Consider the following 57,671-nt stretch of genomic DNA (forward strand, 5'->3'; position numbering starts at 1 on the left):
TCATGAAGCCCATATCCGTCATTTCAAACTGTTCGCTTCTGTGGCTAAGCCGTCAAGCTGGCTCAGCCCATGAGCATACATGAGTATGTGATTGGGTGAGCCGGCGCAGACAATACCGCCACAGGAGCAAACAGGCAGAAATCAGTAGTCGAAACCGAGCTGGGCTTTAACGCCGTGATCAAATGCATGCTTTATGGGCTGCACCTCACTCACCGTATCCGCAAGCTCCAAAATCGCCCTGTGACAGGCTCGTCCCGTGACAATCACATGCTGCATGGGCGGACGGTTCTTAAGTGCCGTCAGCACCCTGTCCAGATCCAGATAGTGATAGCTCACCATGTAGGTGAGTTCATCCAGCAGCACTATGTCTATGGTGTCGTCACTCAGCAGGGTCTCGGCCGCCTCCCAGGCGCTCAGCGCCGCCAGGGTATCCTTCTCTCTGTCCTGGGTCTCCCAGGTAAATCCGGTGGCCATCACATGAAACTCGACCCCCACCTTCTCCAGCACTGCGCGCTCGCCGCAGGGCCAGTTGCCCTTGATAAATTGCACCACGGCGGCTTTCTTGCCATGACCGACGGCGCGGGTGATGTTACCGAAACCCGCCGTGGTCTTGCCCTTGCCGTTGCCCGTCATCACCAGCAGCACGCCCTTTTCTGTCTGGGCCTTGGCGATCTTGGCGTCTACCGCCTCCTTCACCTTCTGCTGGCGCGCCTTATGACGCTCGGCCTTATGATTTTCCGCTTGGTTTTCCGCCTGCTTATCCGCGCTCATCTTCTCTCCTCTCATTAATTATTCTTGTTTGGGCGCCTCAGTGGCGTCTCGGCGAGGATGGCGCTCAGCCTCGCCATGTCCAGATGCTCGGCCAGGGTATCGGCCAGGCGATCTAACTGTGCCTGTTTGATCGCCTCGGGATCGACGGCGGCCGCACTGCTAAGCCCGGCCCAGCTAAGGAGCAGCGCACAGGCCTCCGAGCTGTCGAACAGACCATGCAGATAGCTGCCCAGGATCTGGCCATCATTGGACAAACAGCCCTCGTTAAACCGATTGCCCTCGTCACTCTCTAGGACAAGGGGCTTGGTCGCCTTTGACAACACCTTGGAGCGGCCACAGTGGATCTCATAGCCTGATATGCTTGCGCGCTCACCCGCCAGTTTTATCGTGCCTTTAACCTGAGCCAGACGCTTGTTTGGGGTCAGCTCTGTGACTATGGGCAGTAGCCCCAGGCCATCGCTGTCGCCAGCCTCGCCCTCGACCCCTTGGGGATCTTCGATGGCCAGCCCCAACATCTGATAACCACCACAGATACCTATCACCTTGCCGCCATATCTCAGGTGGCGCTTAAGGGCGCGATCCCAGCCCTGTTCGATCATGGTGGCCAGATCCTGACGCACACTCTTGCTGCCGGGCAGTATGATGAGATCGGCATCAATTGCCTGACCGTCGTAGGCCTCGTTTACCTGTTGATAGCGAAAGTCTATGTCTGGGTGCAGCCTGAGGGGATCGAAATCTGTGTGATTGCTGATGCGCGGGAAGACCAGCACCAAGACCCTAAAGCGGGCGTTGCCACTGCTCACCTGACGGACATCCAGGGCATCCTCGGCCTCCAGATGCAGATCGTTAAGGTAGGGCAAGACGCCCAGCACGGGCTTGTCTATCTCGGCCTCCAGCCAATCCAGACCAGGCTTAAGCAAAGAGATGTCGCCGCGAAAACGATTGATCACCACGCCTCTGACTCTGGCCTGCTCGGATGCTGACAACAGTGCCAGGGTGCCGACGATATGGGCGAACACCCCGCCCTTGTCGATGTCGGCGATCAGGATCACCGGGCAGTCCACCGCCTCGGCGAAGCCCATGTTGGCGATATCGCCCTCGCGCAGGTTGATCTCCGCCGGGCTGCCCGCCCCTTCCACCAGGATCAGCTCATACTGCTGCTCCAGGCGTGACAGCGAGTCCAGCACAGCCGCCATCGCCTTGGTGCGATAACCCTGGCTGTCTTTGCCAAAATAGGTCTGGGCCTCCATGTGGGACAGGGCCTTGCCCTGGACTATCACCTGGGAGCTGGTGTCCGAGTTAGGTTTAAGCAATATGGGATTAAAGTCTGTGTGGGGCGCAAGATAACAGGCCTCGGCCTGCAGCGCCTGGGCGCGGCCTATCTCACCGCCGTCAAGGGTCACCGCGCTGTTGAGCGCCATATTCTGCGGCTTGAAGGGCGCCACCCTGCGCCCCTGACGGGCGAAGTAGCGGCACAGGCCCGCCACCAGGGTGCTCTTACCCGCATCCGAGGTGGTGCCCTGCACCATCAAGATATTGCCACTCGCCCCTTGATTGCTATTGTCCTGCTTGCTCTGTTTACTCTGGTTGGGCTGATTACTTAAGTTATCTGGTGTCATCGGCTTCTCTTCCTATTCCTTGGCGCCCTGGCTCGTCTCATCCTTGAGGATCAGCGGCAGACCGGCGATGACCAAGACCACCTGCTGGGCTCGCTGAGCGATCGCCTGATGCAACCAGCCCGCCTCGTCGACGTAGCGGCGACTCAAGGGGTCGGCCGGTACCACGCCGCAGCCCACCTCATTGCTGATCAGCACGACAGCTCCTGGCGCAGTTTCCAAGGCTCGCAGCAGCGCCGCCTTAGCGCTCGGCCAGTCATCGCCCTCGAGTAGCTGATTGGTGAGCCAAAGGGTGAGGCAATCGACTAAGATCACCCGCTTCTCCCTGGCGTGAGTTTCGATACAGGCACTCAAGTGTAGCGGACACTCCAGGGTCTGCCAGGGCAAACCATCCTCACGGCGCTCATCCTGGTGGCGGGCGATACGCGCGCGCATCTCCTCATCCAGCCCCTGGGCAGTGGCCACAAACAGGCACTCATAACCCTTGGCCACATAATCGGCCACGAGGGAAAGGCCATGGCGAGACTTACCGCTGCGGGCGCCGCCTAGAACCAGGTGCATCATAGGCTGATCACCAGGATAAACAGGTAACAGAGCAGCTCGATCACCTGCTGGGTCGCCCCCAGCACGTCGCCAGTGTAGCCGCCGATCTGACGACGATAACTGCGTACCAGCAGCTGGCGCGCCGCCAGCAACACCAAACAGAGCGAGAGCGCCGAGGCGATACCGCTGAGCCAGAGGGTGAGGACGCCGGTCAGCAGCAAAATGCCCAGCTCATTTGGGGTCTGCGACTGGGCCAGGGGTTTGCTCTTGCTGCTGTCGTCATCCCGTACATAGGTCTCGGTGAAGATTAAGGAGGCCGCTACCATACGGCTCAGGCAGTGGCCCACCACCAAGGCTGCCATCACAAGATCGCCATCGAACAGGGCGATCTCACTGAGCAGCACAAACTTGAACAGCAGGCTAATCACCAGGGCGAGCACGCCATAGGTGCCGACACGCGAGTCTTTCATTATGGTGAGCTTATCCTGCACCTGCCAGCCACCACCGAATCCGTCGGCGGTATCCGCCAGGCCATCCTCGTGGAAGCCACCGGTGAGCAGCAGCCCGGCCACCATGGCGAGTAGGATGGCGACGCTGATGGGCAATACCTGAGTCGCCAGGCTATAGACCAGGGCGCAGATGCCACCGACAAGCACGCCGACCAGGGCGAAGTAACGGCTGGCCTGATTGAGCCGCTCATTGTCGACCTCCACCCATGCAGGCATGGGGATCCGGGTAAAGAAGCCCATGGCGATAAAAAACAGGTTTAACTCTCTGGCAAACATCTTCGCGCTTTCCCTTTTGGTTCCTTAGATTGTGATTGCCGCTAAATCGAAATGCCCATCTCTTCGAGGGAGGCCATCTCGTTGTAAAACGTGGCCGCCGCCTGCACCAGAGGCACAGCCAGCGCCGCCCCGGTCCCCTCACCGAGACGCAGCCCGAGAGACAAGAGCGGCTGGGCATTGAGATGCTCCAGCATCAGTTTGTGACCGCGCTCGCCGGACTCGTGGGCGAAGATCATATAGTCCCGGGCGTGGGGCGCTATGGTCACCGCCGCCAGGGCCGCCGCCGTGGCGATGAAGCCGTCGATCAACACCAGCATCTTCAGCTCTGCCGCCGCCAATATGGCGCCGGTCATCTGCACTATCTCGAAGCCACCCAGACAGGCCAATACACCATAGGGATCTCCCAGTTGCTCACGGTGCAAAAACAGCGCCTGCTCCACCAGCAGCTGTTTGCGTGCCAGGGTGGCGGCATCTATGCCTGTGCCCCGACCGACACACTCGACCGCCTCGCGCCCCATCAGCGCCGCCATGATGGCCGCCGCCGAGCTGGTGTTGCCTATGCCCATCTCGCCGAAGGCTATAAGGTTACAGCCGCGGCCCTGATGCAGCGCGACTCGCTCCCTGGCCATGGCGAAGCCCTGCTTGACCGCACCCAATGTCATGGCGGGCTCGCGATGAATCGCACCTGTGCCCGCCCCCAACCTGTGATTGATAAGCTTGGGCTGATCATGGATCTCCTGGGCGATGCCGCAGTCGATCACCTCCATGGTGATCCCCCCCTGGGCACAGAACAGATTGATGGCCGCGCCGCCCTTGAGGAAATTCATCACCATCTGGGTGGTCACCTCGCTAGGCGCGATGGAGACGCCGGAGGCGGCGATGCCGTGATCGCCGGCAAACACCAAGAGGGTTGGTTTGGTTATTTGCGGCTTGTCTGGCCCCAGCACCCGGGCGATAGTCATCGCCAGGGTTTCGAGCGCGCCCAAGGCGCCCAGTGGCTTGGTCTTAGTGTCTATCTTCTGCTGGATCTTGGCATCGAACTCGCTACTTACCTCAGTGACTTCAAACATACTGGTACCTCATATCGCTCGCCCTCGTTCTCGATTCATTGCAATCCACGCCTTCTTTGCAGGCATAGTTCGGCACAGTTCAATACTCTTCTCCATCATGACTCCTCTCCTTCCATACACCTTTCCTTCGATCCTGGGCTAGTTGCCACGCTTCCCGCCCAGGATAAACAGAAAGAAGAGGCTGCCTATCACAGCCGTGATGATCCCCACCGGCAGCTCCTGATAGCTGAGCAGACACCTGGCCAGCACATCCACCCAGATCATAAACAAGCCGCCCACCAGGGCCGTCAGCAACAGGGCGAAACGCCCCGGCAGCAATAGGCGCACCATGTGGGGCACCATCAGGCCGACGAAGCCGATGCCGCCGCAGTTGGCCACCAGGACGGCGGTGATCAGCGAGCAGAGCAGCAGGCTGACGAGACGCAGGCGCTGCACCCGAATGCCCAAGGTGTGGGCGGTCTCATCCCCCGCCTGAATGGCGAGGATCTGCCGCTTAAGCAGCAGCAAAATGGCGCTCGCCGCTAACACCAGCAGCCAGGGCAGCCAGAGCATCTGCCAACTCGCCTTGGCAAAGCTGCCCAGGCTCCAGAAGAGCACAGAGGCGGCCGATTGCGGCCCGGAGAAATAGAGCATCAGGCTGGCCAGCGCGCCGAACAGGAAGGAGATCGCCACCCCGGAGAGCAACATGCGCTCTATCTGGGTGTTAAGATCCCGTCCGCACAGGGCCAGCACCATGAGCACCGCCAGGCTGGCACCGATAAAGGCGCCAAGCGGCAGGCCGACACTGGCAAGAGCGCCGCCGACACCGCCCAGCAGGGTGATCACCACAACCGCCCCCAGACTGGCACCGGATGAGATGCCAAACAGATAAGGGTCGGCCAGGGGATTGCGAGTCACCGTCTGTAACACGGCGCCCGCCAGGGCCAGGCCGAAGCCGGCGATGAAGGCCAGCAAGATGCGCGGCAGGCGCAGCTCAATCAATATTCTTGCTGTCACGCCGCCGGGATCGGCGCCGCTCAGCTTGGCCAGCAGCACCTCAAGCACCTCGGCGACGCCTATCTGCGCCGCGCCGAAGCTCACCGCCAGCACAGGAGTCGCCAGGGTCAGCAGCCCCAGGCAGACGAAGGCCAGGTATTGTTGCGGGCTATAGCCTCTTCCCAGACTCAGGCTAGCGCTCAGCATGGTTAGCCTCCTTCGCCTCAAAGGTCTGGTCACCCAAGCCATTGCCATGCAGAGCACTCTGCCCTCCATTTTGAAGGTGATAGCCATAGAAATAATTAATCTGCGGGTTGCCGTGCTGTGGATGGGGCGATACCTGACAGCAGACGCCGAACACCCTGGCGATCTGCGCCTCGCTCAGCACCTGTTTGGGCGAGCCTTGAGCCACCGCCTTGCCCTGATCCAGCAGCAAAAGTTGATCGCACAGGGCGCTGGCGAGATTGAGGTCGTGAATCGAAATCACCACAGTCACCCCCAGGGCCTTGAGCAGCTCGAGGATCTGGATCTGATAGCGGATATCCAGGTGATTGGTGGGCTCGTCGAGGATCAACAGCTTGGGCTGCTGCACTATGGCGCGAGCGATCAGGGCCCGCTGCTTCTCGCCCCCAGACAGGGAGGCGTAGATCTGTCCGGCGCGATCCTTGAGCCCCACTGTCTCCAGGGCCTGACTCACCGCCAGGCGGTCGGCCTTGGTGGTCATGGAGAAGGCGGCCTTGTGTGGCGTGAGCCCCAATGCCACCAGCTGGGCCGTGGTCATGTCGAAATGCTGGGGCGTGTCTTGCAGCACAACCGCCACCTCGCGGGCAAAGGCCCTGGCGCTCAGGCTGGCGATAGGCTGCCCAAACAGCTGGATCTCACCGCTGTTAGGCGTAAGGAAACGATAGAGGCAGCGCAGCAGGCTGGACTTGCCTGCGCCGTTGGGGCCTATGATCCCCAGCATCTTACCCTCGGGCAGTGCCAGGTTAACCTGGGACAGTATGGGGCGCTCACCGCAGCGCCAGCTGAGATCCCGCACCGATAGCGCCGGGCGCACGCAGGCGCCATCGCCTGCACCTAAGTTCGATCCTTCACTGGCGCCGTGAGACAGGAGTGATTCTGTTTGTGATGGCTGACTAGGGGCGCTCAAGGTCGCGCCCTCCGGGGAGCAGCGCCGAGGCGCCCTCGCCCTTGGGCCAGACTCGGCCCCGAGGTATTCTTCATCTATTGGCTCCCTCAAGTCACCCGCTTGAGATAGTAGTTGGAGAGTAGGCAGGTATCCTGACTCGTGGCGACCAGGTCGGGTTCGACTAGGCAACACACTCACAGTTGCGGGCACAGTTTGGGCTAGCGGCGCTGGGCCTTCCCCAATTCCCTATTAAGTCCAAGTTATCGCCTTGGCGATCTCGACACCATACTCCCGGCGCAGGCGGTCCCCACGCACGGTTATTATGCTAAATTTCGCGCCCCTGGCAAGCGGGCTGCTACTCGGGCTAACAAATCAATTACTCGGCGTCGTGCCAGTGCAGGCGCCAGTAACCCTCTCCCGCCTTATCGCGATAGTGGCTTACCTTGACCACACTGGCGTAATCCAGACTCAGCCGGGTATAGAAGCCCACGGCGCGCTCTACCCCCAGGGCCTTGGCCATCAGGTGACGTATCACGCCGCCATGAGTGAGCAGTAACAAGGCCTCACCACTATGCTGATGCACCAATAGCTCGACCACCTCGTCGACACGCTGCTCGAACTCAGCCATGGGCTCCCCTTCGGGCAGTGGATTGGCCCAAGGGTCCCGCCAATAGGCACTCAGCTCCTCGCCGTGATCGGCATGCAGCTCAGGGATAGGCTGACCGTCCCAACGGCCGAAGTAGATCTCCTTGAGCCCGGCATCCAGGGCTACCTTCACCTGATTCTTAGTCGTCAGATGTTCGGCAAACACGCGGCAACGCTTAAGCGGCGAGCTGATCACCCTGTCCACCGTCTGGGGCAGCTTGGCATAGGCCAGCTGCATCTGGGCGAAGCCTATCTCTGTGAGAGGTTGATCGCTATGGCCGCGCAGCAGGTTGCCGCCTTCACATTCGCCGTGGCGCATCAAATAGAGTGTCGTTTGCGTCATAACTGCAGCATTAAACCTTTTCAAGTTAAGTCGCTAGCAGCATACCCTTATGGCAATAAGCTTGGCAACGCCAGACAATTAACACATTGAAAAACTTTCAAATTAAATATCTTTGTCAGCCTTTCCATACAATGCAGTTTAAACAGGACGCAGCGGCGCAGCCCTCGAATTTCATCCGTGTTTACGCTTATACTCATTTGACTTGCCCTGGGTATTATAAGTCGATTAGTATAGACGTCTATACGTTTATACATCCAAAATAAAAATAGCACGTCAAATCGATAGACGCGGCAGTTTAGGCAATAGGTCAGTTGAAGTAGGTGAAAGTTATGGCGACCCAATCCCCTGTTCGAAACGTAAGGCAGATTAACGACGCGATCCGCGCGCGGCTCAATAAGGAAATTTTGATCCTCGACGGCGCCATGGGCACCATGATCCAGAACCACAAGCTGGAGGAGGCCGACTTTCGCGGCAAACGCTTTGCCGAGTGGCCCTGCGATCTCAAGGGGAACAACGACCTGTTGGTGCTGACCCAACCCGAGCTTATCAAGCAGATCCACAGAGATTACCTGCAGGCGGGCGCCGACATCATAGAGACCAACACCTTCAACGCCACCCAGGTGGCCATGGCCGACTATGAGATGCAATCGCTGTCACGGGAGATCAACCTAGAGGGCGCTCGACTGGCCCGCGCCGCCTGTGATGAGGTGGCCGCCGAAACCGGCCGTCAATGCTATGTGGCCGGGGTACTAGGGCCCACCAACCGCACCTGCTCCATCAGCCCGGATGTCAACGATCCCGGCTATCGCAATATCCATTTCGACGAGCTAGTCAGCGCCTATATCGAGTCCATCGAGGCACTGATAGAAGGCGGCGCCGACATCATCATGGTAGAAACCATCTTCGATACCCTCAACGCCAAGGCGGCGCTGTTTGCCATCGAAACGGTATTCGACCAGCTGGACCAACGCCTGCCTATCATGATATCAGGCACCATTACCGATGCCTCGGGCCGCACCCTGACGGGTCAAACTACAGAAGCTTTCTACAATTCACTGCGCCACGTGAAACCGCTCTCCATCGGCCTCAACTGCGCCTTGGGGCCGCAAGAGCTGCGCCCCTATGTAGAGGAGCTGTCGAAGATCGCCGAGTGCTATGTCTCGGCGCACCCCAACGCTGGCCTGCCCAACGAGTTTGGCGGCTACGATGAGACGCCGGAGGAGATGGCCGAGGTGATCGGCCCTTGGGCAGAGGAAGGCCTGCTCAACATTATCGGTGGCTGCTGCGGCACCACCCCAGAACATATCAAGGCGATCCGCGCCGCCGTCATCAAGCACGGCGCCCGGGAGCTGCCGGATCTGCCCGTAGCCTGTCGCCTCTCAGGCCTGGAGCCGCTGACCATAGACGCCGACTCGCTATTTGTGAACGTGGGCGAGCGCACTAACGTCACCGGCTCGGCCAAGTTTCTGCGGCTGATCAAGACGGGCGAATATGAAGAGGCGCTGTCGGTCGCCCGGGATCAGGTGGAAAACGGCGCCCAGATCATCGACATCAACATGGATGAGGGGATGCTGGACGGCGTCGAGGTGATGCAGAAGTTCCTCAACCTTATCGCCTCCGAGCCCGACATCAGCCGGGTACCTATCATGATCGACTCCTCCAAGTGGGAGGTGATCGAGGCCGGCCTCAAGTGCATTCAGGGCAAGGGCGTGGTGAACTCCATCTCCCTCAAGGAGGGTGAAGCCAAGTTTATCGAGCAGGCCACCCTGGTGAAACGCTACGGCGCGGCAGCCATCATCATGGCCTTCGACGAAGTTGGCCAGGCCGATACCATGGCGCGCAAGATAGAGATCTGTACCCGCGCCTATCGGGTATTGGTCGATAAGGTGGGCTTCCCGCCGGAAGATATCATCTTCGACCCCAACATCTTCGCCATCGCCACTGGCATCGACGAGCACGACAACTATGCGGTGGACTTCATCGAGGCGACCCGCGAGATCAAGCGTACCCTGCCCCACGCCATGATCTCCGGCGGCGTGTCTAACGTCTCCTTCTCCTTCCGTGGCAACAACCCGGTGCGCGAGGCGATCCACGCCGTGTTCCTCTATCACGCCATCCAGGCGGGGATGGACATGGGCATAGTCAACGCCGGTCAGCTGGCGATCTATGATGATATCGATCCCGAACTGAAGGCCAGGGTAGAGGCCGTGGTGCAGAACCTGCCCTGCCCGGTGGAAGGATCGAACAACACAGAACAGCTACTGGAGATCGCCGAGCAGTACCGCGGCGACGGCGCCGCTGGCGCCAAGAAGGAAGATCTCGAGTGGCGCAGCTGGCCAGTCAACAAGCGGCTGGAGCACGCCCTGGTCAAGGGGATCACCGACTTTATCGATCAAGACACCGAAGAGGCGCGCCAGTTGGCCAGCCGTCCGCTGGATGTGATCGAAGGCCCGCTGATGGATGGCATGAACGTGGTCGGCGACCTGTTTGGTTCGGGCAAGATGTTCCTGCCCCAGGTGGTGAAATCGGCGCGGGTGATGAAGAAGGCGGTGGCCTACCTCAATCCCTACATAGAGGCGGAAAAAGTCGAGGGCGAGTCCAACGGCAAGATCCTCATGGTGACGGTTAAAGGCGACGTGCACGACATAGGCAAGAATATCGTCGGCGTGGTGCTGGCCTGTAACGGCTACGAGGTGGTGGATCTCGGCGTCATGGTGCCGGTCGAGAAGATCATAGAGGTCGCCAAGGCGGAGAAGGTAGATATCATCGGCATGTCGGGGCTTATCACCCCGAGCCTGGATGAGATGGTGCACAACGTCAAAGCCTTCCACAAGGCGGGACTGAATATTCCCTCCATCATAGGCGGCGCCACCTGCTCCAAGATCCACACCGCGGTGAAAATCGCACCCCACGCCCCAGAGGGCGCCATCTATATCGCCGACGCCTCGCGCGCCGTGCCCATGGTGGCCAAGCTGATCAACAAGGAGACCCGACAGGCGACCATAGATGCCGCCTACGAGGAATACCGGGTGATGCGCGACAAACGCAATTCACAGGCCAAGCGCAAGCAGATCGTCACCCTGGAGGCCGCACGGGAAAACCGCTGCCAGCAAGACTGGAACGCCCATATGCCATTTGTGCCGAATCAACTGGGCAGACAGGTGTTTGACGACTACCCGCTGGAAGACCTAGTCGATCGCATCGACTGGACGCCATTTTTCCGCAGCTGGGAGCTACACGGCCACTTCCCCAAGATCCTCGATGACGAGGTGGTGGGCGAAGAGGCGCGCAAGCTCTACCAAGATGCCAAGGCGATGCTCAAAACCATCATCGAAGAGAAATGGCTGACGGCCAAGGCGGTCATCGGCCTCTTCCCGGCCAACACAGTCAATTACGATGATATCGAGATCTACACAGATGAAAGCCGCAGCCAGGTCGAGATGACCACCCATCATCTGCGGATGCAGATAGAACGTGTGGGCAACGACAACTTCTGTCTCGCCGACTTCGTCGCGCCGAAAGACTCTGGCGTCGCCGATTACATGGGCGGCTTCGCCGTCACCGCCGGCCACGGCATCGACGAGCATGTGGCCCGCTTCGAAGCCAACCACGACGATTACAACGCCATCATGCTTAAGTGTCTGGCCGACCGACTGGCCGAGGCCTTCGCCGAGCGGATGCACGAGCGGGTACGTAAGGAGTTCTGGGGCTACGCCGCCGATGAGAACCTGGATAACGAGGCGCTGATCCGTGAGAAATACAAAGGCATACGTCCGGCCCCCGGCTACCCTGCCTGCCCGGATCACACAGAGAAAGGCCTGTTGTGGGAGCTGCTAAAGCCCGACGAGACCATAGATCTCAATATCACCGAGAGCTACGCCATGTTCCCCACCGCCGCCGTCTCCGGCTGGTACTTCGCCCATCCGCAGTCGCGCTACTTCGGCGTGACCAATATCGGCCGGGATCAGGTAGAGGACTACGCCAAGCGTAAGGGAATGAGTGTTGAGGAGACAGAGCGCTGGTTGGCACCGGTACTCGACTATGATGTTTAACGGGAAGTGATCTGGAGTCATCACATAGACTCCTTGTGATTGTTTAAACTTCGTTTGAACTTGAGTCCAGAGGCTTCGCCTCACTAACTCATACGGCCTTGCGGCCGAGGAAAGTCGTGGGTCTTCAACCCACACCCGAGCAAGAAGGGGATCAACAGCAATCCCCCTCTTGCATCTCCCCTGCCGCCCCAGACGAAGTTGTTTTTCCTCATACTCCAATGAAAATCGCCTAACGACTCGGATGGGACTCCTGTCCCCCCGAGTCTTGCCCATCGTCCATGATGGCCACACGGCATTTTCATCTGCGTATCCCCGCTCTGGCATCCTGCTTCGCTCTAACTCCTGCATCCATGCAGTCGTCGGCAACTTCGATGGGGACTTGTTGTAGCATCTAACCTATTCTGAAGGGTCAGTCACTCTGGTCATTGGTCGCTAACAAGATACCTTTTTGGGCTAAATACCTTTCAAGAACAATGAAGGGAGTCGCCACGAGCAGGGCATAAACTATGGCATTTAGGAGACTTTGAGTGATGATACCCAAAAACGAGCTGGGATACAGGCTAGAAAATATTAGCCCAGATAAGATAATACTCGCCATAGCGATATAAAGAGTTAACCCAACGCTAGTCAACCTTTTACTCTCTGGTCTTTTAGCCATAAAACCTCCCTATTTAATACCCGCCAATCACCACCTTACAGGCGATTGAATCCATCTAGCTCCAGCCTAGGTACAGGCTGCTTTTTACTTACCCGAAAGCTTGCGAAGCTTTTAAAGCTCAGCTTATAGAAGTTCTAGGCTTAAGTCAGGCTTCGATGGGAACTTGTTGTAGCATCTGACCTCATTCGCACACAGCTAAAAAGACTTTAAACTCAATATGGTACATACAGCTAAAGCTCATTAAAGGTGACTTATAACAGGTGCCGGTTGTGGTTTAAAAGACCCCGTTGGAAGTTGCCGGAGTGGATTGCAGAAAATCACGTGATTGAGGCATGGATGCCGAGATAGCCTCAGATGAGCCATGGATGGCGAATATGAGGCGATAGGGATTTTCAAAAAGACACGAAGGAGTACAACTTCGCCGGGGCGTCAGGGTGGATGCAAGGAGGGCGAGGACGAGCAGTCCTCCTTGCCCGGGTGTGGGATGGAATCCCACGACGTCCTTCGGTCGGCAGACCGACACACCCTATAACAATGGGATGGAATCCCACGACTTTCTTCGGTCACTAGACCGACTCACCTCATAACAATGGGATGGAATCCCACGACGTTAAGTTAATATCCAAACAAAATTTGAACCAATACATAAGAAAGCCGTGAGGCATCACCTCCCAAAGGGAAAGAAATAACCCCACGACTTATCTCGGCCGTCAGGCCGTATATTCCCTGGTGTGGAACGGAGTTCCACGACTTACAACGGTCATCAGACCGAGACTCCCCTGTTATCTATCTAAATTCATCACCTTGACCCAGGCGGCGACGAAATCATCGACAAACTTCTGCTTTGAGGTATCGAAGGCATATACCTCGGCGACCGCGCGCAGTTCAGAGTTAGAGCCGAAGATGAGGTCCACCGAAGTGGCGGTCCACTTAGGTTTGCCGCTGCTGCGATCCAGTCCCTGATAGATACCATCGACATCTGATTTCTGCCACAGGGTCGACATGTCTAACAGGTTGACGAAGAAGTCATTGTTAAGCGTGCCGGGACGCTGGGTCAACACCCCGTGCTTAGCCCCTTGATAGTTGGCATCGAGGGCGCGCAGGCCACCGACTAACACTGTCATCTCGGGCACAGTCAGATCCAGTTGATCGGCCTTATCCACCAGCATCTCGGTGGGCGACTTATAGCTGTGGTTTACGTCGAAGTAGTTTCTAAAGCCATCGGCATGCAGCTCCAGCAGGCTAAAGGAGTTTTCATCCGTCTGCGCCTGTGTGGCATCACCTCGTCCCGGGGTGAAAGGCACGGCGACCTCGAAACCGGCCTGCTTGGCGGCCAGCTCGACGGCGCTCGCCCCCGCGAGTACGATAAGATCGGCCAAGGAAACCTGACTCTTGCCGGCGCCCTTATTAAAGTCGGCGCGAATCGCCTCCAGCGTCTTAAGCACCTTGACGGTTTCGGCTGGGTTGTTCACCGCCCAATCCTTCTGCGGAGCCAGAGCGATACGTGCCCCATTGGCGCCGCCACGCATATCTGACTGACGATAGCTGGCCGCCGACGCCCAGGCCAGGCGCACGCGCTCGGCAACGCTCAGCCCAGACTTGCTGATGGCTTTTTTAAGCTGCTTGATATCGCCAGCGCTGAGACGCGATTGGGTCTTATCATCGATTGGGTCTTGCCAGATGAAGTTGCCCTGAGGCACCTCTTTACCGAGGAAGTTACGGGCAGGCCCCATGTCTCTATGGGTCAACTTGTACCAGGCCTTGGCAAAGGCCAAGCGATACTCTTCTGGGTCGGCCAGGAAGCGCTCGGCGATCTTTCGATACTCGGGGTCATACTTGAGCGCGAGATCCGCAGTGGTCATCACAGGCGCATGAAACTTACCTTTGACATGAGCATCGGGCACGGCCTTGTGCACCGACTCGTCGGTTGGGATCCACTGGATCGCACCGGCAGGACTGCGGGTCTGCTGCCAATCGTAGGTCAGCAGGTTACTCAGATAGAGCGAGGTCCACTTAGTCGGCGCCTGAGTCCAAGCCCCTTCCAAGCCACTGGTGATGGTGTCTTCTGAGTGGCCCTTGCCACACTTGTTGTGCCAGCCCAGCCCCTGAGCTTCGATGCCTGCCGCAGCAGGTTCTGCCCCCAGACAATCTTTCGGCTTGTGAGCGCCGTGCATCTTACCGAAGGTATGGCCGCCGGCGATAAGTGCCAGAGTTTCCTCGTCATTCATCGCCATACGGGAGAAGGCGGTGCGGATATTCTTGGCTGAACCTAGCGGATCTGGCACCCCTTTAGGGCCTTCCGGATTGACATAGATGAGCCCCATGTGGGTCGCGCCTAAGGGTCTTTGCAGCTTGCCATCTCTGTCTTCACGATCGCTGGCGAGCATCTCGACCTCCGGTCCCCAGTACACCATGTCAGGCTCCCAGTCGTCGTTACGACCACCGGCAAAACCGAAAGTCTTGAATCCCATGTTTTCCAGGGCGACGTTGCCCGCGAGCACAATTAAGTCTGACCAGGAGAGCGCCTCGCCATACTTCTGTTTCACTGGCCAGAGCAGGCGGCGCGCCTTGTCCAGGCTGGCGTTATCGGGCCAACTGTTTAACGGCTCGAATCTCTGCTGACCGCCACCGGCGCCACCACGGCCATCCAAGGTGCGATAGGTACCTGCGCTGTGCCAGGTCATGCGGATGAAGAAAGGACCATAGTTGCCGTAGTCGGCTGGCCACCAATCCTGCGATTGGGTGAGTAGCTGGTCGATATCGGTTTTTACCTGGTCGAGATCCAGCGAGTTGAAGGCCTTGGCGTAGTCGAAACTTTCGCCGTAGGGATTGGAGCGGGAGTCGTGATCCCGCAGCGGGGAAAGATCCAATTGATCGGGCCACCAAAACTGTTTGCTCTTGGGTTGAAACGCTTTGGCGGTGCCAGTGGCGGCAGCCCCTTTGGACTTAGTCATCTGTGCGGATTCTTGCTCATCGGCGACGGCAGGGTTAAACACCAACAAGGCACTCACTAACGCCGCGAGCGTTTGCTTGTTTACTGTTTTTCCTTTCATGGTTAGCTTCCTTCAGGTTAATTACGCTTCGCCGAGGCGAAGCCTGTTGTCAGCCCAGAGTGGATTTCGCCAAGCCGCAAAAAACAAAAAAGAGACAGCAAGCGGCAAGGCTAAATTTCCAAGGCATTATTTAGTCATCAGGAATATATTAGAAGCAAGATGCTAAAAGCATATATCGAATAAAAACGATTATCTTAATCGAAAATAATAAAGCCTTTTTAGTGGCGAAAACCACAGTTCTGACCATAGCCCGACAAACCTCTGCCCCACACCGCCTCGAAAAGATCGGCACAACCATCTCAGCGAAGGTACTAGCAACAATACAGGTCGTGGCTACAACAAATCCCCATCGAAGTTGCCGACGACTGCATGGATGCATCCTTCCGAAGCGGTAACGATTTACCCATAAGCACGAGGCTCCTAACCAATGCAGTTAACTTCGTCTGGGGCGGCACGGGGAGATGCAAGGTGAATAACCATCTTTGATGATTGTGCTTACGAACGAGAGGCAGGGATGCCGAACTGGCTTTTATATAGGGATATATTTGGGGATTGCTGGAGATCCCCTCTTGCCCTGGAGTGGGATGGAATCCCACGACGTTAATATCCAAACAAAGTTTGATCTAATCACATCCCTCTTCTGGCAAACTAACCCCCTATCATTACCGGTTGTGGCTACAGTAAATCCCCCTCGAAGTTGCCGAAGGGTGTTGGAATAAATCGAGTGAGACGGGCATGGATGCCCGGCTAGCTTCCGTAGGTGCATGGATGCATCCTTCGGAAGCGATAGCGATTTATCCATAAGCACGAGGCTCCTAACCAATGCAGTTAACTTCGCCTGGGGCGGCACGGGGAGATGCAAGAGGGGGATTGCTGTTGATCCCCCTCTTGCCTAGGTGTGGAACGGAGTTCCACGACTTACCTCGGCCGTCAGGCCGCACATTCCAAGGTATGGGATGAAAACCCACGACTTTCTTCAGCCGCCAAACCAACTCCCCCTCGAGTGAGGAATAGAATCTCAAACGAGGTTTGCCCCCACTCCCCCTAGACCCAGCTAACACCTTGATCTACTATGCCTACTCACCAGGATGTCTGGTCTCTACCAGCTGGAAACAAGGATTTAAGAAAATGGAAGTTACACTCACCCCGAGCAACGCCCTCGAAACCGCCCTGCAGGCGGCGCTTGCCGATCACACCCAAGCCAAAGCCCTCTATGAACAGCTGATAAAGGCCCAGCTCTACCTGCTGAGCGATGGCCAAGAAACGCCTCAGGCCGATGGCACCACTGAGCTCTCCATCATGCAATGGCACATTCCCGTCAGCGATGAGCAGGTGCACTACTTCGTCCCGCTGTTTACCTCCCAGGAGGCGGTCGATCAGGCCAAGGCGGTTATGGAAGCGGAGGGCAGCGAATTTCACGGCCAGATAGAGATAGATGCGCCTCAGGCATTTCAGCTGCTGCTGACCAACCAGATGGATATGGCACTTAACCCCAATAGCAATTTGTCGAAAGTCGTCAGCAGCGATGAGATCCGCTATATGTTGCTACCCGACATGGCGCTACTCCCCCAGGGCAATCAGCTCCTGCTGCTCGGCAAGGTACTGGCAAGCGATCTGCCCATGTTCGGCGCGGTGCGCCAAATATTGGCTAACTACCCCAGCGTCAAGGCGGGCTATTTCATCGAAACATGCGAGCTGGATATCCGCCGCGGCGGCACAGACAGCGCCTTCACCCTGGCGCTCACCCTGGAGGGAGACAGGATTAGCGATGATTTCAGCCGCATTCGCAGCGATTGCCGCAACCTACATAGGGAGATTGAGCTTCATGGCTGGGAGATACGCCCCTACCTGTTAAGAAATGACAAACATGATGAGATAAGCGACTTCTGCCTGAAGAAGCTTGAGCCCTTCTATCGCCCTTCGCTGCTGAGCAAATTCAAGACCTGGTTTAGCTGATCGGCAAGCCAGGCTCGGCGGGTGACTTAATCGATGAAAAGCGCTGCTCAATCAGCAGAAAAACGGCCTTAAGTCAGCGGTGAAAAGTGCACTCAGCCAGCATTGGGGCCTGGCTGGACTATACTTAGCGATAACGTTTCACAACGTTAATGAGGCAAGTATATGAGTATTTCAAACCGCTTAAATCACTACCTGGCGGAACATGAAGTGAACTATGAGATAGTGCTGCACCGCCACAGCCACAACTCCATCAGTTCGGCCATTGCCGCCCAGCTGGCCCCCGCCCAAGTCGCCAAGGGGGTGATTCTGGAGGATCATCAGGGGCGCAGGGTCATGGCAGTGCTCCCCACCAATCATAAGATCAACCTCAAGGCGCTGGGCGACAAGCTCAACCGCGATCTGCATCTGGTGAAGGAGCAAACCGTCTATCAGATGTTTGACGATTGCGAGCATGGCGCCATCCCCTCCCTCGGCGCGGCCTATAATATCGAGACCATCTATGACGATCTACTGATCGAGGCCAAGGAGCTCTACCTAGAGGCCGGCGATCACACCAGCCTGGTCAGGCTCAGCCGCGAAGATTTCATCAAGCTGATCAAAGACGCAAAACACCTGAGATTCAGCTATCAGAGCATCCACTAACCCTCTCTTATCGGGGAAGCTGCGGCTTCCCCTTTTTTCTGCTCAGGTTCACGCTCACATCGCTTAGATATTCCGCCCACTGGCATCGAGAGCAAGTTGCGGCATAATAGGTCGACCTAACATAGCTTCTAAGTGAATGAATCATGATATTAATTACCGGTGCCAGCAGCGGCCTGGGCGCCGCCCTGGCCAAGCGATATGCGGATCTGGGCGAGCAGGTGATGATCTCGGGTCGCAACCAGGCCAGACTGGCCGGCGTCGCACAGACATCAAGGAATCTGCACCCGCTAGCGGCCGATCTCTGTGATGAGCAGGGCGTCGCGACATTACTCGATACCCTAGCGACCATGAGCGGCGGCGCCGCACTCGACACTGTGGTTCACTGCGCCGGCAGCGGCTACTTCGGCCCCATCGCCGAGCAGCAGGCCGATGAGATCCACAAGCTGATGCAGAACAACGTCACCTCAACTATCTTGCTGGTGCGCGAACTGGTGAAACGCTATCAGGATACGCCTCTGCATCTGGTGGTGGTGATGTCGACCGCAGCCCAGCAGCCCAAGGCGGGTGAGTCGACCTACTGCGCGGCCAAATGGGCGGTTCGCGGCTTTATCGAGTCGGTGCGTCTGGAACTCAAGGGCAAGCCGATGAAGATCATCGCCGTCTATCCCGGCGGCATGGACACAGGCTTCTGGCCAAGTAGTGGTAAGTCTCTCGATACCTCCAGCTTCATGAGCGCAGACGAAGCCGCCGAGATGCTACAGGGCGCCCTGAAGGCCACCGCCCACGGCCATATTGCCGATATCACCATCGCCAGGGGCTAGGCTAGCGCTAAGTTAGACTAACAGCAGAAGAACAACAAAGGCTCGGACTGAAGGCAAATTCAGTACCGAGCCTTTTTTAATTAGGCTGCTCACACAGTTAGCCGTGCGATTAACCTTGGATTACTTGCGCTTGAAGATGGCTTCCATCTCTGCGGCTACCGCCTCTGTCTCCTCGGCCTGTATCCGGTCGCGCTTCTCGGTGAGTTCGATAAGCTGACGCTCTAACGCCTCGAGCTGCGCCTCATCCGCCGCGCTGCGCTCTGGCTTATCCTGCAGGGCATAGATGGCTTCGCTTACCCTATCCATCTCGTCGAAGATGGCATCCAAAGGATCGGGATTGGCGGCATCTTGACGGTCGAGCTCATCCAGCCAGGCGTAAAACTGCTCATTAGTCACGCCAACCTCTGCGGCGGTCTGGTCGATGAAACAGTTGGACAAGGCCTCGGCGTTCTCTTCTGTCATCTGCTCATACTTATCGAAGCAGAACTTCATGGCGCTGCGATAACCACGCTCCAGCTTGCCACTGCCGATCCCAGATACCTGCTCCATGGCGGTAAAGTCGCCGTCGGCTTTCATCCGCGAGACATTCATTTCGATAAATTTATCGACATCCACCTCCATGCTAGCCAAGTCATAGGGGGCGTTGTCGGGCAGCTCGGTGCCTTGGGCGCTGGTGAGGATAAAAAACAGTGGTAGTAAGAGTGTTGCTTTCATCATTAATCCCTTATTGATGTGAAAAATCGGTGATGTGACGAGTCGGTGATGGTCAGTCGACCAGGCGGTGACATCCTTGTTGCCGCCATAAGATAGCTCAGCCCAGTCTAGCCTGTCTAGTGAGAAGCTGGTCGATAGATTAAAGGCGCAGGTAAACATATCTCATCGAGACCAAGGTATGAATATGGGTTAGAGATAGGCCTCTATCATCTCCTGAATCGCATCAGGCATCACAGGTTTGGTGATATAGTCATCCACCCCCAGCTTGAGGGCAAAATCTTTGTCCGACTGCTCCGCCAGCGAGCTTATCACCACCAGGGGGATCTTGGCGGTCTCTTCGCTGCCCTTAAGATGCTGGATCACCTGATAGCCGTTGACATGGGGCATGGTGATATCCAGCAGGATGAGATCCGGCGTCAGGGATTTCAGCACCTCTATGCCACCGCTGCCCGAATTCACCGAGGTCACGTCATAGTCGTCCCCCAGCATGGCGAGTAATATCCCGGTGCAGACGGGATCGTCATCTATGATCAAGATTTTCGCTCTGGACATTTATCTCTCGCTCTCGCTGTTGGTTTGATTACATTGTATCCAAGTATGGCGGGAATACCAGCCTGCCATAACTCGTTAAGCCTACAGCTTAGACCCGACTTTTTCGCTTAAGTTTCAGCAACAAAAAGGGCCTCCATAAAAAAGCCCCATCCAAAGACGGGGCCTTAAATCACCATAAGATAGCTAGCGGGCGATCTTCACCTCAGGTTCGTTGAGCAGCGCCAGCATAGGGTTATTATTCATCACCCGAGTCTTTAGGGTCACGCCCAGGATAAGCCCCATCACGAAGCCACCTATGTGGGCCCAGTAGGCCACGCCCTGACCGGCCATGACCAGACCGAAGATGTTGAAGCCTAGCCAGATAGCGAAGAAGGCCATAGGACTGAGCTTCTTCTGAAACACCACAAACATGAAGGTCAGGCTGGCATGGCGGAACCACATGAGATACATGCCGAACAAACCGGCGATGGCGCCGCTGGCACCGACCATATAGATGCCCGAACCGGGATCCGCGGCGATCTGCGCCGCGGCGGCGGCCAGGCCACACAGGAGGTAGAGCGCGAAAAACTTGGCGCGGCCCAGCACATCTTCCAGGTTGTCCCCCACCACATAGAGGAAATACATGTTGCCCGCCAGGTGCATGATATCGCCGTGGAGGAACATATGACTCAGCAGGGTCCAGGGATGATGACCCGCCAGCAGTTCGTTGGAACGCATGGCGAAGTTTTCAAACACCATATCTGTGGTGCTCAGGTTAAAGCCGTAGGCGAAGAAGATCAGGATATTGAGCGCCAGCAGCAGATAGGTCACCAGGGGCGTCGACTTAGGCTTGAGGTTAAACTCCACCGGCATCTTAGAGAGGAACTGGAACAGCCAGGTCTTGACGCTGATGCTGCCGTTCAACTCCTCCAGCAGTTGGCGCACCTTGGGCGACTGTACCACCTTGGTGCGCTCATGCTCGTCTATCCAGATGCCGCAGCAGCCGTGACACAGATCCACCTCAATCTCATAGCCAGCCATTAGATGGTAGCGCTGCATGGCAAGGTCGCAACGATGGCAGCAGCGACTGGAGATCCCCAGTTGATCGCCTAGGGTCTCTTCGATACGGACGTTGTCGTCGCCGTTATCGGCCTTAGACAGAGCGGCGTTCAACTCACCATTGTCGAACCAGAGGCCGCCGCACTGGCGGCAGCAATCCACCTCTTCGCCGTGAAATTTAAACACTCTCAATCGCCCATCGTGGCAACCCGGACAGATATTGGTCATGGGGAGTTCCTTTCCTAATCTACTGTGATGTCGTTGCGTCTCAGCTCATCGGCCAGCGCAGTGTAGTTCGCCTTCAATGCAGGCAAGGTGTCGTCGCTCATCGCTTTGGTCTGGGCCTTGAGCAGGTCGCCGCCGTACTTGGCGCCATAGACACGCCCCTCAATCTTACCGATGATATCGTTCACCTGCAGGTAGAAGCGCCGCGTCTTCGACAGCAGCTGAGGCGGCGTCTCCAGGGTATAGGGCGAGTAGCGCATATTCTCCCACACGAAGGTGGCCAGCGCAGGCCTGTGATTCTTTATGTCAAAAGGCGCCTTACCTGCGATGAAGTCGGCGTACTCGTTGATGATGCCGACATTATCCTGCACCTCGTCATACAGGGCATGACGCAGGTAATAGTTATTCTGTTTGTTGGTCAGATTATCGAAGGTGATCGCCTGAGACAACCCCTCCTGAGCCGCCAGATAGACACCGGCGACCGTGGCGATGATCATAAAGATCTGGCTGATCCAGAAGCTGGTCTTTACCAGCTCCCTATTGTCTAAACGGGGAAAACGCTTGCCCTCATCCAAGGCGGCTTTGTCATTAACATCCATATCCAGGCTCCGGTAACAAATAACAGGCTCGCCGCCCCAAGACAATAATGGGGGAAGCGAGGCAAGCGCGGATACTAGCACAGGCCGATGACAAATTTGTACAGAGAAGTTGAATTTTGATAACAAAAACAAGGGTTACCAATCTCTTTTTGATAAACCCCTCACCCGTTCTCTGCCAATTGCCTAGCAACAACCCGGCTAATCATCCTAATTTTTAGAAGCTAATATGCGGTATTTAGCGATATTCGTTCGATTAATCCAGTGATAGGCTGTTCCCATTCCCGCCAGCTACACTTAAGCAGCACTTAAGTAGCACTAGGCGGTTCCTAATCATGAGGTACTAACGATGAAAGTGATCAGCCAATTTACCGCCCGCCCGGCTATGGATGGCGACGGCGTCAACATCCGCCGTGTGGCCGATTTTCTGAATACCCGCTTCGATCCCTTCCTGATGCTGGACGAGATCAAGTCAGACGACGCCAACGACTATATTGGCGGCTTCCCGCCCCACCCTCACCGCGGCATAGAGACCTTCACCTATATCCGCAAGGGCGGCTTCGAGCACAGGGATCAACTGGGGAACGTCAAGGCGATCAAGGCCGGTGACGTACAGTGGATGAGCACCGGCAGCGGTGTGGTGCACTCTGAGATGCCACTGGCCGACGCCCAAGATGGCCTGCACGGCTTCCAGATTTGGCTCAACATGCCCGCCAAGGAGAAGATGCGTCCCGCCATCTATCGTGACAGCACAGATGAGCCGCTGCCCGAGACCGAAAACGACAGCGGCGCCAAGCTGCGCGCCCTGGCCGGCAGCTGGCAGCTAACGGGGGCCGATCCCATCGAGGCGCCGATTCAAACCTTGGCAGGCGCAGGCAAGATTGCCGATCTTATGCTGGCGCCAAATGGCTCGGCCCAGCTGGATCTGCATGAACGCGAATATGTCGGCCTCTACCTCTATCAGGGAGAGATAGTCAGCCAGGCAGAGCCGCAGAAAACCTATAGCGCCGGGCAATACCTGATTGTCGATAGCCAGCATCTCCTCACGCTTAAGGCTGGCGAGCAAGGCGCCGGTACCCTGGTGTTTGCCGGTCAGCCCATTCGCGAGAAGATAGTGCACATGGGCCCCTTCGTGATGAACACTGAGCAGGAGATCCAACAGGCGATCGCCGACTATCAGGCGGGACGATTTGGCAGCATCAAGGCCTAAGGCCTTATACGAGACAGATTAAAGAGGACCTAGGGTCCTCTTTTTTTTACGTAAATTCAGGCAGCATCCGCAGGCGCCAAAAGCGTGATCCTGTGCTAAGTTTCTAACAGCGCAAAACGCGGAATCGTCACAAATCTGACGATAAGTTTATTACCACTTTGTAGGTAAACGTTTATTTTTCATACATAATTTTGTCAATTTTATGTGACTTAGCCGTAACTAATACACATAAACTTGAGGCGCATCAAAATTTACAGCAGGAAAGCTGTGGTAATTTTTAAGCTATTCCTAACACAGAGAATACTTAATGAGAAACCTTAAGCCCCCCTTTGGCAACCTTGCCAGTACCTTAGCAAGCTTAGTTGTATGTTTGGCCGCACTGTTTAGCCCGGCTGTCTTTGCCAGCAGTGGCGAGGCCCATGGCCAGCTGTTAGATCTCACCGCCACCGGCGCCGGCTATGTCGCCGTGATGATCTTCGTCCTGGCCTATCTGCTGGTGATGGGTGAAGAGTTGCTGCATCTGCGCAAGTCCAAGCCTGTGCTGGTCGCCGCCGGTTTGATCTGGGGCATCATAGGTTACATCTATGTGCAGCATGGCATGTCGGAACTCTCAGAGACCGCCTTTAAGCACAACCTGTTAGAGTATGCCGAGCTGCTACTCTTCCTGCTGGTTGCTATGACCTACATCAACGCCATGGAGGAGCGTAACCTGTTTGACGCCCTGCGGGCCTGGATGGTGGGTAAGGGCTTTAGTCAGCGCACCGTCTTCTGGCTCACCGGCTTCATGGCCTTCTTCATCTCCCCCATCGCCGATAACCTGACGACGGCCCTGTTGATGTGCGCCGTGGTGATGAAGGTAGGCGGCGACAACAAGAAGTTTATCGCCCTGGCCTGTATCAACATAGTGGTGGCGGCCAATGCCGGTGGCGCCTTCAGCCCCTTCGGCGATATCACCACCCTGATGGTCTGGCAAAAAGGCGTGGTGCATTTCGAGCAGTTCATCGATCTCTTCATCCCATCCTTGGTTAACTTCCTGGTGCCTGCGGCGATTATGAGCGCCTTCATCGTCAATCAGGTGCAGGAGGCGGAAGAGGAGAAGGTACTGATGAAGCGCGGCGCCAGACGCATAGTCGGCCTGTTCCTGCTCACCATAGCCACCGCCGTCTGCACCCACAGCCTGCTGGGTCTGCCACCCGTGCTAGGCATGATGACGGGTCTCGGCTTTTTGCAGTTCTTCGGTTTCTACCTGCGTAAGAGCTTCCCCAAGGCGGTGCTCAAGGCCAAGGAGCAGGCGGAGCGCGACAACAACATCAAGCGCCTGGAGCAGCTAGGTAACGTAGTGCCTTTCGATGTGTTCAGCCGCATCGCCCGTGCCGAGTGGGATACCCTGCTCTTCTTCTATGGCGTGGTGCTCTGTGTCGGCGGCCTGGGCTTCATGGGCTACCTGAGCCTGGTCTCCGAGGCCATGTATACCCATTGGGACGTCACCTATGCCAACATCGCCGTGGGTGTACTCTCCGCTATCGTGGATAACATCCCTGTGATGTTTGCCGTATTGACCATGAACCCAGACATGGAATTGGGCCAGTGGCTGTTGGTGACCCTGACCGCAGGAGTGGGCGGTAGCCTGCTCTCTATCGGCAGTGCCGCCGGTGTGGCCCTGATGGGACAGGCTCGCGGCATCTACACCTTCGCCAGCCACCTCAAGTGGACACCCGTGATCGCCTTGGGCTACGTCGCCAGTATCCTGGTGCATCTCTGGCTCAACAGCTCACTATTCTAAGGTGTCGTAAAGGTTAGATTACCTGTAGTCACCCTATGGGTTAATCAAAAGGGGCGTTGACTAGACTAGTCAACGCCCCTTTCTCTTGCATCTCTCTTGCTGACTTAAGCCAAGATCAAGAAACCGATAAAGGTCAGTCCCGCCGCCAGCAGAGCATAGGGCAGCTGAGTCACCGCATGGCTCACCAGATTACAGTCTGACCCCTGGGCCGCCAACACGGTAGAGTCTGAATAGAAACAGGCCTGACTACCGAAGGATGAGGCCGACAGCAAGGCGCCGATCACCAGCGGAATATCGGCATTGACCGCCTGGGCCAGTGGCATCACGATAGGGATAGACACCGCGAAGATCCCCCAGCTAGAGCCAGTGGCGAAGGCCAGAATCGACATGGTCAGGAAGACCACGGCCGGCAGCCACTGTGAGGTCATGAAGGGGCTCAGATTGCCAATCACATATTGCGGCAGCATCAGCTTGTCGCACACATCCTTAAACACGAAGGCGGCGATAACCGTGCCTATGGCCGGCAGCATAGACTTAAAGCCGTCGAGCATCTGCTCCATCATCTCAGACAGAGGCATCAGACGCTGCACGCCATAGTAAGGCAGGGTCACCGCCAACGTGGCGATCAGCCCCTTGAGCACGTCGATATCGAAGTAGACGGTAAAGCCCACCAGCAAGATTATTGGCACCATGAAGTTATGCAGCTTGCCCAGATTATCGGCATGCTTAAACTCCTCTTCGATCGCCTTGACGCTGTAATCATCCGAGGTCTGCACCTCGTCGATGGCATCGACCGCCTTGGCCGGTTTACCCGCCAAAGCCGCCAGCTGCGCCTTCTTCATCGGACCGAAAGCAGGCACTATGCCCAGGATCACCAGCAGCACCATGGCCACCGCCAACCAAGCGTAGAGCATGTAAGGAATGGCCGACATATAGACGCTGATCCCTTGGCCCTCGCCCGCCACGCCGTTGTCCACCAGCAGGCCGCCGAAGAAGACGGCCCAGGTCGATAGCGGCACCAGCACACAGATGGGCGCGGCGGTAGAGTCCACCACATAGGCCAGCATCTCCCGCGACACCTTAAACTTGTCGGTCACCGACTTCATGGTCGACCCCACAGTCAGGGCGTTGAGGTAGTCGTCGATAAAGATCACCACACCCAGGATGAAGGTCATCAGCAGAGATGACTTAGGCCCCTTGGCATACTTGAGCGCATGGCGACCGAAGGCCATGGAGCCCCCCGTCTTAACCAGGAGGGCGATCAGGGCGCCAAAACCGCCACACACCAGAATCAACCAACCTATGGTTTCATCGGCCATGACAGAGAGCGAGATATCGGAGAAGTTATTCAGCACCTGATCGGGTTGATACAAGACCAGACCCACTAAGGCACCTATGATTAACGAAAGGATTGGACGGCGTAGCCAAACCGCTAACACCAAGACCACCACAGGTGGGATAAGACTTAAGGCTGTCGCGTCAGACATGGCTTAAGGTCCTTCTAAAATTGAGCCGATACGGCAAACTCATTTTACTCGGCGTAAAACCCCAAAGTTTATACGCTTAATTGCTGCTTTATTATGGACATAACGACGTTCGCCCTTAGCGAACCATGCCTTTATTTTTGTACCCCAGCTAAAACATCGGGCGCAAAATAATCTGCATTGGAGACTGAGTCAATCAGAAATAGTTATCCGGCGATAAATAATTTTTCGGCCTCAAACACAAACAAACCAAACTATTGATAATTAACAATATAAGTAAAATAGAATGCGCTAATTTCGCACACCTTTAAAATTAAGCTTATGCAGCGAAAGCGCTTAATTAATAAGGCCATGCTCAATTAATCTTCGAAGGCGGGATAGCAACCCAAAAAGGTCGATAAGCCACTAACCCGATATACCAGCATTTCGATAAACCACTGAGCCCGTTTCACTTTATCCTTGTGGCCAGAGGCATGCTTTGTCTGCTTAATCACAAATTTTCATCTCAAAGATGACACGCAACTAAAGCGTGTTACTCTGCCACAGGTGTCAATCAAAGGAGCATGACCATGACTCACTCAAACGCTGCCCCACATTCTCACGCAGCAAACGCTTCTCCAAAAGCCATCCGCCCGCTCGCCTCGGCGACCCCGATTATTCTCGACTGCGACCCGGGCCATGACGATGCGATCTCCCTGATCCTGGCGCTGAGCAGCGAGCGCCTCAATCCGTTGGCGGTCACCACCAGCGCGGGTAACCAGACGCCGGACAAGACCCTCAACAACGCCCTGCGCATCCTGACCCTGCTCAATCGCGCCGACATGCCGGTAGCCGGCGGCGCGGTGAAGCCCTTGGCCAGGGAGCTGATTATCGCCGACAACGTCCACGGCGAGAGCGGTCTCGACGGCCCTAAGCTACCAGATCCCAGCTTTGATCCCCTAACGCAAAACGCCATCGAGCTGATGGCCGAGAAGGTGCGTCAGAGCGCAGTACCCGTGACCTTAGTCCCCTCCGGGCCGCTCACCAATATCGCCCTGTTTATCGCTAACTATCCCGAGCTGCACAGCAAGGTTGAGCGTATCGTGCTGATGGGCGGCGCCGCAGGGGTTGGCAACTGGACCCCGGCCGCCGAGTTCAACATCTTCGTCGACCCAGAGGCGGCCGATATGGTGTTCAAGTCGGGCATCCCTATCACCATGTGCGGCCTGGACGTGACCCATGAGGCACAGATCATGGATGAGGATATCGAGCGGATCCGCGCCATCCCCAACCCTGTGGCCCAGTGTGTCGCCGAGCTGCTGGACTTCTTCATGATCTACCACAGAGATCCTAAGTGGGGCTTCACCGGCGCGCCGCTGCACGATCCCTGCACCATCGCCTGGCTGCTAAAGCCTGAGCTGTTCATCGCCCAGGAGTGCTGGGTAGGCGTCGAGACCAAGGGTGAATATACCCAAGGGATGACAGTGGTGGATCGCTATCAGCTCACAGGCAAGGCGCCTAACGCCACTGTGCTGTTTGACTTAGATCGCCAAGGCTTCGTCGACCTGATTGTCGAGTGCCTCAGCGCCTATAATTAATAGCCCAGGGAGGGTTCGCCCTCCCCTCAGGCGAGAGGAAACTATGACCAGACTGTTAATCCTCGGCAGTGCCAATGCCGATCATGTGATGAACCTGGAATACCTGCCCAGCCCCGGACAGACGCTGATGAGTAGCGGCTATAGACTGGAACACGGCGGCAAAGGGGCTAATCAGGCGGTGGCTGCCGCACGCCTTAGCCAGGACGAGACCCGGGTCGATTTCATCTGTCATCTAGGCCGGGACGCCATAGGTCAGGCAATGGCCCAGGCCTGGCAGCAAGATGGCATAATGCCGGATGGCATCATCTACACGGACGAACACCCCACGGGCACGGCGATGATCTTCGTCGCCGATAAAGGCGAGAACATCATAGGCGTCTCAGCCGGCGCCAACGCGACCCTGACCCCCGAGGCGCTCAAGGCCCATCTTGAACTGATCGAACAGGCCGATTACCTGCTGGTGCAGCTGGAGACCCCGGCGGTGACTGTGCTGGATGCCTTAAAGCACGCCAAGAAACATGGCGTGACCACCATACTTAACCCGGCACCAGCCATGGTGATCGGCAAAGATCTGTTCCGCCTGGTGGATGTGATCACCCCCAACGAGACAGAGGCCGAAGCCATCACAGGCATAGAGGTGACCGATGAGCAGAGCGCCAGAATGGCGGCGCAGATGCTGCATCAATTCGGGCCGCAGACGGTGATCATCACCCTGGGCAAGCAAGGCGCCCTGCTCAGCACCAAGGACTATTGCGCCCTGATCCCTGGCGTTCAGGTGAAAGCCGTAGACACGGTCGCCGCCGGCGATACCTTCAACGGTGCCCTCATGGTGGCCCTTGGCGAGGGCAAGTCTGTCGATAAGGCGGTCGCCTTTGCCCACCGCGCCGCCGCCATCTCGGTGACCCGCGCCGGTGCCCAGCGTGCCATCCCCTATCGCCACGAACTGGCAGATATCTAGCAAGCTTTGGGTTTGACCCTTGCCTCTCCTTCGAGGCTGGGGTCAACCCTGTTCCACCCAATACAGTTAGATATAAGCTACTGAATTAAAAACTAAAACACCATTTGCTAATCTGTGATAAAATACTGTTTGCTTTTTAGGCAACCTGGGCGTAATCTTGCGCCGCCTGACAGAGTCAGGTTTAACAGAGATAGTAAGAGGAAAAACCATGAGCAAACAATCGCGCCGCAACGCGCACGCTCCCCACGAGAGCGGCCGTGGCGTCATCAAAGACAACGCCTTAAAGGCGATAGTTACCAGCGAACTGTTTAAAATGCGCGTCGAGAAACCCAAGAAAGGCAAAGGGTCATACAAACGCCAACAACAAAAGGGGCATATGCTGAAGGGCAATGCCCCTTTTGACTTAATAAGCCCCGCCATTGCGTGCTAAGCCGTCTACTGACACCTCATTCCATCCCCTTTTATCCCCCATCAGTAATTTTTCTCAACAGCACATTTGGCAATAGCTTTCCGGTGCGAACTGGGTCAAAATCGCCTCTATCACTCTTTGCTTATTTTTGTACCAGGGCCCCGCTAGCATGTCTTCCCCTACTCAAGCCGACGCAGCTCAACTGCCGCGCCTGGTGCCTGTTTCGTTTCTGGCCGTGGTGCTCATCTGGTCGACGACTCCGCTGGGGATCGTCTGGAGCAGCGAGACGGTGCATCCCACCATGGCGGTACTCTCGCGCATGGTGATCGCCCTGATCATTGGTAGCCTGATCATCCTCTTTAGCAGCATACGCCTGCCCTGGCATCGCACCGCCTTCAAGCTCTACGCCTATTCGGCCATAGGCATAGTGGGCGGCATGTTGCTGAGCTATTTTGCCGCCCGTTATCTGGCATCGGGCACCATGTCGTTGCTATTCGGCCTCTCCCCGCTGGTATCAGGCCTGTTAGCACAAAGGCTGCTAAACGAACCTAAATTCAGCCCCATGCGGATCATGGCGCTCATTCTGGCATTTTGCGGCCTGGGCGTGGTCTGTTCGGCCAAGCTTGCCCTGGGCAGCGATACTTGGATAGGCCTGGTGCTGATCCTCTGCGCCGTGTTTCTCTTCAGTCTCAGCGGCGTGCTGATCAAGACGGTGGAGCTGGCGATTCACCCCATCGCCAGCACGGTAGGTGCCCTGCTGTTTTCGACCCCTCTGTTTGCCCTGGCCTGGTTGATATTTGATGCCAGCCTGCCGGTGGAGACCTGGTCGATGCGCTCCATCGCCGCCATCTTCTACCTGGGGATCTTCGGCTCCTTGATAGGCTTCATCGGCTACTTCTATATCCTGCAACACCTCAAAGCCAGCACTGTGGCCCTGGTCACACTGATCACCCCGGTATTTGCCATGGCCCTGGGCGCAATGGTGAATCATGAGCAGATCTCCCAGACCCTGATGATAGGTGCCGGCCTGGTGCTGGCGGGACTCGGCCTGTTTCAGTGGGGCGATACCCTGCTGGCCCGGCGAAGGGCCAGGATCTCCTCACAGCTCTAGTCCTTTATCAGGCTGGCCTGACGCTCGCGTCGGGTGTGGCCTCTGTCTGCACGGCCGCAATCAGCCTGGTCCCTGTCCGCGCCCGCCAGGCGCATTAACTTGCAGATATAGTCGATACGTTGCCGGTAAGCCTCGCTGCTGGCATACAGGGCCTGATTGACCACAAATCCCAGCAGGGGAGCTTGATTGCATAACCTCATCGCCGACTCCTTATCCTCAAAATTGAGGTATCTGATTCGATAACCTAGCTGAGCATAAGGCGTACCAATCCTTGAGAAAGCCACTCAAGTGGTTCAATCGGTAGGGGTTGTTATTAAGATTTGGCGATGCTTAGCAGAGGGGAAAGCTCAGGCGGCGTCAAGAAAATGCGCTTTGCAATGCAAAACGCCTCCTAATCCTCGGCCTTCACCAGATGCAGCCGGCTAAGGTCCTTGTTCCACAACTGGATGATCTTGCGGGTCTTGTCCTTGTTCCAGAAGCATTTGCCGAAGAGGATGATACCGGCCCCTTCGAGCTCCTCCCGCTGCTGGATATCGTATTTCTTACACAGCTCGTCCTTCACCTCCTCGATGGGGATGCCCACATCCTTACAGTCGGCGGGATTGAGCCAGAGCAGCGCCTTGTCGGCGTGGGAGATGGTGCCCCAATACATGCGTGGGGCGTGACGCTCGTTGGGTTCGGCATCGGCAAAGTTGACGAACAGGTTCTTGGCCCGCCAGCGATACTTGTCGTCGGTATAGACCCAGAGATCTGAGCTGGCCAGATCGCTGCCCCGCAACAGGCTGTGGAGAAGTTTCTGTAGCCCCTGGGTGGCTATCTTAGGTTCTGCCTCCCCCTTCGACTGGTGCTCAGATTCAGCTTTGGGCTCGGTTTGATTTTCGGTTTTAGTCTCGGCTGTTGATTTAGCCTCAGCGAGATAACTCCCCTTGGGGCTCTGCACGCCTTCCGCCTGAGCTTGTTTGGTCTGAACCTGCTGCGCTGGTTGACTCTTACGCCTGGGCGGCATGCTGAAGTCTATCTTCAGGGCGTCACTCTCCAGGAGCTGCTGATTCACTTCCAGGGCATCTTGCTCCTCCTGTTTGCGACTGGCCGAGGGATTAAACTCGCTGCAGTCCACCTGATGATAACGCGAGCCGAAACAGGCGGCCTTGCCATCGCGCGAGGCCTTGCGAAAATAAGCCTTGCCGTCACACACGGGGCAATAGAGCTGCTGGCGCAGCGCCTCAATCTCTTGTTCGCTGAGGCGCTGAAAGGTAAATACCGAATAGGTTTTCTCGGCCTGGCCCTCGACCCGGCAGACGGCATCTAGCATAGACCTACTCCGCCATCTCGGCGTCGCTAGGTGACTCAGACGCTTCTGCTTGGGCCAACACCGCCTCGGGCTCTCCGCCATTTAACCAGGCGATGAAGAGTTCATACCAGATAGCCAGCACCACGGCGCCCAGGAAGAGGCCTATGATCCCGGCAAACAGCATGCCGCCTATGGCACCTATCAGTATCACTGGCATGGGCACATCCACGCCTCGGCCCATCAAGATAGGCTTGAGGATATTGTCAGAGATGCCGCCAAGGAAGATCCACACGCTAAAGATAGTTGCCGAGGTGCCATCCATGGAGGAATAGGCATAGCCAATCAGGGGCAACACTATGATCAGCGCCGGCAGCTGGGCGATCCCCAGGAACAGGGCCACCAGGGTGAGCAGTCCGGCGGCGGGTAGGCCGAAGACAAACAGCGCCGAGCCGATCAACATGGCCTGGATGAAGGCCACACCGACCACCCCGAGGAGCACGCTACGTATGGTGGCCGCCGTCAGACTGGTCCAGGCGTGGGCATTGGGGCCTACCGCCCGCACCGCCACTTTACTCATGGCAGCGGAGCACTGCTCTGAGTTCGCCATGAAGCCGGCGGCGATCAGCAGCGAGATGATAAACATCACCAGGGTGGCCAGGCTACTGCCGATCACCCCGGCCAGCGCGGAGAAGCCCGCCTTGATCTCAGGCAGGAAGTGCAATATCGCCTTCTCCAGGTTGCTGGCGATGTTATGCCACACCTCAAACAGGCGCTCGCCTATGATGGGAATTTCCGCCACCCGCTGGGTCGGCTCTGGCAGGTGGATCTCGCCGCTCTGCAGCACCTTAAGGGTGTTTGAGACCCCCTCGAAGATGGAGCCCGAGACTACCACGAAAGGGGTCACCAATAGGGCGATCCCCACCAGAGCGATAAGGGTCGCGGCCAGGCCACGACGTCCCTTTAACATGCGCTCCAGCCTGTGGGTCAGAGGCATCAGAGCGACGGCGATGATGGCACCCCACAGGGCCGGCACGATAAAGGGCCGTACTATGTCGTAGGTCCAGATCACTAAGATGGCGAGCAGGCCGATGCGAATCGCCGACTCCGTCATATTACCGATAAACTCCTTGCGCTGCTGCGCCTTGGCTTCATTGTCCATAACTTTCCCTTCCCAGCGTGTGTAAGTGCGTACCGATAACCCGACTAAGGCCCAAAGCGTTAACCCCTAAACTAGAATCTATGCTTTAGGCCTCACCACCTAGTCTGAGCAAAATATAGCCGATAGTGTTAATTAATCCCACAAGTAAAACAAGAATATAGCCCACATTTTGCCTCTTTGGACCTCGCCCTATTCCCTGATCTTGAGGCTGACCATCACGGGGGCGTGATCTGTGCTGTGGCTGTCGCGATCATATTGCGGATTGATCAGGTGGCTATCATAGGTGTGATACTGACTCACCTCTGCCAGACACAGATGATTATGGGGATCGAATTCGTTGGAGAGCAGGATATAGTCGATCACCTCGCCGCGATTAAGATGATAGTGGGTCGGGGCCCGCGCCACCGAGGTAGGACAGTACTCAGAGCGCTCATGCAGCAGGTAGGCATCCTGCAGGCGATAGCCCTGAAACGCCTCCTCACCCAAGCCCCCAAGCAGGCGGCTATCCTCGCTCACCAGGGCCGACAACACGCCGCTGGCCAGGCTATCGTTAAAATCGCCCATCAGGATCACTGGGTAGCGGGTATCGATACGGCGCCTGGCGATGGCGACTCGCAGCAGGCTCGCCTCACTGCCTCGTATCAGCGAAGAAGCCCACTTGGCCGCCGCCTCTATGGCAAACAGGGCTCCACTCTTCTCAATGGTCGGGCTATCGCTCTGAGCCCCCGCTGCCGCCGACTCGCTCCCGGGGGCTGACGTCACCGCTAACTCGGGCTCAAACTGAGCCCGCTTGGACTTAAAATGCACCAGATAACAGTCGCAGGGGCCAAGATGCGGCAGCGCTATGGTCGCCCTCAAGGGCAGGCGGCTGTATTGGAAACCGGGGGCAATGCCCATGAGGCTTGCGACCGTCTGATCTATGTCGCATGCCTCATAGCTTTGGATGGGGTACTTGCTGGCCAGGGCCAACACTGGGTGGCGATAGATGAAGTCGTCGCTGATCTCGGGCCTGTCGACGGTAACAAAATAGGGATACCCGGCCTCGGCCAGTAGTGCCTGCAATGCCTCTATCGAAAACACCTCCTGAAAGCCGATGACGCAGGGGTCATGGCTCGCCAGGTAGCGCCTTATCCAGTCACATTTCTGCTGCCACTGGGCCTGAGTGTAGATGTTATTAAAATCGTAGTAGGCGTCAGGCGGCGCGATGAAGTTGTACAGATTGAAACTGGCGATCCGTATCTGGCTCGCCGCTGCTGACGTTTGGGTCACGTCCCCTCCTCTAAGCCTCTACTAACTGCCAAACCTATATTAACGGCCAAACTTCTGCTAACGGCAAAGCCCTTACTCGCAGCAAAGCCATCATGAGTAGAAACGCCCTGCCGCTAGCACTTTTACGCATCTCTCCTGTCTCACGCCCAGCCAGGCTTAACCCCAGGGCATGTCGAAATAGACTCTGACGAAGAGATCTTTGTTCCAGGGCAGGATTGGCAGATAGTCCGGCGAGTCCACGGGCACCCTGGCATAGGGGTCCAGATTATACTCGTTATATTTCACGCTGAAGACGAGCTGACTCTTAGATGACCAATGGTCGGCGTCATAGCTGAGGCGCGCCTCCAGCTGGTTCTCCAGCCAATCGCTACCATCGTGCCACTGCTGCGCCGCCAGGCTCAGATCGAAATCTTTGCCCAGGGCAAACTGGGTTGCCGCGGCCAGCGTATAGGCGCCGGTCTTATTCTGAAAATCTTCCCTGTCATAGCCACGCATGCGCGGCACATCGTCGTCGATCTCAAGGAAGTAGTAACCGCCTCCCAGCTTAACGTCGGCCTGAAAACCCTCTCTCTAGTAGCCATAACCCAGGGCCGGAAACAGCCTGACCTGCTTTTCCACCGAGCTGACGGTATTACGCTTGCCCCCCAGGCTTATGTCCCAAAAGAGACGAGAGTGCTGGGATAGCGAGACAAGGTCGCCACCGGCACTGTAGTAGGAGCTAAACCAGACGGGAATATGGTCGGGGTCGAGCTCGTCCACATCATGATCCACGAAGATATTCAGCTCGCCGGTAAGCTTGATCTCACTCTCGGTAAGATGAGTCAGGGCAATACTCACCCCAGCACCTAAGGTGTGGGAGTCGGCCTCATCCACATAGTAGTCGTGTCCGCCTATGCCCAGGCGCCAGTCCAGGGCCATGGCGGGTGCACTCAGCAATGCCCCCATAAGGGGCCAGGCGATGATGGATGAATCGATTCGAAAAGCCATGTTTTCTTCTCCGGCGTAGGCGAGCCGGGCGGAGCGCTCGACTCAAGATAACAGCTTTGAAAGTTAAGCATAAATCATCTTTTTTGTCAGGTAATTAGCTTAACTTATGCGACAGCTATCCGTTGAGCAATCGCTAAGGGTTATGCCTCGCGATCATAAATGGCATCTCCAGACTGGCGATTGCCTATTATCAATATTTTTTTGAAAGTATATGTGACTTTCCTCTGTTTTTATCGGTGAAAGAGTCACGTAGAATCAGCCTCACTCTCGACATAAAGAGTCGACATAAAGAATCGACTCAATCACAGGATGCTTGTCATGCAACAACTCAGTTTCTACACCAATAAGCGCTACACCACTAAGGCATTCGACCCTAGCCGCAAGATCGCCGACGACAAGGTCGAGGAGATCAAGCAGCTGCTTCGCATGAGCCCCTCGTCGACCAACTCACAACCTTGGCACTTCGTGCTCGCCTCGACCGAGGAAGGCAAGGCGCAGATCGCCGAGGCCACCAGCGACTTCGCCTTCAACACCGATAAGATCCTCAACGCCTCCCACGTGCTGGTGCTCTGCACTAAGACCAACATGGATGAGGCCCACCTATTAAAGGTACTCGAGCAGGAAGATGCGGATGGCCGTTTCGCCGACGAAGCCGCCAAACAGGGCCAGCACAACGGACGTTCCTTCTTCGCCAACATGCATAGAATCGAGCTGAAAGACAGCCAACACTGGATGGAGAAGCAGGTCTACTTGGCGCTGGGTACCCTGCTGCTCGGGGCCAGCCTGCTGGATATCGATGCCACCCCTATCGAAGGCTTCAACGCCACCAAGCTCAATCAGGTACTGGACCTGCCAGCCAAAGGCTACGCCGCCTCTGTGGTGGTGGCCCTGGGCTATCACAGCGAGGATGACTTTAACGCCAAGCTGCCTAAGTCGCGCCTGCCTATCGAGACGCTCTTCACCGAGCTCTAATCGTCTCAACTCATGATCTGTCATAGGGCGATGCATATGCCATGCATCGCCTTTTCATTGGTTTCTGGCCCGACAAGCCCAGGCTAAGCCAATAAGACTTGCGTTCTATTTTCACCATTGTCATAGTAGAAATTATCGCCAGTCACGGATGAGACTCTCTGTATGCTTCTTGCCAAATCGACCCCGACAGCCGCCAGGCTGCAAGACGCCTCATCGTCCAGCCAATGCTTCGCCATCAAAGGCGATAACCCGCTCATCTGGCCGCTCCTCACCCTGCTGCAGCGCAGCAATCGTAGCTGGAAGGTGCATCACCTGGCCGCCGCCCTACAAGAGAAAGGCCTGATGCGCGAGCTGGACACAGACCCACAGAAGGCCCTGTTTAAGCAGAACTTCCTGCTGATGAACGCCCTGTTCGAGTTACAGGCCATGCTACTGCCCGGCAGCTACCTGCAGGTCAGGGCGATGGAGATACAGATTTTTCGCATCCCTCCCAGCAATTTAGATAGCCAGCTGAGTCAGGACGATGCCCTGAGAAGCTACTATCAGGACTGGCAGCACTACGACACCTGCCCGGACATCATTCAGGAGATGCTAGAGTCCTTCTGGCAGCGCTATGAAGACTATATCGGCACCCGCCACAACGCCCTGCCCAAACGTCAGGCGCTGGAGGTGTTCGAGCTGCCCCAAGACGCCAGCGACAGAGAGATACGCAAGCAGTGGCGAAAACTGGCCCTGCAATGGCACCCCGACCGCGACGGCGGCGACGCCGCCCAGTTTAAACGGGTCTGCGAGGCCTGGCAGACACTGAGAGAGTCGCGCTAGCCCCGTCACAGATCCGCCCTTTTTGCCGACGAACAATACTCAGAACTTCAGCTCAGGTCACATTCTGGCCCCTGTTTCTCACCTCGCCTTCAGTCATAATTAAGCTTTGGCATTTAGGCTAACCCTATTGTCGATTGACGTTAGCCATTGATTGCACAACGACGCTATCAATTTAAGGATCATCATGATTAAACATATCGCACTCGCCCTGACCCTAGCCGTGGCACCGCTCACTAGTTTTGCCGCCCAGTTTGTCGAGGGGCAACACTTTATGACGGTGTCTGACAAGGCCCCTAGTGCCAACCCTAAGCTGACTGAGTTTTACTCCTTCTACTGCCATAACTGCTACAACATGGAGACTCAGTTCCTGGGAGACATCAAGGCCAACCTGGACAAACGAGTGAGCTTCGACAGCAAGCATGTAGACTTCATGAACTCGGACATAGGCACAGAGGTGATGCGCTCACTTGGGGTGATCCAGGAGCTGGGCGTCGAAGACAAGATGGTCCACGCCATGTTTAGCGCCATTCAGGGCGAACAAGGTGGCCACGGACACAGCCATGATCACGACCATAGTGCCCATGAGAAACCTGCTATTAATACCCGCGACGACATCAAGAAGGTGTTCGCCGATCAGGGGATCGATATCAGCAAGTATGACGAGATCGCCGATGGTAAGACGGTCAGCGACAAGCTCGACCTGTGGCGCACCCAGCAACGTGAGTTCCGCATTCAAAGTGTGCCCACCTTTATCGTTAACGATAAATATGCGGTCAACCTAAGCCAGATCCGCACCCTGGGTGAGCTGATCGATCTGATCAACTACCTGGCCGTCGAGCACAAATAAGCTTGGCAAAATGACATAAACAAGGCGCCCTAGGGGCGCCTTTTTCGTTTCTCGTTGTTATTAATCGCATTGGCTTTAACCTTGTGGCGTTAGCCTACTACCAGCTGCTGCGCCCCCTGATAGGTCTGCTGTTCCACCCGCACCTGCGCCTTGGTCTGGGCCCGGTAGATATGATTCACCAGATTCAGGGTGATCAGCGCAAGCAGAATCCCCGACACCTCTGAGGCCTGAGACACCATGTTCGCATTGACAAAGTCTTGCAGCTCCTCGGCCCTCTCGGCGAAACGATACACGGCCTGACCCATAACATTGTTGACGATCCACAGTAGCCACCAGAGGTTCACCGTCGAACTCGAGTCACTCAGGCTCCAATGCTCGGGATCATGGCTCGCCAGCCAGATCTCCTTCATCGCCTGAAAGGGCTTCCAGATACATAAGATGGGAATGAAGAAGTAACCGATGGACCAGCCTGGGGTAAAGTTCATGTCTGTGGCGCCCAGCTGGCGCGCGTTAAAGTTTGCCCTGTATATCCACTTGAGGATCAGGACGCCCGAGGCAATGAAGACCAGAAAATAGAGCGCCCCTACCACGAGCTGACGCATATCATTGGCCTCGCCATCGGCAATCGCCTGAGCCTCAGAGATGTAGTCCCCCGAGATAAAATCCATCAGCAGCTGATACTCCAGATAGTTGGAGCCGATGGCAATTAGCGCAACCACTATCTGGGCATATAGCATGCAGCGCACCCAGAGGGTCAACTGTGTCGCGTCTTTAAATTTAAAGATATTCCCTGACATTTTGATTTTCCTATTATTTTACCTAGTACTATCCAGTGTGCTAGCGATCGATATCCAAGCTAACATACTCGCTATACTCTGCAAAGCAGCTTCTGCTTCGACCAGATCAGACTAGCCCACTTTCCCCACCTTTTTAGATACCTAGGTCATATAAACACCACTAAAACGAGTCTTGTTACTTGCTGGTAACAGGATCGAGGTTTACCATAAAACAATCTCTATTCATCGAGGCGAAGGCATGTCTGCTGCGGAACAATCATCACGGAAAATGAGTTTTTACATCATAGGCTTAATCTTAGTGGTCTGGCTCTATAGCCTGTGGGCCGACAGGGTAACGCCCATGACGAGCGATGCCAGGGTGCATGCCTATCTGGTAAGGGTGGCCTCCGAGGTCGCCGGTAACATCACAGAGGTGAACGTCAGAGATAACCAGATCGTCGAGGCCGGCGAGCCCCTGTTTCAGATCGATCCGCGCAACTATCGTCTCGCCCTGCAGTCGGCTCAAGCCAATCTGTCCCTGGCGGGGCAGAATATCGGCGCCAGTACGGCGGCGGTAGAGGTGGCTCAGGCCAAGGTGGTGGATGCCATCGCGGCGCGCAACAACGCTAAGGAGCAGGCCGCGCGCATTAGCGAGCTGGCCGGACAGGGGGTACTGAGCCAGGCAGAGCTGGATAACGCCATCGAGGCCAGAGACAGGACCCAGGCGAATCTGGAGGCGGCCGAGGCCTCGCTAGTGCAAGCCAGACAGGCTCTGGGCCCGGCAGGTCAAGACAATCCGCAGATCCTCGCGGCCATGGCAAACCTGGAGAAGGCTCAGCTGGATCTGCAAAAGACTCAGGTCAAGGCACCTTCTAAGGGGGTGGTCACCAACCTTCAGCTCACCCTGGGACAGCGCGCCAATGTCGGCTCCCCCATGTTGACCTTTATCGATCCAAGGGGCGTGTGGATCTCGGCCCTGGTCAGAGAGAACTCGCTGGAACATATCAAGGTGGGCAACAAGGTGGAGATAGTCCTCGACGCCCTGCCGGGAAGAGTGTTGGAAGGCAAGGTCGACAGCATAGGCTGGGGCACGGGCGGCAGTAACAATATCGACCAGAATACAGGGTTTCTTACCGCAGACAGCAATGGCATCAAGGCCCAGCGCTACCCGGTCAACATAGTCTTCACCGGCACTAAGCCGCCAGGCAATATTCGCTACGGCTCTCAGGCCACTGTGGCCTTCTATACAGAGCAGAGCAGCATAGGCGAGTTCCTTGCCGGCATCTGGATGCAGATAGTGAGTATCTGGACCTATGTTTCATAGCCCAGCAAATCCTATCATACGCCTGGTATTCGGCCCGCTGGCGCTGCTGTTTTACCTCTGGTCCCAGGCGGCGCCGCTAGCCATATTGGCCCCCATGTTCATGGTGATTTTTCTCACCCTGATGCCTTCGCGTCCGCCCCTGAGCCTGATGCTCAAGCTGCTGCTGATCGTCCTGTTTGTCAGCCTGGGGCTGGTGTTTATCGGCGGGCTCTTGCTGGACTCCCCCAGCGGCTACCTGCTGTTCTGCTGGTCGCTGCTGTTTTGGAGTTTCTATCGCAGCCACAACGACGGCAAAGATCTGCTCGCGACTCTGATGCTGATCGTGGTGATCATCATGACCATCATGAGTAAGCAGATGCAGGCGCCCATCGAGGTGCTGCCCTGGTTGTTGATGAAATCGGCGGTGCTGGCGCTGATCCTCACCTATCTGAGTTTCCTGCTGTTTCCCGGCGATGAGCAAGACATACTGCCCGATGAGACCCAGGCCGATGGCAGCAGCACCCATATGGGCACCATCTTATTTAAGACCACCGCCATGACCATAGTGTTGGCGGCGCTGATCGGCATAGGCAGCTCCCAGAGCATGCTGATTGCTATCACAATAGGCAGCATGATCAAGCTGGCGGATCCCAAGGAGCATAAGAGCTTCAAGCAGAATCGTCTGATCACCACGGCCATAGGTATCCTCTTCACCTTCCCCGTGATGTTGACCTTCGCCTTCGGTCTGCCGACCTGGGTAGTGTTGGGAATGGCCATCTTCTGCGGCCTGCAACTGGCGGGCTTTGCCATCAGGCGAGCCACTCCCCTCGCCATCTATCAGCTGCTGTTTACCAACTTTGTGGTGCTTGTGTACCAGATCATCACTCACATAGGATCCGATGCCCTATATGCCCAGCTGGTGCGCCTAATCTCTATCAGTATCGCCATCGTAATTGGTGGCCTGCTGCTCAGCCTGCTGCACCATGAGACGGGCGCAAATGATGAAACGGGAACGACGGATGAGAAGGGCGCGGAAGATGAGGCGCCTAGCAATGCGCCCTGCGAAGCGCCAGAGACTGCGATGCCAGCAGCTAAGCAGTCATAAAAGCAGATAAGAAAAAGCGCGGCCTTAGCCGCGCTTTTTTAAACCCATTTTGTTAAGGCATTCGCCTAGCTTACATCTTAGACCAGGTGATGGTCTGAGCGCCTTTATCTACCTGAGCCATGATATCGGCATGCATTGGCGTCTTGAACTGCTTGGTGTCTTCCAGGTTAAACTTGATCTCCTTGCCACTCATCAGGCTGCGGAACCAGATATCGCCGTTATCCAGGTTGTACTGCATGCTGAAGAAGCTTGGGTAGTCTTCGCCCGTCTTAGGGTCCTGCACACCGAATGGCACCAGCGCCGCCGCATCGAAGGTGCCCTTCTGACGAGCAACTGTCTCTGTGTAGCTCAGCCCTTCTAGGTCCATGTGAGTCGACATGGCTAGCAGGCGTGAGTTACGCTCCAGGCCGCCTATGCTCCAAGGCATCTTAGTGGCAACGCTAGGATCCTTAAGGTCGAACTGCTGCATATACTCTCTGTGCTTCTCCTGCAGCGGGTCGTTAGTCTTCACGCGCAGATCCGATTCGGCATCACCCAAGTAAATCTTCTGCTCACCGCCCTTCACCAGTTGGATCAGCATGATGTTACCGTCGGCATCGACCACAGAGTAGTGCAGCGGCGCAGCGTGCTCCATACCATTTGGCGCAGAGGCCCAGGCGATTTGGAACTCACCGTTATCCAGGGCCGCTTTCACCTCGGCAGTGGTGGCATAACGCTCGGTGATGAAGCTCACTACGTCGGCGGTGTTGACCGCTGGTGCGCCATTATCTTTGTGCTGGGCCAGATAGGGCTCGCTGTCATGCTGAGATAGCGCCATCACGCTGAGTCCCTTCTCGTTAGAAGTCTGACCCGACAGGCCGCCGAAGGCGCCATGCTCTTCGATAGAGAGGGTGTGGTACTTAGTCTGCCACTTGGTCATGGCCTGCTGGTACTCGGCAACCTGACCGCGCATGGTGCGCTCGGTACCAACAGGGAAGACAGACATGTGACCGTCGAAAGGGGCTGTGCTCACCCAGTCTGCGGTACGCATTAACATAGTGCCGTATTGGGTCTCTGTCACCAGACGAGAACAGGCTTCGGCGTTTATGGCGGCGCCCATGGTCGTGGCAAACAGGGCGGCGATAGTGGTGCTTAGTAGTACTTTTTTCATGGTAACAATCTCCGTAACTGAGGATGTTGATTCGTTGACGGGTTAATCGTACCAAAGGCGAAAAAAGTGCTACCCTAAGAACTATCAACCTAAAGTTAAAGGTTCGCCGATGATCATCACCACAGAGAGATTGCAATACCTGGTTTCCGTAGCCCAGCATGGCAGCTTTTCCAGCGCCGCCAAGGAATTAGGGGTCAGCGTCGCCGCAGTCAACAAGGCGATACAACATCTGGAGTTTGATCTTGAGCTGACCCTGTTCGAGCGCCATGGCGGTAAGAAGCCACAGCTCACCCAGGAGGGCAAACGCCTCTATGTGAAGGCGCTGGAGATACTGCCCAAGCTTATCGCCATGGAACGTCAGGCGCAGATGATGAGCGAAGGGATAGAGAGCCAGCTCTCCATCTGCCTGCATCCCTATACCTGTTACCCCGAATACACCCGGCTCATCGGCGAGCTGGCGGCGCGCTACCCAGATCTGGAAATCAACATAGTCGAGGCGGAAACCCTGGACTGGCAGAATCTGCAGTGCGATATCATTATTGCGCCTAATCGCCTGGTGAATCTCAGGGGCGTCAACATACAATCCATCAACAGCATTAAATGGCTGCTGGTGAGCGCGCCCCAACATCCGCTGGCGCAACTGAGGAGTGCCCCCGAACTGGAAGACTTCGATCACCATCACCAGCTGATGCCACCTGCGGGTAACATCATACTGCCCCATTACCTGGAGGTGATGCGCTACTCCAGCAAGCTGGTGACCGTCGAGCGCTTCTACCAACTGCGGGAGCTACTGTTGGCGGGCTGTGGTTTTGCCATGTATCCACAGGCGCTCGCTAGGCCGCTTATCGAGGAGGGCAAGCTTAAGGATCTGAACTTCGATTATGGTAAGCAGGGCAATCACTGGCCCATAGATCTCATCTGGCAGGAGGGACTGGGCCAGGCGGGCAACTGGTTTATCGAGCAGTTAATCGACGAGGAGTGATCGAATCTAACCTGGCCAATCAGGCACGCTTTAACGCTTGCTAGTACTGGTCTAGCGGCAAATGAAGTCCAACAGGTGTGACAGGGCAAACAGGGCGTGGATCACCATAAAGACGATGAAACCATGGGCCAGGCTGTGATGATAGCTACGCCAGTTGAGGGCCTCGCTGCTGCCCTGGGTGAGAAACCACATCAGGCCGGTAACGGATACCGCCACAAACAGCAGCATGCCTATCCCCTCGACCACGCTAAACAGGCCGCGGCCACCGGCCAGGGGCAACTTGCCCCGCTTCAGACCACATACATCATTACTCAGCTGGGTAAAGTCGCCCACCAGATAGGGAAAATATTGTCGCCACTGACCGCGCATCAGGTTGATCACCAACATGGTGACAGAGAAGATCCCCGCCAGCAGCCCAAGGTAGACATGCAGGATATCCCAGACCGAGGCGTTAGCCCGCAGCGCCCGCCCCATCATGAGCCAACCGCTGGTGCCCACCAGAAACAGGGTTAACAGAATGACAAACAGATGCTGATAGGTCTCCAGCACCTCGCGCAGCTTGGTCAGTGTCTTCATCTTGCTCTCCCCTTGATATGGCTCACGCTATGTTTACGCTTGGAATTTACTTAAGCATGCAATACTAGAGCGCATCGACCTGCTGAGCATAGTGTTTCACCTTATCCCAGTCGGTGTACTCGACCTTGGTATCCGGCGCCGTCGGTCCCTTAGTGATCCACATGATGAAGCGTATGATGTTGCGATCCAGGGCGTTATAGCCCTGATAATCTAGGTTACCACCAAACACCGCCAGCAGTTTAGGCTGCCAGGGCGATTTGGCCAGAAACGCCTGCATGTACGGGTTGGTCTCCGGGGTATTCTTGGCGGGCTTGCGCGCCACCAGGCTCACCGAAAAGAAACTGCTGGCCTTCTCCTGCAGCACCTTGATGTTCTCGCGAATAAAGTCGTACACCCTGGGATTATGCTTGCCATGACGAATGCTGGCGCCCAGGACTATCTTATCGAACCCTTCCAGGGCTGGCGGGTTATCTATGCTGGCGCAGGTGACACTATGTTCCAGCGCCTCGAGCTCGCGCTGCATGAAATCGCACAGCTTACGGGTCTGCCCATGCACACTGGAATAGATGATTAATATTTTGCTCACGAAGGCCCCTAAGTCGACTTAACTCTTGCTATAGCACCATGATAGGGGAAATCGGGCAATATTTAATTGAAACAGATCACGAGGACTAAGGGCAAAATCAGGCTTAAGTTTACCGAGGTCACAAATTGCCTCCTAGATACATTTTGTCATAAAAAAGCGCGGCCTAGACCGCGCTTTTCATCGTCTTTCTAACCCTTAGAGGGACATCACGAAGGCCAGCAGTTGCGAGCGCTCCGCTTGGCTCAGGGCCATAAACTTATCGGTACTGGCCTGGGCCTCGCCGCCATGCCAGAGGATCGCCTCCTCCACACTCGCCGCGCGGCCATCGTGCAAGAAGCCCGCCTGGGGGTTGACCGTCTGGGTCAGGCCTATGCCCCATAACGGCCGGGTGCGCCACTCGCTGCCGCTCGCCAGAAAGTCGGGGCGAGCGTCACTCAGGCCTTCGCCCATGTCATGGAGCAACATGTCGCTGAAGGGATAGATGGTCTGCCCCTTCAGCGCCGCTATCATGGGCAGGCCGCCGATCTCGCCGCTGCTCTTGGTGACAAACTTGGGCTGGTGACAGCCGCTGCAGTTGACCTGCTCGAACAGGCGCGCCCCTTCCCTCACCTTAATATCATCCACCTGCCGCCTCGCCGGCACCGCCAGGGTCTCGGCGTAGAAGACCACGTCGTCGCTGAACTCGGCGCTCGCCTCCGGCTCACCGTCGACGCCTCTGCCGGTATCAACAAACCCAGTGCGGGTTAGGTAACTGTCATGCATGCTGGTGCCCGCTATGCTCTCCTCGGGAAACAAGGGGTTGGTGATCCCAATATCGCCGCGCAGCGCGCCCAATGACTGCACCCGCACGCTGGGGGTATTGGCCTTCCAGCCAAAACGCCCCAAAGAGACAGGATGGCTCTCGCCGCGCCGGGCCTTGACGGCGTCGAACACATAGTTTGCCCGCCCAGAGATGCCATCGCCGTCGCTGTCGGCCTCATCCACCAGCGCCAGAATACTCGCCTCGGGAATCGCCTCCAGCAGCCCAAGACCAAACACAGGCATGCCGTTACGCCAGCCCATCAAGACATCGCCCTGCAAAAGCTCAGAGGTGACATTGCTGCTGTTGAGGCTCTCACCCGGCGCATCGAAGGGGTTCTCCACCGCAAACAGTGGTCTTTTGAGCTTCACCTCTGTGCCGTCGGGATAAGTTACCGTCTTTAGCTCGTAGGAGAGGTAGACATCCGCCTGACCGCCGAACAGGTTCTGCTGCCAGTCCTCCCTGGCCTTAAGCACCCCGCGGTGAAACAGCTGAGTGCCGAAGTTGGGCACAGGGATAGGCGCGCAGTAGTTGTTCTCAGACGTACCTTCAAGGCAGGGCTGATCCGGCGCCTTGCTGATACGCAGGAAGATCCCCGCCTCGGAGCCAAGCTTGATGCGCGCTTGCCCTGCGGGCACTATCGGCGTCGAGTTACGACCATCGCGCTGATGGCAGGAGTTACAGTCGGCGTTGTTGAACACAGGCCCCAGGCCGTCGAGTTCGGGATGCTCCTCGTTGGGCGCCGTGGTAAAGGCAGTCTCAAAATTCAGGTCACCGCTTAGGTGCTGGGCGAGCTGGGCGTCACTCAGGTTTGCCGCCGGGGTGGAGTAACCGTGGCCCGAACTCGAGGCATCGAAGGTGGTGGTGTCACCGCCCAATGCCGTCACCTGGGTATAATCTGGATAGACTTTCTCGGGCTCTGGCACTTCTATCTCATCACCCGAGCCGCCACAGCCAGTCAAGGTCAATGTCTGTGCCAGGGTCAAGGCCGCCAACAGGGCGGAGGGTTTGGTTAAGCAATTCATCATCTTTATCACACTTTATTGCAGTCGGGCTAAATGGGCCTTTTGCCATTTAGCCTTTGTTTTTATGAGGTTATATAGGCAAGAAAAAGAGAGCCTGGGCTCTCTTCTTAACTGGCCTTATACCTTCCACTCTTTGAGTAGCGGCAACACCTGGTTTTCCAGGCTCGCCTGCAGGGTGGCCAGGGCATCGACCGCCTTCTGGATGCGCTCACGGCCCGCCTCATCTTTTATCGCCTGACGGAACGGCATCTTGTCTGTACCTTCGATGGCGCGGATCTGCAAGATGGCGGCGTCTATTTCGGCGGCAACCCGGCTAGCCAGCTCGCTGTCGGCGGCGCGCACGAAATCGATGATCCCCTGCTTGTCGGCCTCGCCGGTGAACTCACCCTGATAGACGTTGCGCACCCCTATGATGTTGTCGCTAAAGTCGGTCAGCGAGTTCCAGGAGTATTGCGACTCCACCTTGGAGGTGTCGGCGCTGGCCAGCGAGCCGCCGAAGGGATCGGCGATCTTACCGTTACCCACCTCGTCGACTATGCCTATCATCCCCTTGATCAGCTCCTCCAACACACCCACCTGCGAGCTGTAGAAGGTATTGCCATCGACGCCCGGCGATTTCAGTAACTCGCCATAGGCCTTGCCACTCTGACCGTCATGGCTGACCTGCCAGGCATCGGCCAGCTGCTTGGTGTAGTCGCGAAACACCTCAGCCAGTCCCATGAGATAGTCGCGCTCATTGGCGGTCAACTCGTCTATCTGCTTGACGTTGTCGTCTATGCCGTCACCGAACAGCAAAAACTCCATGGTATGGAAACCCTGCACGTCATCGTTCCAACCCTTGATGGTCTCGGCATCGAAGCCGCTGCTGTTAATTAAGACCGTCTTAAGATCTGTGGTGTTCAGCGGCCAGCTATCCAGGTGTGGGTCGATCCCCAGAGAGTCCACCGGGCCGAAGATGTGTGACTCGCCCTGCTCCCAGGGCTGACGGGCCGCCTTCCAGGCCGACTGCGCCGCCTCAAGATTTGCCTGGGTCGGAGTGGCAACCAGGGTCTGGGTGGCCTGCAGCAGCGCCTCACCGCGATCCGCCAGTGTGCTGTAACCCTTGACGATCACCTCGTCGCTCAGGTTGACGATCAGGGCGTCGGCATCGAAACTAAAACCTGTCTCGGGCACCACGACCTCGGGCTCGTCGCTACCCGAACCACCACAGGCGGCCAGAGTTGAAATAAGTGCCAATGCGATCGCGCCATATTTAAAGTGTTTCATCTGTCTCTCCATAAAAATCAAAGTTGTCCGCCGTTAGAGCGAGAATTGATAGCCCACGCCCAGGGCAAAGAAATGGGTATCCGGGATGGCAGCTACCGCCACCTGATGCAGGCCACCCTCGGCCTTGATCACTATCTCGGGGATCGGCGAGTAGTTGATACCGACGCTGGTCCAGGTGTTCTCATAGCGCTTGGTGGCCGTACCGGTTTCCACCTCACTCAGCGGGTTGGCGTAGTCCAGGTTGGCAAACACTGTCAGCGGCACAGAGAAGAAGTGGTTGAGATCCAGCCCCGCCTCGACGAAGAAGGATTCGGCCTTGCTGCCCAGCTGGGCGAAGTTGCCTGGCTTGAGGCCCGGGGTGGTCTTGTTGGCCTGAGTGATCGCATCGGCATCATCCAGGGTGCCCTGCAGGTACTGTCCGCGCAGTATCCAGGGGCCGTCCACATAGGCACCGGACAGCGCCAGCAGGCTCACGCTGCCATCACCGGCCAGCTTGTTGCTCTTGTGGCGATTACCGCTGGTGTTGCCATAGTAATAGGCGGCGCCCAGGGCCAGACCTGGCTGTTTGAAGCTGCCGTAATCCAGGCGCAGCACATAGGCCAGCTCGTCGGCGTTGATGTGTTCGAAACGCTTCTGATGGCCGGATGCTATCCAGTCGTAGGTGCGGAAATACTCAGAGTTGAGGCCGCTAACTACTTGAGCCTGATAGTGGAAATCTCCGAGGTCGCCGAAGATGCCGATACCCGTCTCGTTCCACACGGCGGGCAACATGGCCGCCTCACTGCGGTGACGCAGCACGGTCAGGTATTGATTAGGCTTGTGCAGCACGCTGGAAAGCCCCACAGGCAGATGTATGTTACCGAACTTGACGCCGAAGGCTTTACTCGGGCGATACCTGAGCTGGGCCTTCTCGATCATCACCTCACCGCCGGCTTCGACCTCCGACTCGAACTCGCCGAACTCGTCGAAACCGTCATATTCCAGGGCGGCGCCCGTGCCGCCATGCTCATATTCGATCTCCACCTCCATGTCCCACTCGTCGTTGAACTGGTAGCCAAATTCGGTGACGATCCGCTCCAGATCCAGGCGGCCGTGACGCTCGGGCGAGGTGTCCTGCACGTTATCGAAATACTCGTCGCTGGTGTAATTCATGCTGCCGTAAGATTCAAACTTGAAGCGGCTCCAGGGGCTGTTAGCGGCCTCCAGAGCAACCTGCTCCTGTACTGCCTTAGTCAGCGCCTGCCGGTCAATCTGTTGCTCGGCCTGTTTGTCGGCCTGCTGCGCCTTAAGCTGGGCCAGCTCCTGTTTCAGCTGAATAAGCGCCTGCTCCTGCCTGGCGATCGACTCGGCTAAGGTGGCGGTATTGGTCGCGGCATTGGTTGTTTGAGTGTCGGCATAGGCATTGCCCGCCAGCAAGCCGGCGATTGCCATCCCTAAGGTGGTTAATTTCAGTGTCATCTTCTCTCCATGCTGAATAAACAGCATCCCCCATTAAATTGCGGGTACAATATTTCAAATGAGAATTATTTGCATTACAATTTACATTTGTTAATAACAAATTGATGACAAGACATGCTAGGGCGTAATGATTGAAACCAGTTTGTAGCGCCCAAGCTATGGGGTAGACTGATCGCCCCGGGAAAGACTGGAAGCCAATGGAATGTTAAAGAAGACCCCCCAAACCCTCTTACTGCTGATGACCTTCGTGATGTCCTTGGTGTTTTCTGTGTGGCAGGTGCTGCTGAACAACTTCGTAATTGAGCGGGCCAGCTTTACCGGCGCCGAGATAGGCATATTACAGAGTCTGCGAGAGGTTCCCGGATTTCTGGCCTTTACTGCCATCTTCATCTTACTGCTGCTCAAGGAACAGACCTTCGCCCTGGTCTCCCTCGCCCTGCTGACCATAGGGGTGGGCATCACAGGCTTCTTTCCCCAGGTGCTGGGCCTCTACCTGACCACCATACTCATGTCGGTGGGCTTTCATTACTACGAGACCATCAATCAGTCCCTCACCCTGCAGTGGGTCGACAAGGCCGATACCGCAGGCTTCATGGGCAAGGCGCTGGCCTGGCGCTCGGCGGCGGCTCTCACAGGCTATGGTAGCATCTGGGTGGTGATGACCTATCTGCAGCTGGATTATCAGTGGATGTACGCCATCATAGGGGGCCTGGGGCTACTGATGGTGATCGCCCTGAGCCTTTACTTTCCGCAGTTTCCCCAGGGCGAGGTGCAACACAAGAAGGTGATCCTCAGACGACGCTACTGGCTCTACTACCTGCTGACCTTCTTCTCCGGCGCGCGGCGACAGATCTTCATGGTGTTTGCTGGCTTCATGATGGTGGAGAAGTTTGGCTATAGCGTCAGCCAGATCACCGCTTTGTTCCTGATCAATTATGTGGTCAACCTGCTGTTCGCCCCCGCCATTGGCCGCTTTATCGGCCGCATCGGCGAGCGCAACGCCCTGATGATAGAGTATGTGGGCCTGATAGTGATCTTCACCAGCTACGCCTTCGTGCAGCAGGCCGAGATGGCGGCCGTGCTCTATGTGCTGGATCATCTGCTGTTTGCCATGGCCATCGCCATCAAGACCTATTTCCAGAAGATCGCCGAGCCCAAGGATATCGCCGCCACCATGTCGGTCAGCTTCACCATCAATCATATCGCGGCCGTGGTGATCCCGGCGCTGCTGGGGATGCTCTGGCTCTACTCCAACAAGTGGGTGTTCTTTATCGGGGCAGGCTTCGCCCTCTGCTCACTGGTGCTGGCCTTCAACATTCCGCGTCATCCGGCCCAGGACAAGCATGTCAACTGGCCGGCCAACGCTTGAAACTAGGGGTTGGGGCTAGGGCCTAGGGCGAAATTCAGATAGAATCGGACGATAAAGCGACACAAGATAAGACTATTTACAAGATAAGATTATTCACAAGAAAAGATTATGGCCGAGATCGTTAAGCTATCCAATTCAGGGTCCAATCAACCCGATGTATCTGCCCGCCGCAAGGTCCTGCTGCTTGGGCGCCTTATTGGTCTGGGCAGCGATGAGGATTACCGTCCCTCTCAGGCCTCTGTGGCCGAGCGCTCGGACCATCGCCTGCGCAAGCTCGCCAGCCAGTATCAGGCTAACCTGGAAAACATCTACGCCATCGCCCTCTCCCACACGCCATCGGATGTGACCGGGGCCGATCTCGATCCCGACTGGGTCCACCAGTTCTTTCAGCTGGCGGAGCAGATCCACAACCGCAACATGCAGGCCCTGTGGGGACGGATCCTGGCCAATGAGATCACCAGCCCAGGCAGCTTTAGCCTCAGGAGTCTGGCCACACTTAAGCAGCTGACCCACAAAGAGGCGCAGATGTTCGAGAAGGCCCTGGGAATGGCAGTCACCTTCAACAACGAATCTAAGCTAAAGCTGGTGATCGGCTTTCGCCACTCCGGTGGCATAGGCCAGCTGTTTCGCAAGACGGATACGACCCAGATCGCCCTGTCGCAATTTGGTCTGCCCTACTCCTCTGTGCTCACCCTGGTAGATGCGGGCCTTCTGCACAGGAGCGAGTTTGAGACGGGCCAGCTCAACGCCAAGAACCCTATCAGCTTTACCCTGTCGGGCAAACGCATGACGCTGACGCCAAAGCACGGCCATCTGGTGTTTAGCTATTATCGACTGACGCCGACCGGCGACGAATTGGCGCAGCTGGTGCGCCCCAAGGCAGATGAAGAGTATGCCCGCGCGCTGCAGGCACTGTTCAAGAAAGACTTTAAAGTAGAATACTGAAAAGTAGATTACTGGCCCAGCGACTGCTTCAGCGCCGCATCCAGGGTCTTAGGGCTGGTCTCTGGGTTGAACCAGTGCAGGCTATCGGCCAGGCCAACCACCTCACCTATGATCATCAGCGCCGGCATCTCCAGTGCCGGATCCGCCGCCAGTTCCGCCAGTTCACCTAGGGTGCCGATAAATCGCTGCTGCGCCGACGTGGTCGCCTTAGAGACGATGGCCACTGGCGTCTTGGGCGATCGCCCAGCCGAGATAAGCCCATGTTGAATACTGGCGGCGTTGAGGATCCCCATATACACCACTAGCGTATTGGCGCTGTTGGCATAGGACTGCCAGTCCATGGGACGGCTCTCTAACTTGCAGTGACCGGTAATAAAGGTGACTCCCTGGGCATGATCCCTGTGGGTCAGGGGAATACCTGCGTAGGCAGAGGTGCCGCTGGCCGCCGTGATGCCTGGCACCACTTCGAACTCCACCCCGGCCTCTACCAGGGTCTCCAGCTCTTCGCCACCACGGCCGAAGATGAAGGGGTCGCCCCCCTTGAGACGCACCACATTCTTGCGGGTATAAGCCTTGGTCACCAAGAGCTGGTTGATCTCCTCCTGGGCGGCGCTGTGTTTACCGGCGCGCTTGCCCACGGCGATCAGCTCCGCCTCTTTCGGCGCCAATGCCAAAATCTCATCGCTCACCAGGGCGTCGAACAAGACCACATCGGCCTTCTTCAGGATGCGGTAGGCCTTGAGCGTTAACAGCTCAATGTCGCCAGGACCGGCGCCCACAAGCCAGACTTTGCCCTGTGCCTGTTGCCCGGGTAGAGTAAATAGTTCCATATCCGCATCTCATACAATAGTGATGAGGTTAATATAGCGTCATTCTTATTCCATAAAAAATAGAAGTTTATTAGGTTTTATTCTTTTTAGTTATTAATGGGGTTTGGTGAGATTTTCATGAAACAAATCAAGTAGACAGAATTAAAATAGGTGCGCGCGGCGGGCTCAAATGTTACAACATAGCCTAGATTGGAGACGACGCGCTAAGCTTGCGACACGAGAGGAAACAAGGATGCAAACCACCCAATACCTTAAATGGCTTCCCCTGATCACCCTATGTTCACTGCCTGCAACCTGCCTGGGCGCCGAGCCCACAGAAGAGAAGAAAACCACAGAGGATAGCTCGCTGCTGGACCAGCGCGTCGAAGATGAGCTGGCCACCTCGGAGAGGCCCTTCGTGATCACGCCGCACAAGGTCAACTACATCTTGCCCGTGACCTATAATAGCTCGCCTAACATGGATCCCTTTGCCGACGAGCTGGCCAAAAACAACTCGGAAATCGATAACCTGGAAGCCAAGTTTCAGATTAGCTTTAAGTTTCCCTTGATGTATAACGTCTTCGGCGACAACGGCCACCTGTTTTTCGCCTACACCAACCAGTCTTACTGGCAGGTGTATAACAAGGATATCTCCTCGCCGTTTCGCGAAACCAACCATGAGCCAGAGATCTTCATGCTGTTCAACAACGACTGGCAGATAGGTCCGCTAACCAACTCCTTCTGGGGCGTCGGCGCCGTGCATCAATCCAACGGCAAGTCGGGTGATCTCTCCCGCAGCTGGAACCGTATCTATGGCACCATGGTGTTCGATAGCGGCCCCTTCGCCCTCGCCGCCAAGGTGTGGTGGCGGATTCCCGAAGATGAGAAAAAGACACCCGATTCCGCCAAGGGAGACGATAACCCGGATATCCTGGATTACATGGGCAACTTCGAGCTCATGGGAGTCTATGGCGTAGACAAACACAGGTTCTCGCTGATGCTGCGCAATAACCTAGAGAGCCCTAACCGCGGCGCGGTGGAGTTTACCTGGAGCTATCCCATCATTGGCAATCTGCGTCTCTATACGCAATATTTTAATGGCTATGGCGAGAGTCTAATCGACTACAACGCCCATACCCAGCGGATCGGCATAGGTTTCGCGATCAACGACATTCTCTAACCATAGGCGGCGCGCTATGCTCGCCGCTCGCATTAGGAAGTAGAATGAAATTCGGACACCAGAGCATCATCAATGGCTTCGGCCTCATCATGTTGCTGAGCTGCATCCAGCTGACGGTGATCGCCCTGCGCGAGGAGCCGCCCAAGCCGCAGCTCTCGGCGCGGGAGATGCTGTCTGATCTTAACTACCTGCAACAGCATCTCAGTCAATACTCCGCCAGCGCGGCCGCTTCCCCTCAGCGCTTAGTGAGCCTGGATACCCAGATCAACAAGGCCCGGGGCCAGCTGCCCCTGGGCGGTGAGCGTCAGCTGTTTGCCCAGCAACTGCTTAAGATACTGACGGCAATAGACGATCCCAGCACCCGGCTCGAGGGTGTCACCGCCCAGGCCTATCTGCCGATCAAGCTGCGCAAGTTAGACGATAAATGGCTGGCGCTGACCCAGGACAATAGACCACTGGACAGTGAGGCACCCTTTATCACCCATATCGATGGCCTGCCCATCGCCCTCTGGGTAGCAGCCACCCAGGGCTTTCTGCCCCCCAGCCTGGCCGACACGGTAAGCGAACAGGCAAGGTATCTTACGATGATCACCATGCTCAGGCGCGAGATAGGCCTGGCACCCAGCGAACGCTGCCGCCTCACCCTGAGCAATGAGGAGGGCAACGGCCACCAGGTTAGCCTGGCGCTGACCAGCAAGCCACCTCAGACGCTCAGTAGCAATGACAATGAGCAGGTCAGTGCCGACCTGCACGGGGTGTTTAGCCTCCATGACCTGTCGAGCTTCTATCCAGGCAGCCCCCTAGGGCAGCGTCTCAAGCGCTCGCTGACCAGCCCTGTCACCATATTGGACCTGCGCCAGGCTTATGGCGCAGGAGATGAACTCCTCAAACTGCTGGCCCAGACATTCAGCCCGGACATCAGGCCGCCGCTACTGGCGGGCTGGCCAGACTCCTTGCAGGCAGTGGCACGCTACAAGAAGGGGCCTAACCTACGCAGCGACTACCTCAAGCCCTTAGGCTTCCTGCCACCCGCTAGCCTGAGTCAGGCGGAGCAGTTACAGCTGGAGCTGCTACGCCCACACCTGCCCGAAGAGGAACCCGGTTTTAGCCCCTGGCAGGCCAAGTTTTGGCACCTGGCCAGCCTCCCCTGGACGTATCTTCCCCGCCCTAAACGGGGTAAGTTAATGTTGCTGATTGGCCCTGATTGTCGTCAGCAGTGCCAGTGGATCGCCCACTTCGCCAAGACCTGGCCAGACACCTTAGTGGTGGGTGAGCCGACGCGGGGGGAATATGGCAGAAAGCAGCAGCTCACCCTGCCAAACAGCGGCTTTAAGATTAGTTTCAACGCCACCCAGGTATATGACGCCACGGGCAAGGCGCTATCTGGTGTGCCGACTCAGCCAGATATCGAGCAGTCGCTGGATGATGTCGTCTACTGGGAAAACCTGATCGCCCTGTTTGCGCCGGATACAGACAGCCAGGCGCCGACTTCAACTAATACAAGTAATTAATACAAGTAGCTAATACAAGCAGCTAATATAACCAAGCCTACTACTAACACAGCCAACTAACTAACACAGCCAACTAACTAAAAAGGACCACACATGAATAAGTTAGTCACCAGACTCCTGCTCGGCCTGAGCCTACTTCTCGCCGCACAGGCCAACGCCACCGATCTCAAGGTGGGCGATAAGGCGCCAGATTTCCGCCTACAAGCCACCGACGGCCACTATTATCAGCTCAGCGATTACCTGGGCAAACAGACCCTGGTACTGGCCTGGTACCCCATGGCCAACACCCGAGGCTGTACGCTAGAGTGCAAATCACTGGTGGAGAAAGGGGAGCTTATCCGTCAGTACAAGGCCGTATACATGATGGCCAGCGTCGATGATCTCGAAGACAACCAGAAGTTTGCCAAGGAGCAGAAGGCCGATTTCCCTATGCTCAGCGACCCCACCAAGGAGACCGCCAAGGCCTATGACGTGCTCAATCTGGTGCGCGTCGCTAGCCGGGTCACCTTCTATATCGGCGAGGACGGCACCATACTCAAGATAGATGAAGACATTCATCCTAAGACGGCCGCCGAAGATATCGCCGCCAACCTGGCTGCCTTAGGCATCGCCAAGGCCGAGTAAGTAAAAAGGTAGCGATAAAAAAGCCCCGTGCGCTCAGGCCTCGGGGCTTTTTATTTGCAATGACTTATTTGCAACGATGAATGACCCTTAGTCGTTGCGGGTCTCCACCAGGCTGTCGATGACGATCCCCTTAGCATTGATATCCATCCCCACCTTCAGCTGGGTGCGATAATCTTTCAGCGCCTCCAGCTCCTCAGGAATAGGCTCGCCGCTCATGGCCATCAGGTTCATGGCGGGGGTGAACAGCTTGGCGTAATCGGCTGTCATAGCAAACAGACCATTCGCCGTTGGTTTCTCAGCGGCCAGCTTATCGGCGATTGCCTGGCTCTTGTCGCCCGTGTAGATGGTCAGGTGTTGCCCCTTCAGTGCCATCTGCGCTCTCACCCCGAGGGATGGCGGCAGTTGCAGCGCTGCGCCTAGATCGACCGTGCTACCGTCGCTAGGCAGATTGACATTGGCCAGCTCGGGGGCAAAGGGTTTGACCATGTTAAACAGAGTCGCCGGGTCGTCCGCCGTCAGGGTCGCGATGGCGTCGAGATCCTTGAGCGAAATCTGCTGTGTGTCTTGCTCCAGCGCGTAATCCAGCAGCGAGAAGGAGACCCCTTTCACGCCGTTAGCCATACCAGTAAACATGCCGAGCATGGCCGGGCTCTGCCCTTCCATCTCACCCTGTAGCTGCGCCAGCGGCTCACACTGATAGCTTGGGGTAAGCAGGTCGTCCCAGATCTTAGAGATGCTAGGCACAAACTGATTCACATCCAGGCCAAGGGCCATGGAGAACACGCCAGTGTCTATGCGCTTGGTATGGGCCGGAATAAAGCCGCGCATCTGACTCAGGGCGCCGAGGATCACCTGGTTGTTGCTCTCGATAACAGTGCTAAAGCCTATCTTGGCCCGCTTGTTCTTCACCTCAAAATCGGTATAACCGATCACTGTGCGTGGCCAGTTTGCGGCGATGCCGGCCAGCTCGCTTTGACAGGTTTGAGAGCGCAGCTCAACGAAGGGATCATCATGAATCAACTTAAAGATCTTGGTCAGCTGACGCGCCATCTGATTAGCATCCAGGGTGGTGATCGCCTTCACTAACTCCTGATGATTGATATAGCTGACGCCCGCCTTGCTGAAGCCGTGCTTCTTGATGATCTCATCGACCGTACCGGCCTTGGCCAGCGAGTCTTGTACCGGCTTTAGCCCCAGTGCGGTTTCAAGCAGCTCAGGCTCGAGGAAGCTGGTTTCCAGCGTCAGGGTCAGCATGCCCTTGTCGATGGCAAACACCAGATCCACACGCTCGTTCTCGCCCTCGTCGGTGAGACGATAGGCACGGTATTTAACCTCGCCCAGCTGCTTCGCCGTGTGGGTCAGGCCGCTGTCGGCTTCGGCCTTATCCAGCACAGCCCAGAAATGTTCTGGATTGGCGATATCCAGCTTGATCACAGGCAAGACGCCCAGGGTATAGAAATAACTGGTGATCTTTTCGGGTAGGCCGAAGGTATCGATCAGCTGCTGGCCATCTTTCGAGGCGTCGAAGTAACGCTCCAACACCCTGAAGATAAACTGGGCTCTGGGATCATCATCCTCGGCGAGCAGGGTCTTCATCTCTGCCGGATATTGCTTCTGCGCCTCGGGAAGCGCGTCGATATAATCCTTTATTGGAAAAGGCTCAAACTGTGCGGAAAATAGCGGTGTATCGGCAGGCACATAGGCCAATACCTGATTATCCACCGACTTAGGCGCCTGTTGCATCACCCAGTAGCCCCCCGCGCCTATGGCGAGGATCGCCGCCGCCACTAATGCCTTCTTCATTCACTAAACTCCCTGTTAATTCGCGCGGCAGTCGGGCCTATCCCAAGCTGGCAAGCACGTAATACCCATCAATGACTTACTTTGATTGGTATAAGAAAAGAATGGGGTCGATATTACTATATAGATGAATAAAAAGGGAAATAAGATTAGCGGGGATATCCCTGGATAGCCGCAGCGGACTATCCAGGGCCTATGGCTATTAATTAGCATGCGCCAGCAGACCAATCAAACATCTAGCTCTCGCCAAGCGAGTTGGGTTTCGATCTTGTCGGCGGCTCTGCCTGTCGCATCAAAGAGGAAGAGAAAGCGACTGGATCCAAGTGAGATCCGATACAGACAAC

50 protein-coding genes and 1 riboswitch are annotated in these 57,671 nt (G+C 56.4%); of the genes, 21 read left to right on the forward strand and 29 right to left on the reverse strand.

Features of this window, described 5'->3' with window-relative positions:
- Positions 1–141: 141 nt before the first annotated feature.
- The 8 genes from cobO to AYI87_RS03120 all read right to left on the reverse strand — a co-directional run bounded on the left by cobO (position 142) and on the right by AYI87_RS03120 (position 7,877).
- Positions 142–771, reverse strand: a complete 630-nt coding sequence (gene cobO, locus AYI87_RS03085; protein WP_144199505.1) for a cob(I)yrinic acid a,c-diamide adenosyltransferase — start codon at positions 769–771, stop codon at positions 142–144.
- A gap of 14 nt (positions 772–785) precedes the next feature.
- Positions 786–2,390, reverse strand: coding sequence for a cobyric acid synthase (locus tag AYI87_RS03090; RefSeq protein ID WP_144199507.1), 1,605 nt, complete (start codon positions 2,388–2,390; stop codon positions 786–788).
- A 12-nt stretch (positions 2,391–2,402) separates the two neighbouring features.
- A complete protein-coding gene (gene cobU, locus AYI87_RS03095) occupies positions 2,403–2,951 on the reverse strand; it encodes a bifunctional adenosylcobinamide kinase/adenosylcobinamide-phosphate guanylyltransferase (protein ID WP_144199509.1) in 549 nt (182 codons plus the stop codon).
- A complete protein-coding gene (locus AYI87_RS03100; protein WP_144199511.1) occupies positions 2,948–3,715 on the reverse strand; it encodes an adenosylcobinamide-GDP ribazoletransferase in 768 nt (255 codons plus the stop codon). Before AYI87_RS03100 ends, cobU begins: the two co-directional genes overlap by 4 nt.
- Positions 3,716–3,756: 41 nt before the next feature.
- A complete protein-coding gene (gene cobT / locus AYI87_RS03105; RefSeq protein ID WP_144199513.1) occupies positions 3,757–4,785 on the reverse strand; it encodes a nicotinate-nucleotide--dimethylbenzimidazole phosphoribosyltransferase in 1,029 nt (342 codons plus the stop codon).
- Positions 4,786–4,923: 138 nt separating this feature from the next.
- Positions 4,924–5,967, reverse strand: a complete 1,044-nt coding sequence (locus AYI87_RS03110) for a FecCD family ABC transporter permease (RefSeq protein WP_144199515.1) — start codon at positions 5,965–5,967, stop codon at positions 4,924–4,926.
- Positions 5,954–6,910 carry an ABC transporter ATP-binding protein gene (locus AYI87_RS03115; protein WP_144199517.1) on the reverse strand — a complete coding sequence of 319 codons (957 nt, stop codon included), beginning with the start codon at positions 6,908–6,910 and terminating at the stop codon, positions 5,954–5,956. The genes AYI87_RS03110 and AYI87_RS03115 overlap by 14 nt, the downstream gene beginning before the upstream one ends.
- A 103-nt stretch (positions 6,911–7,013) precedes the next feature.
- Positions 7,014–7,192, reverse strand: a riboswitch (cobalamin riboswitch).
- 73 nt (positions 7,193–7,265) lie between these two features.
- On the reverse strand, positions 7,266–7,877 hold the full coding sequence (locus tag AYI87_RS03120; RefSeq protein WP_144199519.1) for a histidine phosphatase family protein: 612 nt from the start codon (positions 7,875–7,877) through the stop codon (positions 7,266–7,268).
- 329 nt (positions 7,878–8,206) lie between these two features.
- On the opposite strand from AYI87_RS03120, the gene metH reads away from it, so the two are divergent.
- Positions 8,207–11,929, forward strand: coding sequence for a methionine synthase (gene metH, locus AYI87_RS03125; RefSeq protein WP_144199521.1), 3,723 nt, complete (start codon positions 8,207–8,209; stop codon positions 11,927–11,929).
- A gap of 1,440 nt (positions 11,930–13,369) precedes the next feature.
- Here the strand turns inward: metH and katG are convergent.
- Complete coding sequence (gene katG / locus AYI87_RS03130; protein WP_144199523.1) at positions 13,370–15,640, reverse strand: catalase/peroxidase HPI; 2,271 nt, start codon at positions 15,638–15,640, stop codon at positions 13,370–13,372.
- 1,128 nt (positions 15,641–16,768) lie between these two features.
- On the opposite strand from katG, the gene AYI87_RS03135 reads away from it, so the two are divergent.
- The 3 genes from AYI87_RS03135 to AYI87_RS03145 all read left to right on the forward strand — a co-directional run bounded on the left by AYI87_RS03135 (position 16,769) and on the right by AYI87_RS03145 (position 19,059).
- Positions 16,769–17,596, forward strand: a complete 828-nt coding sequence (locus AYI87_RS03135; protein WP_144199525.1) for an SseB family protein — start codon at positions 16,769–16,771, stop codon at positions 17,594–17,596.
- 162 nt (positions 17,597–17,758) lie between these two features.
- On the forward strand, positions 17,759–18,238 hold the full coding sequence (locus AYI87_RS03140; RefSeq protein WP_011864513.1) for a YbaK/EbsC family protein: 480 nt from the start codon (positions 17,759–17,761) through the stop codon (positions 18,236–18,238).
- A gap of 143 nt (positions 18,239–18,381) precedes the next feature.
- Positions 18,382–19,059: an SDR family NAD(P)-dependent oxidoreductase gene (locus tag AYI87_RS03145; RefSeq protein ID WP_144199527.1), complete on the forward strand. Its 678-nt coding sequence runs from the start codon at positions 18,382–18,384 to the stop codon at positions 19,057–19,059.
- 120 nt (positions 19,060–19,179) lie between these two features.
- Here AYI87_RS03145 and AYI87_RS03150 read toward each other — a convergent pair whose 3' ends face one another.
- From AYI87_RS03150 to AYI87_RS03165, 4 genes are all read right to left on the reverse strand, one after another.
- Complete coding sequence (locus tag AYI87_RS03150) at positions 19,180–19,773, reverse strand: hypothetical protein (RefSeq protein WP_144199528.1); 594 nt, start codon at positions 19,771–19,773, stop codon at positions 19,180–19,182.
- 189 nt (positions 19,774–19,962) lie between these two features.
- Entirely contained in the window at positions 19,963–20,325 is a 363-nt protein-coding gene (locus tag AYI87_RS03155; RefSeq protein WP_144199530.1) for a PleD family two-component system response regulator, read from the reverse strand.
- A gap of 183 nt (positions 20,326–20,508) precedes the next feature.
- A complete protein-coding gene (locus AYI87_RS03160; RefSeq protein WP_144199532.1) occupies positions 20,509–21,591 on the reverse strand; it encodes a rhomboid family intramembrane serine protease in 1,083 nt (360 codons plus the stop codon).
- Positions 21,592–21,605: 14 nt separating this feature from the next.
- A complete protein-coding gene (locus AYI87_RS03165; protein WP_144199534.1) occupies positions 21,606–22,187 on the reverse strand; it encodes a hypothetical protein in 582 nt (193 codons plus the stop codon).
- A gap of 346 nt (positions 22,188–22,533) precedes the next feature.
- Between AYI87_RS03165 and AYI87_RS03170 the strand changes: the two genes are divergently transcribed.
- Together AYI87_RS03170 and nhaD are read left to right on the forward strand one after the other, a co-directional pair.
- Positions 22,534–23,394: a pirin family protein gene (locus AYI87_RS03170; protein ID WP_144199536.1), complete on the forward strand. Its 861-nt coding sequence runs from the start codon at positions 22,534–22,536 to the stop codon at positions 23,392–23,394.
- Positions 23,395–23,701: 307 nt separating this feature from the next.
- A complete protein-coding gene (nhaD, locus tag AYI87_RS03175) occupies positions 23,702–25,177 on the forward strand; it encodes a sodium:proton antiporter NhaD (RefSeq protein ID WP_144199538.1) in 1,476 nt (491 codons plus the stop codon).
- 104 nt (positions 25,178–25,281) lie between these two features.
- Here nhaD and AYI87_RS03180 read toward each other — a convergent pair whose 3' ends face one another.
- The gene (locus tag AYI87_RS03180; RefSeq protein ID WP_144199540.1) at positions 25,282–26,664 is read right to left on the reverse strand and encodes a Na+/H+ antiporter NhaC family protein; all 1,383 of its coding nucleotides are present in this window, start codon (positions 26,662–26,664) and stop codon (positions 25,282–25,284) included.
- Between the two features lie 566 nt (positions 26,665–27,230).
- Here AYI87_RS03180 and rihA point away from each other — a divergent pair.
- The 4 genes from rihA (at position 27,231) to AYI87_RS03200 (ending at position 30,716) form a co-directional block, all read left to right on the forward strand.
- Positions 27,231–28,238 carry a pyrimidine-specific ribonucleoside hydrolase RihA gene (rihA, locus tag AYI87_RS03185; protein ID WP_260865057.1) on the forward strand — a complete coding sequence of 336 codons (1,008 nt, stop codon included), beginning with the start codon at positions 27,231–27,233 and terminating at the stop codon, positions 28,236–28,238.
- 43 nt (positions 28,239–28,281) lie between these two features.
- Positions 28,282–29,196: a ribokinase gene (gene rbsK / locus AYI87_RS03190; protein WP_144199542.1), complete on the forward strand. Its 915-nt coding sequence runs from the start codon at positions 28,282–28,284 to the stop codon at positions 29,194–29,196.
- A gap of 208 nt (positions 29,197–29,404) precedes the next feature.
- A complete protein-coding gene (locus AYI87_RS03195; protein WP_144199544.1) occupies positions 29,405–29,626 on the forward strand; it encodes a ribosome alternative rescue factor ArfA in 222 nt (73 codons plus the stop codon).
- A gap of 148 nt (positions 29,627–29,774) precedes the next feature.
- Complete coding sequence (locus tag AYI87_RS03200; RefSeq protein ID WP_144199546.1) at positions 29,775–30,716, forward strand: DMT family transporter; 942 nt, start codon at positions 29,775–29,777, stop codon at positions 30,714–30,716.
- Here AYI87_RS03200 and AYI87_RS03205 read toward each other — a convergent pair.
- From AYI87_RS03205 to AYI87_RS21365, 6 genes are all read right to left on the reverse strand, one after another.
- Positions 30,713–30,916: a hypothetical protein gene (locus AYI87_RS03205; RefSeq protein WP_144199548.1), complete on the reverse strand. Its 204-nt coding sequence runs from the start codon at positions 30,914–30,916 to the stop codon at positions 30,713–30,715. The two genes, AYI87_RS03200 and AYI87_RS03205, sit on opposite strands and share 4 nt — an antisense overlap.
- A 191-nt stretch (positions 30,917–31,107) precedes the next feature.
- On the reverse strand, positions 31,108–32,028 hold the full coding sequence (locus AYI87_RS03210) for a hypothetical protein (RefSeq protein ID WP_144199550.1): 921 nt from the start codon (positions 32,026–32,028) through the stop codon (positions 31,108–31,110).
- A 4-nt stretch (positions 32,029–32,032) separates the two neighbouring features.
- Complete coding sequence (locus AYI87_RS03215; protein WP_144199552.1) at positions 32,033–33,166, reverse strand: AI-2E family transporter; 1,134 nt, start codon at positions 33,164–33,166, stop codon at positions 32,033–32,035.
- Between the two features lie 189 nt (positions 33,167–33,355).
- Entirely contained in the window at positions 33,356–34,435 is a 1,080-nt protein-coding gene (locus tag AYI87_RS03220) for an endonuclease/exonuclease/phosphatase family protein (RefSeq protein WP_144199554.1), read from the reverse strand.
- A 156-nt stretch (positions 34,436–34,591) separates the two neighbouring features.
- Positions 34,592–34,939 carry a hypothetical protein gene (locus AYI87_RS21360; protein WP_260865058.1) on the reverse strand — a complete coding sequence of 116 codons (348 nt, stop codon included), beginning with the start codon at positions 34,937–34,939 and terminating at the stop codon, positions 34,592–34,594.
- 66 nt (positions 34,940–35,005) lie between these two features.
- Positions 35,006–35,422, reverse strand: a complete 417-nt coding sequence (locus AYI87_RS21365) for a hypothetical protein (protein ID WP_260865059.1) — start codon at positions 35,420–35,422, stop codon at positions 35,006–35,008.
- A gap of 318 nt (positions 35,423–35,740) precedes the next feature.
- Here AYI87_RS21365 and nfsB point away from each other — a divergent pair, with 318 nt between their 5' ends.
- From nfsB to AYI87_RS03240, 3 genes are all read left to right on the forward strand, one after another.
- Complete coding sequence (gene nfsB / locus AYI87_RS03230; protein ID WP_144199556.1) at positions 35,741–36,394, forward strand: oxygen-insensitive NAD(P)H nitroreductase; 654 nt, start codon at positions 35,741–35,743, stop codon at positions 36,392–36,394.
- Positions 36,395–36,556: 162 nt separating this feature from the next.
- A complete protein-coding gene (locus AYI87_RS03235; protein ID WP_144199558.1) occupies positions 36,557–37,216 on the forward strand; it encodes a DNA-J related domain-containing protein in 660 nt (219 codons plus the stop codon).
- Positions 37,217–37,400: 184 nt separating this feature from the next.
- Positions 37,401–38,063 carry a thiol:disulfide interchange protein DsbA/DsbL gene (locus tag AYI87_RS03240; RefSeq protein ID WP_144199560.1) on the forward strand — a complete coding sequence of 221 codons (663 nt, stop codon included), beginning with the start codon at positions 37,401–37,403 and terminating at the stop codon, positions 38,061–38,063.
- An 89-nt stretch (positions 38,064–38,152) separates the two neighbouring features.
- On the opposite strand, the gene AYI87_RS03245 is transcribed toward AYI87_RS03240, so the two are convergent.
- Positions 38,153–38,860 (reverse strand): DUF4328 domain-containing protein, encoded by a 708-nt coding sequence (locus AYI87_RS03245; RefSeq protein WP_144199562.1) that lies wholly within the window; start codon positions 38,858–38,860, stop codon positions 38,153–38,155.
- Positions 38,861–39,128: 268 nt separating this feature from the next.
- Between AYI87_RS03245 and AYI87_RS03250 the strand changes: the two genes are divergently transcribed.
- On the forward strand, positions 39,129–40,163 hold the full coding sequence (locus AYI87_RS03250) for an HlyD family secretion protein (RefSeq protein ID WP_260865060.1): 1,035 nt from the start codon (positions 39,129–39,131) through the stop codon (positions 40,161–40,163).
- Positions 40,153–41,247: a DUF2955 domain-containing protein gene (locus tag AYI87_RS03255; protein WP_144199566.1), complete on the forward strand. Its 1,095-nt coding sequence runs from the start codon at positions 40,153–40,155 to the stop codon at positions 41,245–41,247. Before AYI87_RS03250 ends, AYI87_RS03255 begins: the two co-directional genes overlap by 11 nt.
- Before the next feature lie 70 nt (positions 41,248–41,317).
- Here the strand turns inward: AYI87_RS03255 and AYI87_RS03260 are convergent, their stop codons facing one another.
- A complete protein-coding gene (locus AYI87_RS03260; protein ID WP_144199568.1) occupies positions 41,318–42,397 on the reverse strand; it encodes a linear amide C-N hydrolase in 1,080 nt (359 codons plus the stop codon).
- A gap of 109 nt (positions 42,398–42,506) precedes the next feature.
- Between AYI87_RS03260 and AYI87_RS03265 the strand changes: the two genes are divergently transcribed.
- Positions 42,507–43,379 (forward strand): LysR family transcriptional regulator, encoded by an 873-nt coding sequence (locus AYI87_RS03265; protein ID WP_144199570.1) that lies wholly within the window; start codon positions 42,507–42,509, stop codon positions 43,377–43,379.
- A 51-nt stretch (positions 43,380–43,430) separates the two neighbouring features.
- Here the strand turns inward: AYI87_RS03265 and AYI87_RS03270 are convergent, their stop codons facing one another.
- From AYI87_RS03270 to AYI87_RS03290, 5 genes are all read right to left on the reverse strand, one after another.
- Entirely contained in the window at positions 43,431–43,955 is a 525-nt protein-coding gene (locus AYI87_RS03270; protein ID WP_144199572.1) for a cytochrome b/b6 domain-containing protein, read from the reverse strand.
- 64 nt (positions 43,956–44,019) lie between these two features.
- Complete coding sequence (hemG, locus tag AYI87_RS03275; RefSeq protein ID WP_144199574.1) at positions 44,020–44,541, reverse strand: menaquinone-dependent protoporphyrinogen IX dehydrogenase; 522 nt, start codon at positions 44,539–44,541, stop codon at positions 44,020–44,022.
- A 195-nt stretch (positions 44,542–44,736) separates the two neighbouring features.
- Positions 44,737–46,368 carry a di-heme oxidoredictase family protein gene (locus tag AYI87_RS03280; RefSeq protein WP_144199576.1) on the reverse strand — a complete coding sequence of 544 codons (1,632 nt, stop codon included), beginning with the start codon at positions 46,366–46,368 and terminating at the stop codon, positions 44,737–44,739.
- 114 nt (positions 46,369–46,482) lie between these two features.
- Positions 46,483–47,631: an imelysin family protein gene (locus AYI87_RS03285; protein ID WP_144199578.1), complete on the reverse strand. Its 1,149-nt coding sequence runs from the start codon at positions 47,629–47,631 to the stop codon at positions 46,483–46,485.
- Positions 47,632–47,664: 33 nt separating this feature from the next.
- Positions 47,665–49,089, reverse strand: a complete 1,425-nt coding sequence (locus tag AYI87_RS03290) for a hypothetical protein (RefSeq protein WP_144199579.1) — start codon at positions 49,087–49,089, stop codon at positions 47,665–47,667.
- A 202-nt stretch (positions 49,090–49,291) separates the two neighbouring features.
- Here AYI87_RS03290 and AYI87_RS03295 point away from each other — a divergent pair, with 202 nt between their 5' ends.
- Together AYI87_RS03295 and AYI87_RS03300 are read left to right on the forward strand one after the other, a co-directional pair.
- Positions 49,292–50,458: an MFS transporter gene (locus tag AYI87_RS03295; protein WP_144199581.1), complete on the forward strand. Its 1,167-nt coding sequence runs from the start codon at positions 49,292–49,294 to the stop codon at positions 50,456–50,458.
- A 108-nt stretch (positions 50,459–50,566) separates the two neighbouring features.
- Positions 50,567–51,403 carry a TIGR03899 family protein gene (locus AYI87_RS03300; protein WP_144199583.1) on the forward strand — a complete coding sequence of 279 codons (837 nt, stop codon included), beginning with the start codon at positions 50,567–50,569 and terminating at the stop codon, positions 51,401–51,403.
- 8 nt (positions 51,404–51,411) lie between these two features.
- Here AYI87_RS03300 and cobA read toward each other — a convergent pair whose 3' ends face one another.
- Positions 51,412–52,233, reverse strand: a complete 822-nt coding sequence (gene cobA / locus AYI87_RS03305; RefSeq protein WP_144199585.1) for a uroporphyrinogen-III C-methyltransferase — start codon at positions 52,231–52,233, stop codon at positions 51,412–51,414.
- A 232-nt stretch (positions 52,234–52,465) separates the two neighbouring features.
- Here cobA and AYI87_RS03310 point away from each other — a divergent pair, with 232 nt between their 5' ends.
- The 3 genes from AYI87_RS03310 to AYI87_RS03320 all read left to right on the forward strand — a co-directional run bounded on the left by AYI87_RS03310 (position 52,466) and on the right by AYI87_RS03320 (position 55,527).
- Complete coding sequence (locus AYI87_RS03310; protein WP_144199587.1) at positions 52,466–53,392, forward strand: phospholipase A; 927 nt, start codon at positions 52,466–52,468, stop codon at positions 53,390–53,392.
- A gap of 44 nt (positions 53,393–53,436) precedes the next feature.
- Positions 53,437–54,903 (forward strand): hypothetical protein, encoded by a 1,467-nt coding sequence (locus tag AYI87_RS03315; protein ID WP_144199589.1) that lies wholly within the window; start codon positions 53,437–53,439, stop codon positions 54,901–54,903.
- Between the two features lie 93 nt (positions 54,904–54,996).
- Positions 54,997–55,527 carry a peroxiredoxin family protein gene (locus AYI87_RS03320; protein ID WP_144199591.1) on the forward strand — a complete coding sequence of 177 codons (531 nt, stop codon included), beginning with the start codon at positions 54,997–54,999 and terminating at the stop codon, positions 55,525–55,527.
- Positions 55,528–55,614: 87 nt separating this feature from the next.
- On the opposite strand, the gene AYI87_RS03325 is transcribed toward AYI87_RS03320, so the two are convergent.
- The gene (locus tag AYI87_RS03325) at positions 55,615–57,330 is read right to left on the reverse strand and encodes a hypothetical protein (RefSeq protein ID WP_144199593.1); all 1,716 of its coding nucleotides are present in this window, start codon (positions 57,328–57,330) and stop codon (positions 55,615–55,617) included.
- Positions 57,331–57,671 lie beyond the last annotated feature (341 nt).

Source organism: Shewanella sp. KCT, assembly GCF_007636505.1.
GTDB lineage: Bacteria > Pseudomonadota > Gammaproteobacteria > Enterobacterales > Shewanellaceae > Shewanella > Shewanella halotolerans.

Coding starts and splice junctions, on each gene's coding strand:
- cobO (WP_144199505.1), bottom strand. CDS start 771: ATGAGCGCGGATAAGCAGGCGGAAAACCAAGCGGAAAATCATAAGGCC.
- AYI87_RS03090 (WP_144199507.1), bottom strand. CDS start 2,390: ATGACACCAGATAACTTAAGTAATCAGCCCAACCAGAGTAAACAGAGC.
- cobU (WP_144199509.1), bottom strand. CDS start 2,951: ATGATGCACCTGGTTCTAGGCGGCGCCCGCAGCGGTAAGTCTCGCCAT.
- AYI87_RS03100 (WP_144199511.1), bottom strand. CDS start 3,715: ATGTTTGCCAGAGAGTTAAACCTGTTTTTTATCGCCATGGGCTTCTTT.
- cobT (WP_144199513.1), bottom strand. CDS start 4,785: ATGTTTGAAGTCACTGAGGTAAGTAGCGAGTTCGATGCCAAGATCCAG.
- AYI87_RS03110 (WP_144199515.1), bottom strand. CDS start 5,967: ATGCTGAGCGCTAGCCTGAGTCTGGGAAGAGGCTATAGCCCGCAACAA.
- AYI87_RS03120 (WP_144199519.1), bottom strand. CDS start 7,877: ATGACGCAAACGACACTCTATTTGATGCGCCACGGCGAATGTGAAGGC.
- metH (WP_144199521.1), top strand. CDS start 8,207: ATGGCGACCCAATCCCCTGTTCGAAACGTAAGGCAGATTAACGACGCG.
- katG (WP_144199523.1), bottom strand. CDS start 15,640: ATGAAAGGAAAAACAGTAAACAAGCAAACGCTCGCGGCGTTAGTGAGT.
- AYI87_RS03135 (WP_144199525.1), top strand. CDS start 16,769: ATGGAAGTTACACTCACCCCGAGCAACGCCCTCGAAACCGCCCTGCAG.
- AYI87_RS03140 (WP_011864513.1), top strand. CDS start 17,759: ATGAGTATTTCAAACCGCTTAAATCACTACCTGGCGGAACATGAAGTG.
- AYI87_RS03145 (WP_144199527.1), top strand. CDS start 18,382: ATGATATTAATTACCGGTGCCAGCAGCGGCCTGGGCGCCGCCCTGGCC.
- AYI87_RS03150 (WP_144199528.1), bottom strand. CDS start 19,773: ATGAAAGCAACACTCTTACTACCACTGTTTTTTATCCTCACCAGCGCC.
- AYI87_RS03155 (WP_144199530.1), bottom strand. CDS start 20,325: ATGTCCAGAGCGAAAATCTTGATCATAGATGACGATCCCGTCTGCACC.
- AYI87_RS03160 (WP_144199532.1), bottom strand. CDS start 21,591: ATGACCAATATCTGTCCGGGTTGCCACGATGGGCGATTGAGAGTGTTT.
- AYI87_RS03165 (WP_144199534.1), bottom strand. CDS start 22,187: ATGGATGTTAATGACAAAGCCGCCTTGGATGAGGGCAAGCGTTTTCCC.
- AYI87_RS03170 (WP_144199536.1), top strand. CDS start 22,534: ATGAAAGTGATCAGCCAATTTACCGCCCGCCCGGCTATGGATGGCGAC.
- nhaD (WP_144199538.1), top strand. CDS start 23,702: ATGAGAAACCTTAAGCCCCCCTTTGGCAACCTTGCCAGTACCTTAGCA.
- AYI87_RS03180 (WP_144199540.1), bottom strand. CDS start 26,664: ATGTCTGACGCGACAGCCTTAAGTCTTATCCCACCTGTGGTGGTCTTG.
- rihA (WP_260865057.1), top strand. CDS start 27,231: ATGACTCACTCAAACGCTGCCCCACATTCTCACGCAGCAAACGCTTCT.
- rbsK (WP_144199542.1), top strand. CDS start 28,282: ATGACCAGACTGTTAATCCTCGGCAGTGCCAATGCCGATCATGTGATG.
- AYI87_RS03195 (WP_144199544.1), top strand. CDS start 29,405: ATGAGCAAACAATCGCGCCGCAACGCGCACGCTCCCCACGAGAGCGGC.
- AYI87_RS03200 (WP_144199546.1), top strand. CDS start 29,775: ATGTCTTCCCCTACTCAAGCCGACGCAGCTCAACTGCCGCGCCTGGTG.
- AYI87_RS03205 (WP_144199548.1), bottom strand. CDS start 30,916: ATGAGGTTATGCAATCAAGCTCCCCTGCTGGGATTTGTGGTCAATCAG.
- AYI87_RS03210 (WP_144199550.1), bottom strand. CDS start 32,028: ATGCTAGATGCCGTCTGCCGGGTCGAGGGCCAGGCCGAGAAAACCTAT.
- AYI87_RS03215 (WP_144199552.1), bottom strand. CDS start 33,166: ATGGACAATGAAGCCAAGGCGCAGCAGCGCAAGGAGTTTATCGGTAAT.
- AYI87_RS21365 (WP_260865059.1), bottom strand. CDS start 35,422: ATGGCTTTTCGAATCGATTCATCCATCATCGCCTGGCCCCTTATGGGG.
- nfsB (WP_144199556.1), top strand. CDS start 35,741: ATGCAACAACTCAGTTTCTACACCAATAAGCGCTACACCACTAAGGCA.
- AYI87_RS03235 (WP_144199558.1), top strand. CDS start 36,557: ATGCTTCTTGCCAAATCGACCCCGACAGCCGCCAGGCTGCAAGACGCC.
- AYI87_RS03240 (WP_144199560.1), top strand. CDS start 37,401: ATGATTAAACATATCGCACTCGCCCTGACCCTAGCCGTGGCACCGCTC.
- AYI87_RS03245 (WP_144199562.1), bottom strand. CDS start 38,860: ATGTCAGGGAATATCTTTAAATTTAAAGACGCGACACAGTTGACCCTC.
- AYI87_RS03250 (WP_260865060.1), top strand. CDS start 39,129: ATGAGTTTTTACATCATAGGCTTAATCTTAGTGGTCTGGCTCTATAGC.
- AYI87_RS03255 (WP_144199566.1), top strand. CDS start 40,153: ATGTTTCATAGCCCAGCAAATCCTATCATACGCCTGGTATTCGGCCCG.
- AYI87_RS03260 (WP_144199568.1), bottom strand. CDS start 42,397: ATGAAAAAAGTACTACTAAGCACCACTATCGCCGCCCTGTTTGCCACG.
- AYI87_RS03265 (WP_144199570.1), top strand. CDS start 42,507: ATGATCATCACCACAGAGAGATTGCAATACCTGGTTTCCGTAGCCCAG.
- AYI87_RS03270 (WP_144199572.1), bottom strand. CDS start 43,955: ATGAAGACACTGACCAAGCTGCGCGAGGTGCTGGAGACCTATCAGCAT.
- AYI87_RS03280 (WP_144199576.1), bottom strand. CDS start 46,368: ATGATGAATTGCTTAACCAAACCCTCCGCCCTGTTGGCGGCCTTGACC.
- AYI87_RS03285 (WP_144199578.1), bottom strand. CDS start 47,631: ATGAAACACTTTAAATATGGCGCGATCGCATTGGCACTTATTTCAACT.
- AYI87_RS03290 (WP_144199579.1), bottom strand. CDS start 49,089: ATGACACTGAAATTAACCACCTTAGGGATGGCAATCGCCGGCTTGCTG.
- AYI87_RS03295 (WP_144199581.1), top strand. CDS start 49,292: ATGTTAAAGAAGACCCCCCAAACCCTCTTACTGCTGATGACCTTCGTG.
- AYI87_RS03300 (WP_144199583.1), top strand. CDS start 50,567: ATGGCCGAGATCGTTAAGCTATCCAATTCAGGGTCCAATCAACCCGAT.
- cobA (WP_144199585.1), bottom strand. CDS start 52,233: ATGGAACTATTTACTCTACCCGGGCAACAGGCACAGGGCAAAGTCTGG.
- AYI87_RS03310 (WP_144199587.1), top strand. CDS start 52,466: ATGCAAACCACCCAATACCTTAAATGGCTTCCCCTGATCACCCTATGT.
- AYI87_RS03315 (WP_144199589.1), top strand. CDS start 53,437: ATGAAATTCGGACACCAGAGCATCATCAATGGCTTCGGCCTCATCATG.
- AYI87_RS03320 (WP_144199591.1), top strand. CDS start 54,997: ATGAATAAGTTAGTCACCAGACTCCTGCTCGGCCTGAGCCTACTTCTC.
- AYI87_RS03325 (WP_144199593.1), bottom strand. CDS start 57,330: ATGAAGAAGGCATTAGTGGCGGCGGCGATCCTCGCCATAGGCGCGGGG.